The organism is Nocardioides panzhihuensis, assembly GCF_013408335.1.
GTDB classification, from domain to species: domain Bacteria; phylum Actinomycetota; class Actinomycetes; order Propionibacteriales; family Nocardioidaceae; genus Nocardioides; species Nocardioides panzhihuensis.
The window spans coordinates 1,982,383-2,038,475 of the sequence record NZ_JACBZR010000001.1 but is presented as its reverse complement, the minus strand read 5'-3'; the positions used below and the strand labels follow the sequence as shown (position 1 = coordinate 2,038,475).

55 protein-coding genes and 1 tRNA gene (2 of these 56 only partly in view) are annotated in these 56,093 nt (G+C 69.5%); 14 read left to right on the top strand and 42 right to left on the bottom strand.

What is annotated here, in order from left to right:
* The 10 genes from BJ988_RS09610 to BJ988_RS09565 form a co-directional block, all read right to left on the bottom strand.
* Positions 1-334, bottom strand: partial view of a bifunctional nuclease family protein gene (locus BJ988_RS09610; protein ID WP_179657787.1) — the 5' portion only. It extends 134 nt beyond the left edge of the window; 334 of the gene's 468 nt are visible here — the first part of the coding sequence; the start codon lies at positions 332-334; its stop codon lies beyond the left edge, outside the window.
* A gap of 31 nt (positions 335-365) precedes the next feature.
* Positions 366-1,118 (bottom strand): transcriptional regulator FtsR, encoded by a 753-nt coding sequence (ftsR, locus tag BJ988_RS09605; protein WP_179657786.1) that lies wholly within the window; start codon positions 1,116-1,118, stop codon positions 366-368.
* A 2-nt stretch (positions 1,119-1,120) separates the two neighbouring features.
* The gene (locus tag BJ988_RS09600; protein ID WP_179657785.1) at positions 1,121-1,603 is read right to left on the bottom strand and encodes an FHA domain-containing protein; all 483 of its coding nucleotides are present in this window, start codon (positions 1,601-1,603) and stop codon (positions 1,121-1,123) included.
* 99 nt (positions 1,604-1,702) lie between these two features.
* Positions 1,703-2,089 (bottom strand): glycine cleavage system protein GcvH, encoded by a 387-nt coding sequence (gcvH, locus tag BJ988_RS09595; protein WP_343051548.1) that lies wholly within the window; start codon positions 2,087-2,089, stop codon positions 1,703-1,705.
* Between the two features lie 94 nt (positions 2,090-2,183).
* Positions 2,184-3,488, bottom strand: coding sequence for a DUF881 domain-containing protein (locus BJ988_RS09590; protein WP_179657783.1), 1,305 nt, complete (start codon positions 3,486-3,488; stop codon positions 2,184-2,186).
* Positions 3,481-3,813: a small basic family protein gene (locus BJ988_RS09585; RefSeq protein ID WP_179657782.1), complete on the bottom strand. Its 333-nt coding sequence runs from the start codon at positions 3,811-3,813 to the stop codon at positions 3,481-3,483. Before BJ988_RS09585 ends, BJ988_RS09590 begins: the two co-directional genes overlap by 8 nt.
* On the bottom strand, positions 3,810-4,754 hold the full coding sequence (locus BJ988_RS09580; RefSeq protein WP_179657781.1) for a DUF881 domain-containing protein: 945 nt from the start codon (positions 4,752-4,754) through the stop codon (positions 3,810-3,812). Before BJ988_RS09580 ends, BJ988_RS09585 begins: the two co-directional genes overlap by 4 nt.
* Entirely contained in the window at positions 4,738-5,430 is a 693-nt protein-coding gene (locus BJ988_RS09575; protein WP_179657780.1) for a CDP-alcohol phosphatidyltransferase family protein, read from the bottom strand. Before BJ988_RS09575 ends, BJ988_RS09580 begins: the two co-directional genes overlap by 17 nt.
* Before the next feature lie 16 nt (positions 5,431-5,446).
* On the bottom strand, positions 5,447-6,505 hold the full coding sequence (locus tag BJ988_RS09570; protein WP_179657779.1) for a CNNM domain-containing protein: 1,059 nt from the start codon (positions 6,503-6,505) through the stop codon (positions 5,447-5,449).
* 82 nt (positions 6,506-6,587) lie between these two features.
* Positions 6,588-7,931: a hemolysin family protein gene (locus tag BJ988_RS09565; protein ID WP_179657778.1), complete on the bottom strand. Its 1,344-nt coding sequence runs from the start codon at positions 7,929-7,931 to the stop codon at positions 6,588-6,590.
* Between the two features lie 268 nt (positions 7,932-8,199).
* On the opposite strand from BJ988_RS09565, the gene BJ988_RS09560 reads away from it, so the two are divergent.
* Positions 8,200-9,852: a GMC oxidoreductase gene (locus tag BJ988_RS09560; RefSeq protein ID WP_218860706.1), complete on the top strand. Its 1,653-nt coding sequence runs from the start codon at positions 8,200-8,202 to the stop codon at positions 9,850-9,852.
* A 142-nt stretch (positions 9,853-9,994) separates the two neighbouring features.
* Here the strand turns inward: BJ988_RS09560 and BJ988_RS09555 are convergent, their stop codons facing one another.
* The 3 genes from BJ988_RS09555 to BJ988_RS09545 all read right to left on the bottom strand — a co-directional run bounded on the left by BJ988_RS09555 (position 9,995) and on the right by BJ988_RS09545 (position 13,951).
* Positions 9,995-10,330, bottom strand: coding sequence for a DUF1048 domain-containing protein (locus BJ988_RS09555; protein ID WP_179657776.1), 336 nt, complete (start codon positions 10,328-10,330; stop codon positions 9,995-9,997).
* A 122-nt stretch (positions 10,331-10,452) separates the two neighbouring features.
* Positions 10,453-11,742, bottom strand: coding sequence for an HNH endonuclease (locus BJ988_RS09550; RefSeq protein WP_179657775.1), 1,290 nt, complete (start codon positions 11,740-11,742; stop codon positions 10,453-10,455).
* A gap of 394 nt (positions 11,743-12,136) precedes the next feature.
* On the bottom strand, positions 12,137-13,951 hold the full coding sequence (locus tag BJ988_RS09545; protein ID WP_425490828.1) for a gamma-glutamyltransferase family protein: 1,815 nt from the start codon (positions 13,949-13,951) through the stop codon (positions 12,137-12,139).
* A gap of 65 nt (positions 13,952-14,016) precedes the next feature.
* Between BJ988_RS09545 and BJ988_RS09540 the strand changes: the two genes are divergently transcribed.
* Positions 14,017-15,138, top strand: a complete 1,122-nt coding sequence (locus tag BJ988_RS09540; protein ID WP_179657774.1) for a calcium:cation antiporter — start codon at positions 14,017-14,019, stop codon at positions 15,136-15,138.
* A gap of 12 nt (positions 15,139-15,150) precedes the next feature.
* On the opposite strand, the gene BJ988_RS09535 is transcribed toward BJ988_RS09540, so the two are convergent.
* The 3 genes from BJ988_RS09535 to BJ988_RS09525 are packed head-to-tail and all read right to left on the bottom strand — an operon-like array spanning position 15,151 to position 20,802.
* Complete coding sequence (locus tag BJ988_RS09535; protein ID WP_218861399.1) at positions 15,151-18,510, bottom strand: ATP-binding protein; 3,360 nt, start codon at positions 18,508-18,510, stop codon at positions 15,151-15,153.
* A 2-nt stretch (positions 18,511-18,512) separates the two neighbouring features.
* Positions 18,513-19,265: a DUF4194 domain-containing protein gene (locus BJ988_RS09530; RefSeq protein WP_246321450.1), complete on the bottom strand. Its 753-nt coding sequence runs from the start codon at positions 19,263-19,265 to the stop codon at positions 18,513-18,515.
* A complete protein-coding gene (locus tag BJ988_RS09525; RefSeq protein WP_179657772.1) occupies positions 19,258-20,802 on the bottom strand; it encodes a DUF3375 domain-containing protein in 1,545 nt (514 codons plus the stop codon). Before BJ988_RS09525 ends, BJ988_RS09530 begins: the two co-directional genes overlap by 8 nt.
* A 143-nt stretch (positions 20,803-20,945) precedes the next feature.
* On the opposite strand from BJ988_RS09525, the gene BJ988_RS09520 reads away from it, so the two are divergent.
* Positions 20,946-22,124, top strand: coding sequence for a L,D-transpeptidase (locus BJ988_RS09520; RefSeq protein WP_179657771.1), 1,179 nt, complete (start codon positions 20,946-20,948; stop codon positions 22,122-22,124).
* A gap of 29 nt (positions 22,125-22,153) precedes the next feature.
* Here the strand turns inward: BJ988_RS09520 and BJ988_RS09515 are convergent, their stop codons facing one another.
* From BJ988_RS09515 to ptsP, 4 genes are all read right to left on the bottom strand, one after another.
* A complete protein-coding gene (locus BJ988_RS09515; protein WP_179657770.1) occupies positions 22,154-23,245 on the bottom strand; it encodes a beta-eliminating lyase-related protein in 1,092 nt (363 codons plus the stop codon).
* Between the two features lie 41 nt (positions 23,246-23,286).
* Positions 23,287-23,709, bottom strand: coding sequence for an SRPBCC family protein (locus tag BJ988_RS09510; protein ID WP_179657769.1), 423 nt, complete (start codon positions 23,707-23,709; stop codon positions 23,287-23,289).
* Between the two features lie 33 nt (positions 23,710-23,742).
* Positions 23,743-24,207 carry a hypothetical protein gene (locus BJ988_RS09505; RefSeq protein ID WP_218860704.1) on the bottom strand — a complete coding sequence of 155 codons (465 nt, stop codon included), beginning with the start codon at positions 24,205-24,207 and terminating at the stop codon, positions 23,743-23,745.
* Positions 24,208-24,302: 95 nt separating this feature from the next.
* Entirely contained in the window at positions 24,303-25,979 is a 1,677-nt protein-coding gene (ptsP, locus tag BJ988_RS09500) for a phosphoenolpyruvate--protein phosphotransferase (protein ID WP_179657768.1), read from the bottom strand.
* Positions 25,980-26,098: 119 nt separating this feature from the next.
* On the opposite strand from ptsP, the gene BJ988_RS09495 reads away from it, so the two are divergent.
* From BJ988_RS09495 to BJ988_RS09480, 4 genes are read left to right on the top strand one after another with little or no spacing between them, the layout of a single operon-like run.
* Complete coding sequence (locus BJ988_RS09495) at positions 26,099-26,866, top strand: DeoR/GlpR family DNA-binding transcription regulator (protein WP_179657767.1); 768 nt, start codon at positions 26,099-26,101, stop codon at positions 26,864-26,866.
* Positions 26,863-27,822 carry a 1-phosphofructokinase family hexose kinase gene (locus BJ988_RS09490; protein ID WP_179657766.1) on the top strand — a complete coding sequence of 320 codons (960 nt, stop codon included), beginning with the start codon at positions 26,863-26,865 and terminating at the stop codon, positions 27,820-27,822. Before BJ988_RS09495 ends, BJ988_RS09490 begins: the two co-directional genes overlap by 4 nt.
* Complete coding sequence (locus tag BJ988_RS09485; protein WP_218861398.1) at positions 27,819-29,873, top strand: PTS fructose transporter subunit IIABC; 2,055 nt, start codon at positions 27,819-27,821, stop codon at positions 29,871-29,873. The genes BJ988_RS09490 and BJ988_RS09485 overlap by 4 nt, the downstream gene beginning before the upstream one ends.
* A 40-nt stretch (positions 29,874-29,913) precedes the next feature.
* Entirely contained in the window at positions 29,914-30,171 is a 258-nt protein-coding gene (locus BJ988_RS09480; RefSeq protein WP_179657764.1) for an HPr family phosphocarrier protein, read from the top strand.
* Positions 30,172-30,344: 173 nt separating this feature from the next.
* Here the strand turns inward: BJ988_RS09480 and BJ988_RS09475 are convergent, their stop codons facing one another.
* A complete protein-coding gene (locus tag BJ988_RS09475; protein WP_179657763.1) occupies positions 30,345-30,560 on the bottom strand; it encodes a cation transporter in 216 nt (71 codons plus the stop codon).
* Positions 30,561-30,593: 33 nt separating this feature from the next.
* Positions 30,594-30,737: a hypothetical protein gene (locus BJ988_RS09470; protein ID WP_179657762.1), complete on the bottom strand. Its 144-nt coding sequence runs from the start codon at positions 30,735-30,737 to the stop codon at positions 30,594-30,596.
* A gap of 358 nt (positions 30,738-31,095) precedes the next feature.
* Between BJ988_RS09470 and BJ988_RS09465 the strand changes: the two genes are divergently transcribed.
* Entirely contained in the window at positions 31,096-31,422 is a 327-nt protein-coding gene (locus BJ988_RS09465; RefSeq protein ID WP_179657761.1) for a hypothetical protein, read from the top strand.
* 87 nt (positions 31,423-31,509) lie between these two features.
* Positions 31,510-31,851: a YciI family protein gene (locus BJ988_RS09460; protein ID WP_179657760.1), complete on the top strand. Its 342-nt coding sequence runs from the start codon at positions 31,510-31,512 to the stop codon at positions 31,849-31,851.
* Between the two features lie 83 nt (positions 31,852-31,934).
* On the opposite strand, the gene BJ988_RS09455 is transcribed toward BJ988_RS09460, so the two are convergent.
* On the bottom strand, positions 31,935-32,873 hold the full coding sequence (locus BJ988_RS09455; protein WP_179657759.1) for an AraC family transcriptional regulator: 939 nt from the start codon (positions 32,871-32,873) through the stop codon (positions 31,935-31,937).
* Between the two features lie 80 nt (positions 32,874-32,953).
* On the opposite strand from BJ988_RS09455, the gene BJ988_RS09450 reads away from it, so the two are divergent.
* Positions 32,954-33,601 carry an NAD(P)H oxidoreductase gene (locus BJ988_RS09450; RefSeq protein WP_179657758.1) on the top strand — a complete coding sequence of 216 codons (648 nt, stop codon included), beginning with the start codon at positions 32,954-32,956 and terminating at the stop codon, positions 33,599-33,601.
* 147 nt (positions 33,602-33,748) lie between these two features.
* On the opposite strand, the gene BJ988_RS09445 is transcribed toward BJ988_RS09450, so the two are convergent.
* A tRNA-Pro gene (locus BJ988_RS09445) sits at positions 33,749-33,822 on the bottom strand.
* 77 nt (positions 33,823-33,899) lie between these two features.
* On the bottom strand, positions 33,900-34,619 hold the full coding sequence (locus BJ988_RS09440; protein WP_343051547.1) for a FadR/GntR family transcriptional regulator: 720 nt from the start codon (positions 34,617-34,619) through the stop codon (positions 33,900-33,902).
* Positions 34,620-34,742: 123 nt separating this feature from the next.
* Between BJ988_RS09440 and BJ988_RS09435 the strand changes: the two genes are divergently transcribed.
* Entirely contained in the window at positions 34,743-35,231 is a 489-nt protein-coding gene (locus tag BJ988_RS09435; RefSeq protein ID WP_179661402.1) for a gluconokinase, read from the top strand.
* Positions 35,232-35,450: 219 nt separating this feature from the next.
* On the top strand, positions 35,451-36,059 hold the full coding sequence (locus BJ988_RS09430) for a hypothetical protein (RefSeq protein WP_179657757.1): 609 nt from the start codon (positions 35,451-35,453) through the stop codon (positions 36,057-36,059).
* A 59-nt stretch (positions 36,060-36,118) separates the two neighbouring features.
* Here the strand turns inward: BJ988_RS09430 and BJ988_RS09425 are convergent, their stop codons facing one another.
* Positions 36,119-36,613: a VOC family protein gene (locus tag BJ988_RS09425; protein ID WP_179657756.1), complete on the bottom strand. Its 495-nt coding sequence runs from the start codon at positions 36,611-36,613 to the stop codon at positions 36,119-36,121.
* Between the two features lie 168 nt (positions 36,614-36,781).
* On the opposite strand from BJ988_RS09425, the gene BJ988_RS09420 reads away from it, so the two are divergent.
* Positions 36,782-37,273, top strand: coding sequence for a MarR family winged helix-turn-helix transcriptional regulator (locus tag BJ988_RS09420; protein WP_179657755.1), 492 nt, complete (start codon positions 36,782-36,784; stop codon positions 37,271-37,273).
* Positions 37,274-37,329: 56 nt separating this feature from the next.
* Here BJ988_RS09420 and BJ988_RS09415 read toward each other — a convergent pair whose 3' ends face one another.
* Positions 37,330-41,127: a S8 family peptidase gene (locus BJ988_RS09415; protein ID WP_179657754.1), complete on the bottom strand. Its 3,798-nt coding sequence runs from the start codon at positions 41,125-41,127 to the stop codon at positions 37,330-37,332.
* 116 nt (positions 41,128-41,243) lie between these two features.
* On the opposite strand from BJ988_RS09415, the gene BJ988_RS09410 reads away from it, so the two are divergent.
* On the top strand, positions 41,244-42,275 hold the full coding sequence (locus BJ988_RS09410; protein WP_179657753.1) for a DUF7436 family protein: 1,032 nt from the start codon (positions 41,244-41,246) through the stop codon (positions 42,273-42,275).
* Here BJ988_RS09410 and der read toward each other — a convergent pair.
* The 15 genes from der to BJ988_RS09335 all read right to left on the bottom strand — a co-directional run.
* Positions 42,272-43,657: a ribosome biogenesis GTPase Der gene (gene der, locus BJ988_RS09405; RefSeq protein WP_179657752.1), complete on the bottom strand. Its 1,386-nt coding sequence runs from the start codon at positions 43,655-43,657 to the stop codon at positions 42,272-42,274. The two genes, BJ988_RS09410 and der, sit on opposite strands and share 4 nt — an antisense overlap.
* Entirely contained in the window at positions 43,650-44,390 is a 741-nt protein-coding gene (locus BJ988_RS09400; RefSeq protein ID WP_179657751.1) for a 1-acyl-sn-glycerol-3-phosphate acyltransferase, read from the bottom strand. Before BJ988_RS09400 ends, der begins: the two co-directional genes overlap by 8 nt.
* A complete protein-coding gene (gene cmk / locus BJ988_RS09395; RefSeq protein WP_179657750.1) occupies positions 44,387-45,106 on the bottom strand; it encodes a (d)CMP kinase in 720 nt (239 codons plus the stop codon). The genes BJ988_RS09400 and cmk overlap by 4 nt, the downstream gene beginning before the upstream one ends.
* A 10-nt stretch (positions 45,107-45,116) precedes the next feature.
* The gene (locus BJ988_RS09390) at positions 45,117-46,214 is read right to left on the bottom strand and encodes a prephenate dehydrogenase (protein WP_179657749.1); all 1,098 of its coding nucleotides are present in this window, start codon (positions 46,212-46,214) and stop codon (positions 45,117-45,119) included.
* A 102-nt stretch (positions 46,215-46,316) separates the two neighbouring features.
* Entirely contained in the window at positions 46,317-46,715 is a 399-nt protein-coding gene (locus tag BJ988_RS09385; protein WP_179657748.1) for a VOC family protein, read from the bottom strand.
* A gap of 16 nt (positions 46,716-46,731) precedes the next feature.
* Positions 46,732-47,514 (bottom strand): helix-turn-helix domain-containing protein, encoded by a 783-nt coding sequence (locus BJ988_RS09380; RefSeq protein WP_179657747.1) that lies wholly within the window; start codon positions 47,512-47,514, stop codon positions 46,732-46,734.
* Positions 47,515-48,339: 825 nt separating this feature from the next.
* Entirely contained in the window at positions 48,340-49,602 is a 1,263-nt protein-coding gene (locus BJ988_RS09375; protein WP_179657746.1) for an HNH endonuclease signature motif containing protein, read from the bottom strand.
* 604 nt (positions 49,603-50,206) lie between these two features.
* The gene (gene thrS / locus BJ988_RS09370; protein WP_179657745.1) at positions 50,207-51,463 is read right to left on the bottom strand and encodes a threonine--tRNA ligase; all 1,257 of its coding nucleotides are present in this window, start codon (positions 51,461-51,463) and stop codon (positions 50,207-50,209) included.
* A 202-nt stretch (positions 51,464-51,665) separates the two neighbouring features.
* Positions 51,666-52,433, bottom strand: a complete 768-nt coding sequence (locus BJ988_RS09365) for a pseudouridine synthase (RefSeq protein ID WP_179657744.1) — start codon at positions 52,431-52,433, stop codon at positions 51,666-51,668.
* Positions 52,430-53,104 (bottom strand): SMC-Scp complex subunit ScpB, encoded by a 675-nt coding sequence (gene scpB / locus BJ988_RS09360; protein ID WP_179657743.1) that lies wholly within the window; start codon positions 53,102-53,104, stop codon positions 52,430-52,432. Before scpB ends, BJ988_RS09365 begins: the two co-directional genes overlap by 4 nt.
* Positions 53,097-53,999: a segregation and condensation protein A gene (locus BJ988_RS09355; protein WP_179661401.1), complete on the bottom strand. Its 903-nt coding sequence runs from the start codon at positions 53,997-53,999 to the stop codon at positions 53,097-53,099. Before BJ988_RS09355 ends, scpB begins: the two co-directional genes overlap by 8 nt.
* Before the next feature lie 44 nt (positions 54,000-54,043).
* Positions 54,044-54,397, bottom strand: coding sequence for a hypothetical protein (locus tag BJ988_RS09350; RefSeq protein WP_179657742.1), 354 nt, complete (start codon positions 54,395-54,397; stop codon positions 54,044-54,046).
* Positions 54,379-55,374, bottom strand: a complete 996-nt coding sequence (locus tag BJ988_RS09345) for a ParA family protein (RefSeq protein WP_179657741.1) — start codon at positions 55,372-55,374, stop codon at positions 54,379-54,381. The genes BJ988_RS09350 and BJ988_RS09345 overlap by 19 nt, the downstream gene beginning before the upstream one ends.
* A gap of 257 nt (positions 55,375-55,631) precedes the next feature.
* Positions 55,632-55,778, bottom strand: coding sequence for a hypothetical protein (locus BJ988_RS09340; RefSeq protein WP_179657740.1), 147 nt, complete (start codon positions 55,776-55,778; stop codon positions 55,632-55,634).
* 30 nt (positions 55,779-55,808) lie between these two features.
* Positions 55,809-56,093, bottom strand: the 3' portion of a protein-coding gene (locus BJ988_RS09335; protein WP_343051546.1) for a DEAD/DEAH box helicase. 2,352 nt of this gene lie beyond the right edge of the window; only the last 285 of its 2,637 coding nucleotides appear in the window; the start codon falls outside the window, past its right edge; it ends in the stop codon at positions 55,809-55,811.

Below are 56,093 nucleotides of genomic sequence, written 5' to 3'. Positions count from 1 at the left end.
CCGTTCGCAGGGCCAGCGCGATCGAGTCCGAGGGCCGCGCACTCACCTCGACACCCGAGGCGAAGACCAGGTTGGCGTAGAAGACACGGTCGGTGACCGAGGTGATCTGAACCTCGGTCAGCTCGTTGCCGGTCGCCTCCACGACGTCCTTGAGCAGGTCGTGGGTCAGCGGCCTCGGCGGCACCACACCCTGTTGGGCGAAGGCGATCGCGGTCGCCTCGACCGCGCCTATCCAGATGGGCAGATATCGCTCACCGGCCACCTCGCGCAGCAGCACGATCGGCTGGTTGGAGGGCATCTCCACTCGGACTCCGAGCACATCGACCTCGCGCATGCATCCACCCTACCCGGTCGCCTCAGCAGCCTCAGCGCTCGCGCAGCCCCGACTTCACCAACGTGGCGTGCAGACGCACCGCCAGCGAGGCGATCTCGCTGCCGATCTCCTCGGCCCTGCCCTGCGCTCCGGCATTGCCGGGACGCCGCAGCGGCGCGACGATCTGCTCGATGAGACCGACCTCGCGGTCGGCGGCGGCCTTCATACCGCGCAGATGGCGGGGCTCGATGCCGAACTCGGCGAGCTCCTTGGCCGTACGCGCGATCGTGAGGGCGTCGGTGTCGTAGTGACCGCTGCGCAGCGGGACCACCAGCGCCATCTTCTCCAGCTCGCTCAGCAGCGCGTCGTCGACCTCGGCGATCTTGAGCAGCTCGCGTCGCGAGATCCTCATGTTGTCCGTACGCCGGAACGACTCGGCCCCCGGCGCACCGCCGGGCGTCAGTGCGACCGTCGGCACCGTGGGCACGGTCGGCTCGATCTCGGGCGGCTCGAGGCCGCGGTCGATCGCGTCGAGGTGCTCGCCGATGACCTTGAGAGGCAGGTAGTGGTCGCGCTGCATCCGCAGGACGTAGCGCAGTCGCTCCACGTCTCGGCGGGAGAACTTGCGGTAGCCCGCGGGCGTACGCTCCGGCTTGATCAGTCCCTTGTCCTCGAGAAAGCGGATCTTCGGGATGGTGACAGTCGGGAAGTCGGGACGCAGCTGGTCCAGGACCTGCCCGATGTTGAGCCGCTCCCCCGAGTCGCTAGCCGGCCGTTGAGGGTCAGGCGTCGCGGCGGCGGCCATGACTACGCCCCTTCGTGCCCGGCGTAGAAGACGAGCCGGAACTTCCCGACCTGGACCTCGTCGCCGTCCTTGAGGACGAACTTCTCGATCCGGTCGCGGTTGACGTAGGTGCCGTTGAGACTGCCGACGTCGGAGACCTCGAACGTGTCACCGGTGCGCGCGAACTCCGCGTGGCGACGCGAGACGGTCACATCGTCGAGGAAGATGTCGCTGTCCGGGTGGCGACCCGCGACCACGGTGTCCTGGTCGAGCAGGAAGCGGCTTCCCGCACCGGGACCGCGCTGGACGACGAGCATCCCGTTGCCCTGCGGCAGCGCCTCGACAGTGGCCGCCTCGATCGGGCTGAGCACCCGGTCGGAGGTGTCGGCGTCAGCCCCGAGCTGGATCGTCGAGGTCTGGTCGGTCCCGGTCAGGCTTACGCCACACTGCGAGCAGAACCGTGCTTCGGCGGGGTTCTGGCTTCCGCAAGCGGGGCACACGGACATTTGAGCTCCAGGTTCATCGAGGGCCGGGCACATACCCTCAAGTGAACGTTGAGGGATGGTATCCGCAACCTATCAGGTCGGCCCAGGTGTTCGGTTGACTTACGCGTCGAGTGATGCCTCGTACGCCGCGGCGTCGAGGAGGCTCTCCAGCTCAGCAGGATCGGCCGGGTTGATCTCAAAGAGCCAACCACCGCCGTAGGGGTCGTCGTTGACCAGCTCGGGCGTCGCGTCGAGGGAGCCGTTGACCGCGACGACCTCGCCCGAGATCGGCGCGTAGATGTCGCTGACGGACTTGGTCGACTCGAGCTCGCCGCAGCTCTCGCCGGACTTGATCGTGTCGCCGACCGTGGGCATCGAGACGTAGACGATGTCGCCCAGAGCGTCCTGGGCGTAGTTGGTGATCCCGATCCGTACGGACCCCTCGGTCTCGCCGGGGTTGCGCAGCCACTCGTGCTCGCTGGTGTACTTCAGTTCCTCGGGGTACACGGGCATCTCCTCGTCAGGTGTACTGGTCTGGCAGCGGTTGATCGTCCCGCGGAGCCGGTGTATGAAACCCTACTGCGCCGCACTGTCGAAACGTTCAGCGGGACACGGTGTGAATCGACTCGATGTCGATCTTCTCCTCCGACTCCACGTCGACCTCCGCACCCTGCTCCTCGAGCTGGTCCTGAGGGCCCTGGTAGAAGTCGATCGCGCCGGCCAGCGTGTCGGGAGGCCCGATCACCTGGAGACGGTAGGGCGGGCTGATCAGCTCACCGCCGACGTTGAGACCGGGCGTGGGCTGGCTGACCTCGATCGAGGACGACGCGACCAGGCGCACCGCCTCGCCGTCGGCCCCCTCGATCTCCATCGCCTCTGCGCCGCTAGTACGCAGCTCCTCGATGAGGTCGAGGAGCGCGGTCAGCCGCAGCGGGTCGGCGCCGGGGTCGATCTCGATCGTGATGCCCGGCCCGCTGACCGGGACCGTCCCGGCGATCACCCGGAGGGTGTCGACCTGCTCCTCCGCGCGCTGCAGAGCCGTCTGCTGCTGCATGGTCTGGTCCTCGAGCTCGTCGCGGGTCGCCTCGAGCTCCTCGATCTGCTCCTGGGCCTTCTGCGTCGTCCCGGCCAGACCGGAGAGGATGTCGATCAGCTCCTGCTCTCGCAGGCCGGCATACGTCGAGTCCTCGGTGTTCGTCTGGACCTGCACCACGGCCGCGTAGCCGAGGATGCAGAGCAGGACCGCCACGGCGACCTGGCCGCGCCGGAAGTGGGTGAGCGCGTCGAAGAGCCGTGCCCGGCCGACCAGCGGCGCGGTCTTCTCCTCCGGCTCCTCGGGCTCGGGAAGCTCGGCCACCTCGTCGGACTCGTCCGGGACGTCCGCGTCCTTGTCCTCGCGGGTGTCGAGGTCAGCAGGCTCGTCGGCCTCCTCGGCCGCGGGTTCCTTCGCCTCCGCCGATTCATCAGTCTCGACCGTCTCGACCGTCTCATCAGGTTCGTCAGGTTCGTCAGGTTCGTCAGGTTCGTCAGGTTCGTCAGGTTCGTCAGGTTCGGCCTCGTCTCGACCCGGGTCGACCGCCGGCTGCTCCGCCTCTGCGGGTTCCTCCACGTCGGCCTCGTCGTCGGTCTCGTCGGTGGACTCGACGGCCGACTCTTCGGGCTCGACCTTCGCCGCTACGGACTCGTCCGACTCCTCGGACGCGTCTTCAGCGGCGTCGGTCGCCGCGGCCGGCTCGCCGCTCGGAGCCTGTTCATCCGGTGGCGTACCTTCGTCCTCGGGCGCGGCGACGTCCTCGTTGGGGGTCTCCTCCGCGGGCACCGCCGGCTTCTTGGCCGCGGTCTTCTTCGCAGGAGTCCGCTTCGCCGCGGTCCGCTTCACCGCCGGCCGCCTCTTCCGGTCAGGCATGGAAGATGTGCCTCCGGATGGCTGCGACGTTGGTGAAGATCCGGATGCCGAGGACGACGATGACGCCCGTGGACAGCTGACCGCCGACGCCGAGGCGGTCACCGAGGTAGACGATGCCGGCGGCGATGACGACGTTGCTGATGAACGAGACGACGAAGACCTTGTCGTCGAAGATGCCGTCCATGAACGCGCGCAGGGCACCGAAGACGGCGTCGAGCGCGGCGACGACGGCGATCGGCAGGTAAGGCGCCAGGCCGACTGGCACCTCGGGCTGGAAGAGCAGCCCCAGCACGATGCCGATCACTAGGCCGATGACGGCGATCATTCTTCGCGGTCCCCTTCGCTGTTCTGTTCAGAGTCTTCGTCGGTGTTGGTGGGCTTCGCTGAGCCCTTGGTGCCCTTGGAGCCCTTGTCCTCGGACTCGGCCCCGAGGTGGGTCAGCTCCAGCAGGCCGGACGGCGCCGCCGGGAGGGTGAGCCGCTCGATGTTCTCGACGTCGTACGGCATTCCGTAGTCCTGAGTCGTCGTGTGGATCATCGCCCCGGAGACCGTCTCGGCGAAGCGTGCGGCAAGCGTACGCGTGTCACCGATGGCCGACACCTCATATGGCGGCGAGAGCGAGACGTCGTTCATCCGGAGGGTGGCGCCGGAGGTGATCACGCCGCTGCGCGGGGTGACCCGCTGGCCGTCGATGGACACGGCGGTCGCCCCCGCCTGCCACAGTCCGTTGACGATCACGGCGAGGTCGTAGTCCCGCACGGTGCCGCCCTCGCTGCCGTCCGCGGCGTTGTCGATCGTGATCCTGATCCCCGAGCCGGTCACCGGGGCGAACCCCGTCTCCTCCGCGGTGGCCGCAGCGGTCGAGGACGCCGACTCGGCACGCAGCCCGAGCGAGTTGAGCGCCGACTCGCGGCTCTGGTTGTCCTCGCGCAGCTCGGAGATCTGCTGGTGCAGGTCGGAGATCCGATCCTGGCGCTGCTCGATGCGGTCGACCAGGACCTGCCTGCTGGTCTGGCGGACGTCCTCGTTGCGGGAAGTCTGCACCGCAGCGGTCGTGGCCAGCAGCGCGAAGAGCCCGACGACCACCATCGCCCACAACCCCGGCCGGCGACGCCGGGCCGGTTCCTCTTCCGTGGGCTCGCGCCGCGCGGCAGCGGCCATGTAGTCGGAGTCGATCGCCTGGTCGGTGATGCGGTCCAGCAGTGGCTTGGTGACGTAGGCGCGCAGGTCCTCGGAACCGGGGATCTGGTCAGGCACGAGACGCACCGCCCTTCTCCAACGGTGGCGTGGTGGCCATCAGGCGACGCACCTCCTGAGCGTAGAGGACCAGGCTCCACCACAGCAGCAGGATCCCCCACAGCGCGAACGCCCAGCCGAACGCCTGCGCCAGCTGGATCGGCAGGCTCGGCTCCAGGCCGAGGTCGAGCTTCTCGGGGATGTCGTGGGTGAGATAGAGCAACGGGAACGAGGCCAGCAGACAGAAGGCACCCACCTTGCCGAGGAGATGGACGGGCAGCGTACGCACGCCGCGGCTGCGCAGCGCCGGGACCATCGCCAGCAGACCGACCAGACGCAGCGGGACCAGCAGCGCGATCGGCCACGGGATCACGTCGATCTGCCAGAGCGCGAACGTCGCGGCCAGGACGAAGACCGTGTTGGCGGCCACGTCGAGCAGCTCTCCCGAGCGGCGCCGGCCGAGCTCCTTGCGGGTCAGCCAGCTGTCGAGCAGGTCGGTGACCACCGCGAGACCGAACGCCGCCAGCGCGATGGTGTCGTCCTTCGCGATCAGCACGGCCCACAGCATCACCGGCGCGTAGACGAGGCGGAGGATGCTGAGCAGCTTGCCGAGCACGGGCTGGTTGCGGTCGGCAGAGCGCTGCTGTCGCGGCCTCGCGCCCCGGCCAGGTTGCAGGCGGGGGTCACCGGATCGACGGTTGGGCACGGACAAACCCTAGTGCTTACTCGGTAGGGGTGGATTCATCGGCGTGGGCGGCGTCGCGGATCTCCCCGACCAGCTCCTCGATGACATCCTCGAGCGTCGCCAGCCCGATGGTGGTGCCGTCCTCGCGGACGACCCGCGCCAGGTGGGCGCCACGGCGCTGCAGGGTCTCGAGCGTCTCGTGCAGCGCGTCGTCCGGGGAGACGGTCGCGAAGGGGCGGATCCACTTGTTCTGGACCGGCTGCTGGCGGCGTACGTCATCAGGCTCGAGCACATCCTTGATGTGCAGGTAGCCGACCAGGTCGCCGCTCTCCTCGACCACCGGGAACCGGCTGTAGCCGGTGGAGGCGCACACCGTCTCGATGTCGGCGCCCGAGGCCCCGCGCGGCACGATGGTCCAGTCGGCGATGGGGATGGTCACCTTGTCCACCGTCTTCTCGGTGAAGCCGAGCGCACCGGCCAGGCGGCCGTACTCGTCCTCTTCCAAGAGCCCCTCGCCACGCGACTCCTCGACCATGGCAGCCACCTCAGCGCGGGTGAACGCGGAGCTCACCTCGTCCTTGGGCTCGATGCCGAGCGCCCGGATGCACATGTTGGCGACGTAGTTGAAGGCGACGATGATCGGCCGCAGCACGTAGACGACCGCGTAGATCGCCGGGCCGAGGACCAGAGCGGCCTTGTCGGGGCCGGCCAGCGCGATGTTCTTCGGCACCATCTCACCGACCACCACATGCAGGTAGGTGACCACGAGCATCGCGATCACGAACGCGACCGGGTGGTGGAACGCCTGGGGCAGGCCGACCAGGTCGAAGCCGGGCTCGAGCAGGTGTGCGAGCGCCGGCTCGGTGATCGCCAGCAGCAGCACCGAGCAGACGGTGATGCCCAGCTGGGCACCGGCCATCATCAGGCTGATGTTCTCCATCGCCCGCAGGGTGATCTTGGCCATCCGCGAGCCGGCCTGGGCGGCGGGCTCGATCTGGCTGCGCCGGGCCGAGACCAGGGCGAACTCCGAGCCGACAAAGAATCCGTTGGCGAGCAGCAGCACCAGACCGAGCAACAGTCCCATGGTCGTCGTCACGCCGCCACCTCCGTCGAGGAGAGGCAAGGATACGGACGCGGCGGCGTATTGCCCCCGCGGTTCACTCGCTGACGCTCGCTCACTAGCCGATCACCTTCATCGAGATCCGGTCGATCCTGCGCCCGTCCATGACCTCCACGGTGAGCCTCACGTACCTCGCGTACACGTCGTGGTCATCGGAGTCCGGCGGCGGGGTTCCGGGAACAGCCAGCTCCTCGTTCGCGCCGCGTTCGGGGATGCGGCCAAGCAGACTGAGCATCAGACCGGCGATCGTGTCGTAGTCCTCGCCCTCGGGCAGGACGACACCGGTGATGTCCTCGACCTCGTCGGGACGCAGCAGCCCCGAGAGAGACCAGCTGCCGTCGCGGCGCAGCCGGGCCCGGGCGCTGAGCGGGTCGTGCTCGTCGGCGATGTCGCCGACGATCTCCTCGATCACGTCCTCGAGGGTGACGATGCCGGCCTGGTCGCCGTACTCGTCGAGCACCACGGCCAGTTGGAACCCCTCGGATCGCAGCAGGGCCATCAACGGGTCGAGGCGGAGTGAGTCGGGCACGACGACCGGCTGCACCATGAGGTGCTTGACCTTGGCCGTGGGCCGCTCGTGCACCGGCAGCGCCACGGCGGCCTTGACGTGCACGGTGCCGACCACGGCCTCGTTGTCGTCGAGCACCGGAAAGCGGGAGTTTCCCGTACGTCGGGTGAGCTCGATCAGCGCCTCTGCACGGTCGTTGTGGTCGAGGCTGTTGACGCGTACGCGCGGGGTCATGATCTCCCCCGCCGTGCGGGTGCCGAACTCGACCGAGCGCTCCATGAGCTCGGCGGTGTCGGCGTCGAGGGTGCCCTGGTGGGCGCTGCGCTGGATCAGCGAGGACAGCTCGGCCGAGCTGCGCGCGGAGCGCAGCTCCTCCTGCGGCTCCATGCCGAGGCGGCGCACGATCGCGTTGGCGGTGCCGTTGAGCACCTTGATCGGCCCGCGCATGATCCGGGTGAAGGCCCGCATCGGCCCCTGGGTGACGCGCGCGGTCTGCAGCGGCAGCGACAGGGCGAGGTTCTTGGGGACGAGCTCACCGAAGAGCATCGTCACGATCGTGGAGAGGGTCAGTGCGATCGTCACCGCGATCGGCCCCACTGCACCTGCGGGAAGTCCGGTGTCGAGCAGTGGCTGGTCGATCAGCTCGGCGATCGCCGGCTCCGACATCCAGCCGATGCCGAGGTTGGTCACAGTGATGCCGACCTGTGCGCCGGAGAGGTTGCTGGAGAGCTCCTTCATCGCGCGGAGCACGCCTTGGGCGCTCTTGTCGCCCTGTTCGGCGGCCATCTCCACCTGGGAGTGGTCGACGGTGACCAGAGAGAACTCGGCTGCCACGAACACTCCACAGGCGGCGACCAGCAGCAGCGCCAGGAGAATGAACAGCATCTCGGTCATCAGGCCGACCTCGATTGCCGCAGCGAGCGTGGATATTGGCCGGGTTGCGGTCCGTCCATCGGGGTTCAGATCGTCCTTAGCTGTTGGAAGTGCCGACAGCCTACATGGCTGCGGTTGCGCCGCCTGCGTTGCCGGCTTGCCCTCGCCCAGCACATGTCGCGTTCCGGACACCGTTGTCCAGAACGGCGGCGTGAGCCTTGACACGTTGGGGTCATTCGTCAACTCTTACGCGGCAGTAACCGACGATCCACGAGCCGAGGGAGCCCCCTTGACCAAGTCCTCGTTGTCCACGTCCGCGCCTGCCGCCTCCTGGCCGGCAGCCACAAGGCGTACGTTCCTGGCCGGTGCCGCCGGTGTCGCCGGCGCCGCGTCCGGGCTGATCGCCGGCCCGGCCGCGGCTGCGTCGCCCCGTCGCGTACGACTGGTTCGGGAGGAGCACCGGGCAGTGGTCGTCGGCTCCGGGTTCGGCGGCGGGGTCGCCGCGCTCCGGCTGGCCGAGGCCGGGGTGCCGGTCACCGTGCTCGAGCGCGGTCGCCGCTGGCCGACGGGACCGGACGCGCAGACCTTCCCGACCGTGCGTACGCTCGACAAGCGGGTGCTGTTCCACACGACCGCACCCGCCGCGCTGAAGCCGCTGCAGAGGCTGCTCGGCACTCCCCTGGACTTCGGCCCGTACGTCGGCCTGCTCGAGCCGATCCTCGGCCAGAACATGCTCGCCATGTGCGCGGCCGGCGTCGGCGGCGGTTCGCTGGTCTACCAGGGCATGACACTGCAACCCTCCGCGGAGGTCTTCAACACCTGGCTCCCCAACGAGCTCGACTACGACCTCATGGACCGGGTCCACTACCCGCGTGTCGCCAGGATGCTCGGCGCCGCGACCGCACCTGACGAGCTGATTGCCTCGGACAGCTATCGGGTCTCGCGCACCTTTGGCAAACGCGTCGAGGCCGCGGGCTATGACCTGCAGAAGATCCCGATGCCGATCGACTGGTCCTACGCGCTCGCGGAGCTGAACGGCGAGATGGCTCCGTCCTACACCAACGGCGACTGTGCCCTCGGCGTCAACAACGGCGGCAAGCACTCCGTCGACGTCACCTACATCAAGCAGGCCGAGGCCACCGGACTCGTGCACGTCGCCACCCGCCACAACGTGACCTCCGTGGCTCGCGCCGCCGACGGCCGCTGGGAGATCCACGTCGACCGCACCGACGACGCCGGCGACGTGATCGAGCAGAAGATCCTGACGACCCGCGCGCTCGTGATGGCGGCGGGCTCGCTCAACACCAGCAAGCTCCTGGTCCGCGCCGCAGCCACCGGCACCATCCCCGACCTTCCCGACCAGCTCGGCCAGGGCTGGGGCACCAACGGCGACCGGATCTACATGTGGCGCCCCTTCGACGAGAACCTCACCGGTACACAGGGTGGGCCCGTCGTCTACCAGAGTCAGGACTGGGCCGACCCGACCACGGCCAACACCGTTATCCAGGCGTCGTTGCCACCACTCCCCCTCGGCCTCGATCTGGGCGCCACCATGCTGGTCGGCTTCGGGGTCAGTGCCGACCGGGGAAGCTTCCGCTACAGCTCGCTGACCGACTCGGTGAGTCTGCGCTTCCCCTTCGGCGGCGACTCGGCAAGCTATCGCGCCATCCACGAGCGGGTTTCGAAGATCAGTGGCGGCATCGGTGCCCTGATCGACACGAACGCCATCGTCAACAGCACCTGGCACCCGCTCGGCGGCGCCAACATGGGCACGGTCTGCGACCTGGACGGCCGTGTCCAGGGCCAAGAGGGTCTCTACGTCCTCGACGGCGCCCTCATCCCCGGCACCACCGGAGCGTGCAACCCGTCGATGACCATCGCCGCCGTCGCCGAGCGCGCGATGGACAACATCGTCGCCAACGACGTCGGCACAGTCATCTGAGCGCCTAGCAGAACCCTGCAATGCGAAATTCTGCAAAGTTTGCCGGAAAGGGGTGACAAGCCCTTAGGTGATGAGGCAACATTGCTCTTGCCCCGCTGGAGACCCGAGACTCCAGCGGGGCTCTTACGTTTTGCGGGCGGCCTCACGACAGGCCGTGGACAACCGCGTTCAGGTCGGCCCGCAGCTTCGCCCGATACGCGTCGTGCTGCTCCGGCAGTCGGGCGTCGCAGAACGCGGCCAGGTCGGTCCCGGTGACGTCGATGACCGGCCGTCCGGCGGCGGCCTCGCTCTCGAAGAGGTCGAGGACGTCGCGAAGGATGGCGACGATGTCCATCCCGTCACCGGCGGTGAAGCGCCACATGTAGCTCTTCATCTCGCCGTAGACGGTCCGGTAGTCGGAGGGCAGCTGGGCGGCGCGGGCCTCCATGCGCTTCCATTCCTTCTTGTCGCCCACCAGGCGGCTCAGGAGGTTGTTCATGTCGTGCTCCTTTGATCGGTGTTCTCGTTCGGCGCCCGGTTTGGGGCCGTGGAAGAAGCGTGCAGCCCTGACGCAGGGTCAAGGTCAAGCACCGATCCGAAGAAAGTTCGACAGCGCGACTCTCAGGCCGCGACGTCGAGGAGTACGTCGCGCAGCATGAACTCTGCTCGGGACAGTGGTGGTGGGTCTGGTCGCCAGGTGTCGGGTGGTGGGCTCGTGTATGTGTGGCCAGTGGGTGTGATGGTGATGATGCTGCCGTCTGGTCCTGGTCTGGCCTGCCAACCGAGAGCTTCTTTCGCTTGATTGCACCGCTCGCAGAGACCTTGGAGATTTTCGGCACTCGTGCGGCCGCCGTCAGCGTGGCGTTCGACGTGGTCGACGTTGCGGATCGGGGCGTCGCAGCCGTTGGTGCGGCAGATCCCGCCGTCGCGCGTCGCGATGAACTCGGCCAGGCCGTCGGGGGCTTTGCGGGAGCGGGACTCCATCGCGACCAGCTGCCCGGCTGGGTCGGTGAACAGACGCCGCACGAACACCTCGGCGTCAGCGAGCGCTTCACGGGCCCACACGGCAGGAACGGGACCGTAGCCCTCGACCATGGCCGGCTGATCGGTGTCGTTGGCGAGGGCGTCGGCGGTCATCACGATCTTGACCTCGATCCGAGGCTTCACCTCGGTGCCGGTGCGGCCGGTGACTCGGTTCACGAGGGTGTCGGCCATGACCTGACCCCTCGTTCGTTCATCGCCAGCAGCCTGCGCGGCCTTGGCTGCCTGGTCCAACGCCGCATAGACCGCGACGCCGTCCTTGATCGGCAGCAGCGCGCCGAGCCAGGTCATGGTGTCCGGTGCCGGCCGCACGCTGACCCGGCGGTCCTTCTCTGCGTTCGCGGCTCGGTTGACGACGGATTCCTGGTCGAGGGTGATGGCGAGTTTCTTGGCGGCGTTCTCGAGCTGTCGCAGTCCCATCGTCACCACCGCAGGTGGTTCACCGTCCGAACCGGGCGAGCAGAGCTGGTAGTCGATCACTCGGCGGTTCTCCAGGGACAAGCAGGCGGTTTCCCGGGCGAGGATGGTGGCTTGCCACTGCGAGAACAGGCCCGCCTTCATCAGAGCGAAGGTGTGTGGCATCTCCGCAACAAGGATCGTCGCCAGTCCCAGTAGCTTGGCGCCCTTGGCCGGTGAGACCCGCCGTGCCAACGCCATCTGAGAGGCGACGCCCTCACCCAGCTTGCGGGCAGGGATCCCGGCCTCGGCCTGGCGTGCCCGGGTGGCCTCGTCGAGGCGTACGGCCGCTTCTGCCTGAACAGCCTCAGCGATGCACTTCACTTCTTCGAGCCGACTGATCCAGTCGACCAGCTCACCCTCGGACGCACCCAGGGGCGGCCCGGTGAGGAGCTGGTCGACGGTCTCGTTCATACGCCTCATTATATGTGAAAGAGTCACCCGTGGCTACCTGTTTGTGCTGGTCAGACCCGATTTACGCAGTCAGCGAACAAGCAACCTGAACCCCGCGCCACACCCTCGCCGCCGCCCCGATATAGGCGAAATCTTTCTCGATCAGGTGCCGAGTCAAGGATGGCCGAAGGCCACCGCGAAGCGGCGGGCGAAGCCCGTCCTTGACGCGGCGCATGATCGAGAAACACTCGAGGAAAGGGTCGGCGGCGAACCTGGAAACGAAGAAACAGTCGCTCAGTGAGGTTTCCCCGACCAGAACCGTGTTGGTCTCGACACGCCTCCGCCTAGCGGCTCCGGCGGCTCGACCAGCGAAGAGAAGCTCGACCAGCGGCAGCCAGCCCGACCCCCGAGCACGCTAACGCCCAACCGCATACCCCTGAGCCCCCCGAGCATTAGCAGCACCAGACAGCATCCCAGTCAAAGGATCCCGAGCAACCGCAGAAAGCCGCCCAAGCGACCAGTCCCCACCCAGCTCGACGACATGCCCACGCCGACGCAGGTCCGCGACGACCTCAGCTCCGAGCCGATCCTCGAGCACCGCCCCAGCCGGAGTCCAGGTCCGCGGCCAGAAGGAGCCGGGAAAGGACGTCGAGTGGAGCGCCGGAGCGTCGATGGCCTCCTGGGGTGAGTAGCCCCCGACGATGGTCCGCAGCAGGTAGAGCAGCTGCCACTGGTCCTGCTGGTCGCCACCAGGCGAGCCGACGGCAGTCACGGCCTGACCGTCGCGAAGAACCAGCGTCGGGGTGAGCGTGGTCCGCGGACGGGACCCGGGCCGGAGCGTGGACGGGAGGCCCGGCTCCAGCCAGGTCATCTGCAGCCGGGTGCCGAGGCAGAAGCCGAGCTCGGGGATCGTGGGCGAGGACTGCAGCCACCCGCCCGACGGGGTCACCGCGATCATGTTGCCCCAGCGGTCGGCGACGTCGATGTGGCAGGTGTCGCCGCGGGTCTCGCCCTCTCGTGAGACGGTCGGCTCCCCCACCCCGGACGCGGCCGCGGCCGGGTCGTAGGTCTCTCGCAGCGGCGGGAAGGTCTTCGCGCCCAGGCCGGGCCTCACCTCGGCCGAGGCGGCATCGGCGATCAGGGGGCGGCGGGTCGCGGCGTACTCCTTGGACAGCAGGGTCTCGATCACGTCCGGGTCGGCACCGTCGCCGTAGTGGGCGTCGCGGTCGGCGAAGGCGAGCTTGGTCGCCTCCAGGATCGTGTGCGCGCCCTCCGCCTGGCTCGGGTCGAGCAGCGCGTCGTCCAGCGGCTCGAGCAGGTTGAGCGTCTGCAGCAGCACGGGACCCTGGGTCCACGGCCCTGCCTTCGCGATCGTGTGGCCGCGGAACTCGGTCGTCACCGGCTTCTCGTACGCAGCCGAGAACCCGGCCATGTCGGCCGACCTGATCACTCCGGAATGATCGGTTCCGGAGGAGTGGCGGTGCGGGGTGCGTACGAACCGATCGATCGCCTCCGCGACGAATCCGCTGCCCCAGGCGGCACGGGCGGCGCCGATGCGCTCCGCACGGGTCTCGGCGCCGTCCCCGGCAGCCACGAGGCGGTCGAGCACCGCGGCGTAGGCCTCGTTGCGGACCATGGTGTCCGGCTCCGGCGGCTCGCCGTCGACGAGCCAGTGGGCGGCCGAGGTGGGCCAGTGGTCGCGGAACAGATCGGCCACCGCGGCGATCGTGGAGACCGCCCGGCCCAGGATCGGATGGCCGTTGCGGGCATAGTCGATGGCGTAGGCGAGCACGTCTCCCAGCTCCCAGGTGCCGTGGTCGCGCAGCAGCATCAGCCAGGCGTCGACCGCACCTGGGACGGCGGCCGCCAGCGCCCCGGAGCCGGGCACCAGCTCGAGCCCCTCTGCCCGCATCTGCTCGACAGATGCCCCCGCGGGCGCCGGCCCCTGACCCATCAGCACCGTCGCCTCACCGCCGGTAGGTGCGAAGATCCCGACCAGGTCACCACCGGGCCCGTTGAGGTGGGGCTCGACGACGTGCAGAACGAACCCGCCGGCGACCACCGCATCGAAGGCGTTGCCCCCACGCTCGAGCACGGCCTGTGCGGTGCCGCTGGCCAGCCAGTGCGTCGAGCCGACCATGCCGAACCTTCCAAGCAGGTCGGGACGGGTCTTGAAGGCGGCCGGAGGCGTGTAGCGAGAGGGGGACGGTTTCGAAGTGTCGAAGGGCACAGACCCAGGCTACGAGCGAGAACCGGGCGGCTTGTCGGCGGGCCGTCACGGGATAGGGTCGCCCCATGAGTGCGTCAGCGGTCCGGGGCCGTATGCAGTGGTCAGTGGTCGTGCCCGTCCTCGCCATGGTGGTGCTGGCGCTCGCCTGGTTTCGCCACGACCACTGGACCATCCTCGCCGTGGTGGCGGCGGTGCTCGTCGGCGCGGTGCTGAGCGCCGTCCACCATGCCGAGGTGGTCGCACACAAGGTCGGTGAGCCGTTCGGGTCGCTCATCCTCGCCGTCGCGGTGACCGTGATCGAGGTCGGCCTGATCGTGATGCTGATGACCAGCGGCGGTGACAACACCAGCACCTACGCCCGGGACACCGTCTTCGCCGCAGTGATGATCACGCTCAACGGCATCGTCGGGCTCTCGCTCATGGTCGGCGCCATCAAGCACGGGCTGGTCAGCTTCAACGCCGCCGGCACCGGGTCCGCGGTAGCCACGGTGATCGCCCTGGCCGGGCTCACCCTGGTGCTGCCGGCCTTCACCACGTCGGCGAAGGGCGCGCAGTACTCCACCTCCCAGCTGGCCTTCGCCGCGGTCGCGTCGCTCGCTCTCTACGTCGCCTTCCTCTTCACCCAGACCGTCCGACACCGCGACTTCTTCCTCCCCGTCACCAGCGACGAGCACGGCCGGATGACCGGGCTCGTCGACCTCGACAAGGACGGCCACGCCGACCCGCCCACGACCGGCGAGTCCGCGCTCAGCCTCGGACTGCTCCTGGTCTCGCTCGTCTCCGTCGTCGGCCTGGCCAAGGTCCTCTCCCCCACGATCGAGAGCACCGTGGCGAGCCTGGGCTTCCCGTACGCCGTCGTGGGTATCGTGATCGCCCTGCTCGTCCTCGCCCCGGAGTCCATCGCCGCGGTGCGCAACGCCTCCCGCGACCGGGTGCAGACCAGCCTCAACCTCGCCTACGGCTCGGCGATGGCCTCCATCGGTCTCACCATCCCCACCCTCGCCGTGGCGATGATCTGGCTCACCGGCCCGCTCGAGCTCGGCCTCGAGCCGACCCAGATCGTGCTCCTGGTCATCACCGTCTTCGTCACCGGCCTGACCGTCGTCCAGGGTCGCGTCTACGCCTTGCAGGGGTTCGTCCACCTGGTCCTGCTGGCGTCGTTCCTGTTCCTGTCGATGCAGCCCTGAGCGTCCGCCGATTCAGGGAGCGGGCGTCTCCTCGAGTCCCACCTCGAGCTTCGGGAACGAGTGGCCCGCGGCGTCCTTGAGCACCGTGTACTGGACGTCGACGTGCGGCTCGATGGCGCTGTGCTTGTCGTTGGGGGCGCCGATGATGAGCTGGAACCCCAGACCCCGCCAGGCGCCGATGGCACGGCCGGTGAAGCGGGCGTCGGCCTTGATCAGCGCCTCGTCGAGGAAGACCGGTGCGTAGCGCGGTCGCTCGGCGCCGGCGTCACCGAGCTGGTAGCGCAGCGCGGCGCCGACGATGAAGGCGACCAGCTCCTGCGACTCGCCACCGGACTTCTCGCCGATGTGGTCGTAGAGGGCCACGTGCTCACCGGTGTCGGCGGTGACCTTCTCGGCGCTGACGTGGACGTGATTGCGTACGTCGATCAGGTCGGCGAAGTCAGGGGCCGTGCGGCGCATCCGGTCGATGAGCCGCGTCATTCGGGTGTAGGCCTGCTCCCGGGTCTCGTTGGTCGAGGCCTTCTCGATGAGGTCGCGCACCGAGCGCAGCTCCTTGCGGAATCGCCCGCGCACCGCCGACTGGCCCTCCTGGGTGTCGATGCGGAGCCGGTGGGCGTCGTCGTTGAACGGGAGCCCGGCGAGGATCTGGTTGATCGGGTCGATCCGGTCGCGGATCTCGCGCACCGCGCGTGACAGGGTCGAGTCGAGGTTCGTCAGGTCGTTGCCCGACAGCTTGAGCAGGGAGTCGCGCCACTCGACCTCGAGCTCGTGCAGACCGCTGGTCTGCAGCTCGTCGAGGAGGCGGTCGAAGTCGGCGTAGGAGTCGTCCGGGTCGGTGTGGAGGTTCGGGTTGGGCCAGCGCTCGAGGAAGGCCTCGAAGGTCTGCCGGAGCTGGACGCGGGCGGTCCCGATCGCCTCCTGTGCACCGGCCCGGTCTGCGGCGAGGCTCTCGCTCGCCCGGGCGAAGACCGCGTCGAGCTCGGCGAGCGCGTCCTCGCGGCGGCCGGCTCCCTCGCCACCGGAGGCCTTGAAGAGCTGCTCGAGATAGTCGGCCTGGGCGGGGGCGACGTCGGTGCCCGAGGCCGCAGCGTCCTCCAGCGCGTCCTTTGCACGGTCGACCTGCTCGACCACGTCGCTCCAGCGCTCGTCGAGGGTCTGGAAGGCGCTCTTGGCCGCGCCGATGCCCTCGCGCAGCGAGTCGACCTTGGCCCGCGCGCTCTTCAGACGCTCCTGGAGCGTGGCGATCTCCGGGTTCTCGGCGGTGACCTCGGCGATCACCGATGCCCACCGGTCCCGCTCGTCCTCGGCACCAGCCACGTCGACCTGGTCCCAGGTCAGTGCGGAGACCGCCTTGAAGGACGTACGCCGCAGGTCGAGCTGCTTGATGGCCCGCTCGGTCTCCACGACCACGACCTTCGCGGTCTCCGCGTCCTTGCGAGCAGTCTCGAGGCGCTCGGTGAGCTCGGCGACGCGACGGGTGTTGGTGAAGCCGAGGACGTTGCCGGCACCGTGGCCGCCGTGCGCGCCACGGGTCCCCTGCGAGACCTGACCGGTGACCGTGAGCGCCATCCGGTGCTGGGCGAGCAGCGCGGGAGTCTGCACGCAGACGTAGCCGTGGCGTTCCCTCAGGCGCTGCTTGAGCCAGCCGGTGAACACGCCACGGCGGTAGTCCAGACGCCCCGGCAGGGTGCCCTCGTCCAGAGGGTGCACACCGTCCTTCAACCCGGTGGGGACGGCCTCGTAGCGGATCCGTGTCCGTTGCCGCACCGAGTCGATCGCGGCTCGGAAGGCGCCCACGTGGGCCGCGTCGACGAGCATCGTGGTGGCGAACCCGCCCAGCGCCAGGTTGAACGCCTCGCGCCAGGCCTCGTGCTCGGTGCGCACCTCGATCAGCTCGCCGACGAACGGCATCTCCGCCGGGCTGAGCCCGGCCGCCTCGGCCAGCACCGCACGAGCGGCGCGCAGCGGCTCGGGGATGTTGTTCTTCGTCTTCTCGGCATCGGCGAGCTCATCCTCGAGCCGGCCGACCAGGTCGGCGGCGGCGGTCTCGGCTGAGCGCGCCGCGGCGTACGCGTTGAGGGCGGTCGTGCGGGCGTCGTCATCGACCAGGGCCGCCTGCGCGGCGGCCTGGAGGCTCTCGAACTCGGCGGGCGTGGTCGCCACGGCGCCGAGGACGGCGAGCTCCCCGTCCAGTGCCTCGCGGGCGCGGCGTACGTTGTCCGCGCGGGTCTCGGCGGCCCTGATCTCGCGGGTGGCCTCCTCCAGACGCCGGCCGCCGGAGGCGGCGACAGTGACCATGAGGCCGTCGCGCTCGGACTCGGCGGCCTCGACCAGAGCCTGCTTCTCGGCCACCGCCTTCTCCGCCGCACTCCTGCGGGCGCTGAGATCGGCCTCCAGCTCGCTGAGCAGGTCGACTCGCTTGCCGGCCCGCCACAGGCCCGCCGGGGTGGTCTCGTCGGCGAAGTCGCCGATCCCGTCGATGACCTCCAGCCTGGCGGCGGCGTCATCGATGGTTGCCCGGTGCTCCCGGATCGGCGTCAGCGCACGCACCTGCTGCTGCGCGGTGACCATCCGGTCGCGGGTCGCGGCGAGCTCGTCGAAGTGGGCCACGACGCCGTCGGCGGTGGCGAGGGTAGCGGGCTCCTCGAGCACCATCTTCTTGTAGAGATCGTCGACCGTGGTGATCTGCTGCCCGGCCTGGATCCGGCCGAGCAGGTTGACCGCCTTCTCGCCGTCGCCGGCCGCGCCGATCCCGAGCGCCGAGTGGATCCGCGCGGTGAAGTCGCGGTCGGTGTCGATCGGGGTCAGCCCGACCTCGGAGACCGAGGCGCGCGTGAACCGGTGGGCCGCGACCGGCTCCAGATCGCGAACGTCGAAGTCTGCATCGGCCACCGCCCGGAGCTTGGTCACGTCGTCGAGGTTCTTGGCGGACGCCGGGACGTACCAGGACCGGACCGCGGTGAAGCGGGAGCCGGTCTGGTCCACCCAGGTCATCGCGATCGCCGACCAGGTGTCGCGGCCGTCGCCGCGCAGCACCCGGATCTTGGTGCCCTCGGCGGTCTTCGCCTCGTCGATCTTGCCGCGCGCGTAGGAGAGGATGTTGCGCTGGTCCTGACCCCGCGGACGGCCCACCACGCCGCCGTTGGAGGCGCCGTTGAACGGCGTCGTGTGCGGCATGATCAACGCGATGTAGGCGTCCATCAGCGTCGACTTGCCCGATCCGGAACCCCCGGTGAGCAGCGTCGCTGTCGGCGAGAACCGCACCCGGTGGGCGCCGTCGTAGCCGCCCCAGTTGACCAGCTGCAGCTCGCTCGCGATCCACTGCCGTCCGGTCGAGCGCGCCGGGATGAGGCCGAAGAGGCTGTCGATCATGTTCACTGCTCGGTCTCCTCGCCGGACTCGGCTTCGTCGTTCTCGCTGGTCGAGCCGCCGGAGCCGCCAGGCGCAGGCGTGTCGAGACCAACACGGTCCCTCAGCCACTCCTTGAGCTCGGCCAGCTTCTCGACGCTCAGCACGATCTCGACCAGAGGTGTGATCCGGAACCGGTCCTCGGACTCCTCCTCGATCAGCCCCTCCCGGGCGAGCCGGTCGACCGCCCGGCGGATTTCGCGGCGCGCGGAGGCGTCGCCGCTGGCGACGTCGAAGTAGGTGAGCACGGTCTGCTCCAGCTCGTCGGCGTCGACGCGCGCGGATCTCTCGCCCGCGCCGCGCTCGCGCTGGAAGACGGTGCGCAGATGGACGAGCACGAGCGTCTCGGCCCGCGAGTAGGAGTCGTCCTTGAGGAGCACCGGCACGTCCAGCTCCTCCGAGCGCACCTGCCGCTTGTAGGCGATCCCGCGGTCGTGGTCGACGACGAGCCGGACGAACAGGTCGTGGAGGCGCGACTCGATCACCGCCTGGTGGTCGAGCAACGTACGCCACTGGCGCGGGTTCCGCTCCGCCGTGACGAACCGGCGGCGCAGCAGCTGGACCAGCACCCGGCGTACGTCGGCGTCGAGGACGCCGTGGTCGCCGACGAAGAGCTCGGTCGGGTCGTCCTCCATCGAGACGGGCTCGATGAAGCCTTCCGGCTCGCTGCCGTAGGCCACGGACGTTCCTGCCTCGGTCTCGGTCTGGGTCTCACTCATCGTCGCCATCCTCTTCGCCAGCCCGTTCGTCAACTGTCGCCACCGGCGGGCTGAGCCTCACCCCACCGAAGGCGAACCTGCGGCGCACCCCGTCCGCCCGGACGGCCTCGATGGTGGAGATCTCCCCCGTCTCGCTCATCCCGCGGCGGTGGGCGACCTCGAGCAGCCCGAGCAGGTCGACCGGGCGCCGGATCTCCTCCGGCGCGGCCGCGAAGACCTCGGCCAGATCGATCGCCTCCTCGCCCGCACCGGCCGCGACGTAGGCGTCCAGGTGGGCCTCGATCGCCCGGTAGCCCGGACCGCCCCATGCCCTGGTGTCCTCGACCGCGCTCTCCACGTCACCCCAGTCGGCCAGCGGCGCCGGCGGCTCGGGCGGACGCAGCTCGCTGACCGACTGGCGCAGGTGGCCCAGGTCGGCGACCGGGAGCCGGCGCAGCGGCTCGACCGCCTCGGCGGTCCGCGAGGACGGCATCCACGCCTGGAACCCGACCATCACATCGCGCAGCAGGTCGTCGACCTGCCGGTCGCGGGCCGGGTCGTGCGTACGCACCTGGGTGGTGATCACGTGCGAGGCGGTCTGCTGCGCGGCCAGGACCTCCGCGACACCCGTCTCGATCCGGCGCCCGACAGCGGCCAGCTCGGCCCGCTCGGGCGGACCCATCTGTCTGGTGAACCGATGTCGCAGCACCGTGCGCAGGTTGGTGGCGAGGCCGTCGAGGCGGCGCGGGTCACCGATCATCCGCAGCGCACCCGCAAACGCCTTGCCCTCCGGCGTGGAGGCCATCACGTCCTTACCGCGCTGAAGATACTCGCGCAGGACCTCGCCTGCCGGACGTACGTCCTGGCGCAGGTCGGTCACCACGTCGCGCTGCATCGCCCGGATCGACTCGACCACCCGCGCGAAGTCGGCCGGGAGCTCGCGGGTCAGGTGGAGGATGTTCTCGGCCTGCTCCAGCAGGGTGTCGTCGTCGACCGTGTCGACCACACCGGTGCGGTCCAGGCGGGCGATCTCGGCGCGCCGCTCGGCGATCTCCTCGCTCAGCCGGGCGACCCGGGTCAGCACATCGGGGTCAGCATCCTGGGCCAGCCGCTCGACCGCCTCCAGGAGGGTCCGGACCCGCGACTCGGAGACCCGTGCCCGCGAACCGCTCGCCCGTCCGGCGACCTCCAGAGCACCCACCGCGTGGGCCGAGAGCCGGTAGACCTCGTCCTCGCCCTCGATCTGGCGCAGCAGCCAACCGGAGCGCACCCACTGACGGCACAGCTCGCGCGCCGTGCCGACCGGGAGCATCACCTCGCCGCTCTCACCTTCGGCGCTCTTCCCATCAGCGAGGGCAGCGGCGCGGAGCCGGTCCAGCATGTCGCCGATCTCGGCGTGCGCGTCCACCACCGGCACCGCCGCCCGATCGGAGGTGAAGGTCACCGAGAGCACCGCCACCACGAACGGAGCGAACCGACCGTGCAGGAGGTCGAGCATCGGGTTCTTGAAGGCGGCCAGTGCCCCGGCGTACGCCGCCTCGACGCGAGTCTCACTCATCGGCAGATACCGTACGCGGCACCGCCGACAACGCCACAACGCCCACGCTCGGGAGCATCTGGATCCCTCCTGGCGCGCGACACCTTCGGCGCGTGCGCGTCCAGGGCTGAGTATTCGGTTGCCACCTGCCGCATAGTTGTCCCATGCGGGTTCGTTCCTTCTCTGTCTTCGTGGCCACGATGGCCCTGATCGCCCTCTCCGGCTGCGCCGGCGCCCCGGAGACCCCGGACTCGGCGAAGGGCGGGTCGTCTGCCGCCTCGCCGTCGGCGAAGCCGCTGACCGCCGACATCGCCCCCGCCGACGGAGCCAAGGACGTGCCGGTCGACAGCACCGTCACCGTCACCGCGACCTCGGGCGAGTTCACGAGCGTGAAGGTGGCCAGGCCCGACGGAAGCACCGTGCCCGGCTCGCTCTCGACGGACAAGACGAAGTGGACCGCCAACGACCTGCTCGACCCGGCACTGCGCTACACCGTGACCGCCACCGGTGAGACCGGCACCGTCACCAGCAGCTTCACCACCCGCTCGCTCTCTCTGGCCCAGCAGACCTTCGCCACCATCGTCCCTGTCGACGGCACCAAGGTCGGCGTCGGGATGCCGGTCGCGGTCTACTTCGACCTCCCGGTCAAGGACCACGCCTCCTTCGAGAAGCGCATGCACGTCACCTCCACCCCGACCCAGGCCGGCTCCTGGCACTGGGTCTCCGACACCGAGGCCCGCTACCGCCCGCAGAAGTACTGGACCCCTGGCACCACGATCAAGGTCGACCTCGACATCAACGGCGCCTCCGCCGGAGCCGGCGTCTACGGCCAGCACAGCCGCACCGCCACCTACAAGGTCGGTGACGCGCACGTCTTCAAGGTCAACGCGCGCACCCACCAGATGAAGGTCTTCAGCAACGGCAAGCTGCTGCGTACGATCCCGATCACCACCGGCAAGCCCGGCTTCACCACCCGCTCAGGGATCAAGGTCATCTCCGAGAAGCACCGCGTCAAGGAGATGCGCTCGGAGACGATCGGCATCTCCGACCAGAGCTCGAGCGACTACTACTCCCTCGACAACGTCGAGTACGCCATGCGGATCTCCAACTCAGGCGAGTTCATCCACGCCGCGCCGTGGTCGACCGGCTCCCAGGGCTACGCCAACGTCTCCCACGGCTGCACCGGCCTCTCCACCGCCAACGCCGCCTGGCTCTACGGCCTGGCCCGGGTCGGCGACATCGTCGACACCGTCGGCACCGACCGGCGGATGGAGTGGGACAACGGCTTCGGCGACTGGAACCTGTCCTGGGCCGAATATCAGAAGGGCTCAGCGCTGCGCTGATCGCGCCATGGCACGTATCGGTCGGCGCCTCAGGCCAGGAGCGTCGCGAAGCGGCCGGCGATGTCTGCCGGGTCCAGGGCGAGGGCGTTGGGAGCAACAGTCACCTCGGTGACCACGCGGCCCGGTTCCTCGGCCGCCTTCCACGGCAGACTGAATGCCAGCGAATCCGCGGTCACCGTCTCCAGAAGACGGCGGTTGACCGCCTCAGGGTCGCCAACGGCGTAGAGGAGGAAGGTGTTGATGTGCGGCACCTGCGGCTGGACAGTGACGTACGCCGGCAGCGCGGCGGCCATCTGCCGGCCCCACTCCACACACTCCGCGAGACGAGGCAGGCGGTCACGGAGGCCCACCAGCGCGGACACAGCCTCGGCCGTTGACCGGTAGAGCGTGCCGCCCATCCGGTGGCGCCACAGCCGCGCCTGAGCGACGAAGTCCTCATCGCCGAGCAGCGCCGCGCCGGCTAGGCCGCCGAGGCCCTTATAGAAGCTGACGTAGACCGAGTCCGCGACACCGGCTATCTCGGCCAACGGCCTGTCGAACCACTGCTGCGACTCCCAGATCCGGGCCCCGTCGACGTGGAAAGCGATACCGCGCTGACGGCAGGCATCGGAAAGCTCGGTCAGGTCCTCGAAGCTCGGCAGCAGGCAGCCCGCGTCGCGCAGCGGCAGCTCGACCAGACATGCGGCCAGCGGTCCGGGAATCGCGTCCAGGTGTGCCTTCGTTGCGATCTCGCGCCCCGTGGTGATGTGCTCGACCTGCAGGTCCTGGAGGATCCGCGGACCGTCATCCTCATGACGGAGCAGGTGCGAGAGGTCAGGAATCGCGACCCGACGATTGCCCGCTGCGTCGGCGTGGATCCGCAGCGCGACCTGCTGGGCCATCGTCCCTGAGGGAAAGTACGCCGCCGGCTTCCCCAACAGCTCACCGACCTCAGCCTCGAGCCGTGCCACCGCACCCCGTTCGGCGTACTGGTCCCACTCCTCGATGCCCAGATCGCGGCATGCCGCGGCGAGACCGTCGAAGAGCTCCGCCGGACTCGGGAAGGCCGGGAAGACCCTGACGCGGCACCCGACCATGGCCGCTCGGAGCTGCTGTTCCAGGCTCGCCTCGGGTTCGCTCACGCCGCACACGGTAGCGACCTTCTGCGTTCACGAGCATCCCGTTATCCACCGACCAGCCCTCGCTTGCAGCCGAGCATCATCTGCCGGTGGTTCCAGATGAGCACCGGGCGCAGCGCGATCGAAGCCAGCCCGAGCAGACCGCGTACGACGACCTCCTGCTCGAACACCATCCGGCTCCCGCCTGGGGCCGGTGTCAGCGTCCACCGCGCGAAGCCGTCCAGGTCGCCGCCGAGCCCGACCTCCAGCGTCGGCAGGTCGCGGCTGACCGCGTGCAGCACGATCTCCAGGTCGTAGGGCAGCCTCGAGCGGCACACCAGCAGCGCGTCGTCCTCCCCCAGCTTCGCCACCGCCCGCACCTGCGGCCACCACTGCGGATACCGCTCCACGTCGACCAGCACATCCCGCACCGCCTCCGCCGGCGTCGGCAACTCCCAGGTCTCGGCGAAGGTGTAATGGGCCGTCATGGTCACAAGTCTGCCAACGCGGCCCGAAGTCGGTTAGAGCTTGGCCCCCGCGACCGCAGTGCGCGACTGCAGTCTGGTGGAAACGCCGAGACCGACAAGAGCAACCGCCCCGAGCACCATCGCCGCCGGCGTGATGTATCCAGGGACGACGGGGATCTCGACGCTCGTGCCGTCGGTTAGCTCGCAATTGAAACCGGGCGGGACGACATCGAGGTCGTACCCCACGACCTGGATGGCGCGCGCTTCGTCGAGATGATCGCGGCACGGAGGAGGCGGCGACGAGCTCGTGCCTCCGTCCGCCGCGTCCAGCCAGGCTCCGGCGACATGGAGAAGACCCCAGGCGTACGTGCCCAACGCAAGTCCGCCTGCCAGGAGACCGAGCGCCCGCAATGCTGCGCCCGGCACCTTCCAAGTCTCTGGCGTAGCAACATCCACCGCGCCCCGCAGAATCATCACGACGATGGCGAGCAGGCCGACCAGGGCCAGGAGCAGGATCACGGGGATTATCCACACGAGCCCGGACGATAGCCCCGCATGGCAGGTGGCGCAGCGACAATTGCCAGCACGACCTCCGGAGATGCGGTCGCCGGCGGTCAGCCCAGAACCTTCGTCACGGCCTCACGGCCTTGCTGCGGCGAGAGCGCACGGAGAGCGGCCTCGGCTGCTTCGTCGCACGACCCGGTGGTCACGGAGCCGATCCGCGCGCCGACGGCAGGGACGGCCGCGGAAGCCATCGACAGCGAGGTGATGCCGAGGCCGACGAGCACCGGCGCGAGCAGCGGGTCGGCGGCGGCCTCGCCGCAGATCCCGACGGGCTTGCCGGCCGTACGCCCCGCCTCGGCGGTGATCGCGATGAGCTGCAGCACTGCCGGCTGCCAGGGGTCGGTGAGGTGGGCCAGGTCGGTGGCCAGCCGGTCGGCGGCCATGGCGTACTGGGTCAGGTCGTTGGTGCCGATGGAGAGGAAGTCGACGACCTCCAGCATCCGATGGGCCATCAGGGCGGCTGCCGGCACCTCGACCATGACGCCCGGCTTGAGGCCGCGGGCACGGACCAGAGCGGCGAAGTCGGCTGCCTCCTGGACGGTGGCGACCATCGGCGCCATCACCCAGGTGTCCGCGCCGGTGCGCTCCGCGGCGATCGCGATGGCATCCAGCTGGCGCTCCAGGAGCCCCGGGTTGTCGGCGGCGAGCCGCAGACCGCGCACGCCCAGGGCCGGGTTCTCCTCGCCCTCGTGGGTCGCGAAGGCGATCGGCTTGTCCGAGCCCGCGTCCAGGGTGCGTGCGACGACGTGGCCGCGGCCCGCGAAGGGTGCGAGCACCTCGGCGTAGACGTCGGCCTGCTCGGCCACGGTCGGCTCCTCGCGCCGGTCGAGGAAGCAGAGCTCGGTGCGGAAGAGGCCCACGCCCTCGACCTGACCGGCGGAGGCGTCGCGTGCCGAGGAGCCGTCGGCGACGTTGGCGAGGAGCGCCACGGGGTGGCCGTCGGCGGTGCGCCCGGGGCCGGTCCACACCGCGACCGCCTGGCGCCGGGCGAGGTCTGCCTCAGCGCGGACAGCTGCGTCCGGGCCGGGCTCCAGCTCCACGATGCCGGCCTGCCCGTCGACGAGCACCGGGGTGCCTGCGGCGATGCCGGTTGCTCCGGCGACGCCGACCAAGCACGGGATGCCGAGCTGGCGGGCGATGATCGCGGTGTGGCTGGTGGGACCACCTCGCTCGGTGACCAGCGCGACCACGTGGGCCGGGTCGAGCGCGGCGGTGTCGGAGGGCGCCAGATCGACGGCGACCAGCACGCACGGGCCCTCCGGAAGGTCCACCCCGGGCTCGGGTTCTCCGGCGAGGTGCGCGAGCACTCGTCGCTCGATGTCGCGTAGGTCGGTGACGCGCTCGGCCATCAGACCGCCCATACCGCTGAACAGGGTGACGAACTGCTCCACCGCGGCACCGATGGAGGCGACCAGACCCTCCCCCGCGCGCAGATGCTTCTCCACGGCGACCCTCAGCCCCTTGTCACGTGCCAGGCCGGCGCTCGCGCTCAGGACGGAGGCGGCTGCCCCGGAGGCGGTCTCCGCCCGGCGTGCGTAGCCGTCGGCGACGTCGGTGGCGGCTGCCTCGTAGGCCGCGAGGGCGTCCTCGGGCTGGTCGAAGCCGCGCCGTTCGAAGGCCGCCAGCGCGGCGGGGTCGACCTCGGTCCGCACCACATGGACGGGCGCCAGCACGATGCCCGGGACCACCGGAGTGCCAGCGAGGACAGATGAGTGAGACGTGACCATAGCCACAAATATCCGCCCTGAACCCTTGACTAGTCAACACATTCGGGCATAGAACAACATATGTGGGCGCATTGAAGCCCGAAACCCACTCGAAACCACATCGATAGAAGGAGGCCGCGATGTACGCCGAAGAGCGACAGATCGCGACGGCCCGTCTCGTCGCCGAGCGCGGGCGGATATCCGTGGCCGACATCGCCGAGCGCTTCGAGGTCACCACAGAGACCGTGCGCCGAGACCTCTCCACGCTGGAGCGACGCGGTCTGGTCCGCCGGGTGCACGGCGGCGCGGTGCCCGTGGAGACCATGGCCGTGCTCGAGTCCGCTCTCGGCGAGCGCGAGCAGACCTACCCCGCGCAGAAGGACCGCATCGCCCAGGCCGCCCTCACGCTCCTCCCCACCGCCGGCGGCACCATCGCGATCGACGCAGGCACGACGACCAGCAGGTTCGCCCACGCCCTTCCGCGCGACCATCAGCTCACCGTGGTGACCCACGCGGTCCCCGTCGCCGCCATGCTGGCCGGCAGCGCGCAGATCGAGCTCCACCTGCTGCCCGGTCGCGTCCGGCCGGCCACCCAGGCGGCCGTCGGCGCCGAGACCGTGGACGCCCTGAGCCGCCTGCGGGTCGACGTCAGCTTCGTGGCCACCAACGGGCTGACGCTGGCCCACGGCCTCTCCACCCCCGACCACGAGGAGGCCGCGACCAAGCGCGCGCTGGTCGACGCCGCCCGCCGGGTCGTGTGCCTCACCGACTCCAGCAAGATCGGCGTCGAGACCACGTTGCGCTTCGCCACGCTGGGCAAGGTCGACGTGCTCGTCACCGACAGCGACATCGACGACGACGTCGCCACCGAGCTCCGGGAGAGCGGTCTGGAGGTGCTGATCGCATGATCGTCACCCTGACCGCCAACCCGAGCATCGACCACACCGTGATGCTCACCAGCCCGCTGCGCCGCGGCGAGGTGCTGCGGGCCCGCAGCACCACCTCCCAGCCCGGGGGCAAGGGCGTGAACATCTCCGGAGCCGCGTACGCCGCGGGGGTTCCCACCCGTGCCGTGTTCCCCTGCCCCGACCTCGACCCGATGATCACCGAGCTGCGCGCCACCGGCCTCGACGTGGTCGCGGTCGGACCGGCCGGCCAGCCACGGATCAACACCACCGTGACCGAGCCCGACGGCACCACCACCAAGCTCAACGGTCCCGGCGCCACCGCGACGCCGGCGCTGCTCGATGCGCTCGCCGCCCGGCTCGTCCAGGAGGCCGAGCACGCCGGCTGGGTCGTTCTCGCCGGATCGCTGCCGCCCGGCGCGCCGGCAGGCTGGTACGCCGAGGTCGTGAGCGCGCTGCGCTCCACCGGCGCTCGCATCGCCGTCGACACGAGCGAGGCGCCCCTCGAGGCGCTCGCCGCCCGCCTCCCCGCCGGCGCACCGGACCTGCTCAAGCCCAACGCCGAGGAGCTGGCCTCCATCACCGGGACCGACGCGGCCACCCTCGACGACCCGGCCGCCGCGGCCTCGGCAGCCCGGACCCTGGTCGACCGCGGGGTCGCGGCCGTGCTCGCGACGCTGGGCGCGAACGGTGCCGTGCTCGTCTCCGCTGAAGGCACGTGGCACGCCACCCCGCCCCCCACCGCTGTCGTCAGCACGGTCGGGGCCGGGGACAGCTCGTTGTTCGGCTATCTCCTCGCCGACCTGCGCGGACTCTCCGCCCCTGAGCGTCTCGGGCTCGCCGTCGCGTACGGCAGTGCAGCCGCCGGCCTCCCCGGCACCACCCTCCCCACCCCACCCCAGGTCCGCGCGGATCTCGTGTCCGTACGCGACCTCGACCCCATCACCGGAGGACTCTGATGTCCGCACTCATCACCCCCGAGCTCGCGACCCTCGACGCCGACCTCGGCCCCGACAAGCACGACGTCATCCGCGCCCTGGCGCAGCGCGTGGCGGACTCCGGCCGTGCCACCGACCTGGACGCGCTCATCGCCGACGCGCTGGCCCGCGAAGAGGTCTCCGCCACCGGGCTCCCCGGCGGCCTGGCGATCCCCCACTGCCGTACGTCCGGTGTCGACGAGCCCGTGGTGGCGTTCGCCCGGCTCTCACCCCCGGTCGACTTCGGCGGCAAGGACGGGCCGGCCGATCTCGCCTTCCTGATCGGGGCACCCGCGGGCGGGGACGCCACCCACCTGACCATCCTGACCAAGCTGGCCCGTGCGCTTACCCGCCCTGAGTTCGGCCGGATGCTGCGCGAGACCGACTCGGCCGCAGAGGCCGCCCAGACCATCCTGGACGCGGTCGGCGACGGAGAGACCGGAGCTCAGAGCCCAGCGCCGGCAACGACGCCGGCCCCCACGAAGAAGCGCTCCCTGGTCGCGGTGACCGCCTGCCCGACCGGCATCGCGCACACCTACATGGCGGCCGAGGCGCTCCAGGCCGCGGCCGCGCGAGCCGGGGTCGAGATCGCGGTCGAGACCCAGGGTTCGGCCGGCGCGACGCCCCTGCCGGCCGAGACGATCGCCGAGGCCGACGCCGCCATCTTCGCCGTCGACGTCGGCGTCCGCGACCGAAGCCGGTTCGCCGGAAAGCCGCTGGTCTCCTCCGGGGTCAAGCGTCCGATCGACGACGCCGACGCGATGATCGCCGAGGCGCTCGCTGCCGCCGCGGACCCGCACGCCGCGCGCGTCGAGTCCGACCGGGGCGACTCCTCCGAGACCGCCACCGCAACCTCGGAGAGCTGGGGCGCCCGGACCCGCCGGATCCTGATGACCGGGGTCTCCTACATGATCCCGTTCGTCGCCGCCGGCGGTCTGCTGATCGCGCTGAGCTTCCTGCTCGGCGGCTACGACATCACCGACGTCTACGGCGCGGTCATGGTCGACAACACGCTGACCAACCTCCCCGACGTACAGGCTCTCGGCCTCGAGCACGCTCTGTTCGACAGCGCCCTCGCCGTCTACCTGGGCGCACTGCTCTTCGTGATCGGCAAGACCGCGTTCATGCTGTTCATCCCGGCGTTGGCGGGCTACATCGCGTACGCCATCGCCGACCGTCCCGGCATCGCCCCGGGTTTCATCATGGGCGCGCTGGCCGTCAACCTGTTCGGCGTGGTCAACGCCGACGGCGTCGCGGCACCCGCGACGGGCTTCCTCGGGGCGATCGCCGGCGGAGTGCTGGCCGGCGTGATCGCGCACTGGGTCAGCCGCTGGCGGGTGCCGAGCTGGGCGCGGGGCCTGATGCCCGTGCTGGTGATCCCGCTGGTGACCTCGATCCTTGCCGGTCTGGTGATGATCGTGGTGCTCGGAAAGCCGATCAACTGGCTTATGGAGCGGCTCACCGACGGCCTCGCTGCCCTCGACGGCACCAGTGCCGTCGCCCTCGGCGCGGTGCTCGGCCTGATGATGGCCTTCGACATGGGCGGTCCGCTCAACAAGGTCGCCTACAGCTTCGCCGCCGCCGGAGTCGGTGCCGCCTCGCTGGCCGCCGACTCCCCCGAGCTGCGGATCATGGCCGCGGTCATGCTCGCCGGGATGGTCCCGCCGATCGCGCTGGCGCTGGCCACCGTCGTACGTCCGCAGCTGTTCACCAACGCAGAGCACGAGAACGGCAAGGCCGGCTGGCTGCTCGGCGCCTCGTTCATCACCGAGGGAGCCATCCCGTTCGCCGCAGGCGATCCGATGCGTGTCATCCCGGCGATCATGCTCGGCAGCGCGGTGACCGGCGGCCTCTCCCAGCTCTTCGAGGTCGGCGTCCGCGCACCTCACGGCGGCATCTTCGTGCTCTTCGCCGTCACCAACATCCTCGGCTACCTGATCGCACTGGCCGCCGGCATGATCGTCGGCGCAGCCGCCGTGATCGCCCTCAAGTCCATCGGTCGCGCTCCGGTTCCTGCCGGCGCGGCCAGCTGAACCAGCCATACGTCTCGAACCCATCAAACGAAGGAGCATCATGCCCACTCAGACCGTCACCGTCGGCTCCGCCGTCGGCCTGCACGCCCGTCCCGCAGCGATCATCTCCGAGAAGGTCGAAGAGCTCGGAGCCGAGATCACTCTCGCCGTTCCTGGCGGCGAGCCGGTCGACGCCGCCTCGTCCCTGCTGATCATGACCCTCGGTGCCGCCAACGGCGACAAGGTCGAGGTCACCGGCGAGGACCAGGCCGCGGTCGATGCCGTCGCAGCGCTCGTCGCGCAGGATCTCGACGCCTGAGCGGGAGGCTTTCCGGCCCACGGCACCCATATCGACGACCGGCCTCGTCCGAGGCGTAGCGGTAGTACCTTTGTTCGTATGGTGAAGGCCACCGAGGTAGGAGAGTTCAGGTTCGGCGGTGAGGGCCGGGGAAGAATCGGCGGGAGCCGAGGTCGGGCACGGCCGACTACCACTCAGGTGTCCCGGGCGATCGTGAAGCCGGCCTTGGCGAGCGTGGACCTGAGGACCCTCGGTTCGACCGGCTCGTCGGCGGTGACGCGGGCGCTCGACACGGCTCCCGGGTTCAGATCGACCTCGACGCCCTGGACTCCGTCCAGGTCACCGAGAGCGCTCGTCACGGTCTCGACGCAGCGGTTGCAGGTGTCGTACGTCCGGGGTCGCAGTGACACGCATCCGGCTTCCGGCGCCCGACCGAGCGGCGCTCAGTCGCCGTCTCCGGCGCCGTCGATCCCGCCCCCACCACCTTCGGGACCGAGCGGAATCTCCTCGGCCTGGTAGGCGACCGTCTCCTCCAGCGGCACCGAGGGCGGGAGCTTGCTGAAGTCTTCCGGGGGCTGCTTCGTCATCTCTCGAGTATCGCCCCATGTCGGCACTTCGTGGGCCGGAAACCGGTGTCAGATGAAACGGACCGCGACCCCGGACTGTTGCCGGGGTCGCGGCACCCGACGACTCATCGTGGTGTCACTTTTCCCTGCCACGCGGCTAGAAGTAGTCACCCAGACTGCTTCATCGAGTGGACCGCCGGTAACCATCCACGCTCCCATTGATGCGTCGAAGCCCTGTCGAAGTTGAGTCGGCCCGCGTTAGCATGTTCTCGAAGGGGAGTACCTCCATCGCCACGTGTCGTCATCACGGCTTGCCGCCCGGCCCGCGGAGCACCCGCTGAGGAAGACCTTCGTCGGACCATCCGATGGAGGCTCAGAGATGACGACCACCCTGTGGGATCGATCGGTTATGGGCGCGTCGTCGCCCCAACCGCTCACCGATGCCGATACGAACGGCACCGAACCGACCAGACCCGAGCACGCTCACCTGCTGGCATCAGCAGAATCACAGGCCATCACGATGGGCGAGCTCTTCGCCTGGGTCGGCCTCGCGGTCTGGGGCGGCGCACTGGTCGCGTTCATGATCTGCGACCTGGCCCGGACCTATCGGCACCATCACGAGGTCTCGAGCACATCAGGCGCAGGCGAACCAGGCGTCACCGCGACGCCTGAGGACGGCCGTCGCGATCGATTCGAGCTGGACTGAGGTCGTCCGACTGTCGTATCCGGTCGCGCTCGTTCGTGGAACAGTAGAGAGCGGACACCCGGTCCGCCCTGCCCTCGAGGAGTCGACATGGCGAACTACATCATCTACTTCAACGCCCAGTGGTGCGGCGACCACACCGAAGAGTGGTTCCAGAGCAGAGTGGAGCCGTCCAGCGCCGTCAGCCGCGAGATGATGGACGCCGGCGTCTGGGTGTTCGGCGGTGGCCTCGCAGACGACCACACCGTCCACAGCGCCGATGCCACCAGCGGAACCACCGTGGTCACCGACGGCCCCTACGTCGAGACCAAGGAGCACCTCGGCGGCTTCGTCGTCGTCGACGTACCCGACGTCGAGACCGCCAAGTACTGGGCCGGCCGGCTCGCGGAGGGCTGCGGTTGGCCACAAGAGGTCCGCGGACCAGTCCTCTGAGATAGACCCACTCCACGTCCAGGAGGCGATCACCTGACCACGGCTCGCCGAACCCGATCGCACAACGTGCCCAGGCATCACTGCTAGCGATCGTTAAAACCGCGGGAAGTGGATGACGATGCGCGTCTGAACGCGGTCGGGCTGCTGCCACGGACCCGCTTGAATGCCGCGCTGAACCCGAACGAGTCGGCGTATCCGACCGTCTTGGCGATCTGTGCGACGCCCAGGTCCGTACTCACCAGAAGATCGGATGCCTCGTCGAGGCGATGCTCGGTGACGTACGTCAAGGGTGGACGGCCGACGACCTCGCGGAATCGGCGGGCGAACAGCGCCCGCGACACGCCGGCCTCGGCCGCCATTCGAGCCACCGTCCATCGCTCGGTCGGTCGGCGATGGACCGCATCGAGGGCTGGTCCGACTACGGGGTCTGCCAGCCCGCGGTACCACGCCGGTGCCTCGGCGCCAACTCGTTCGAACCAGGTACGCAGAGTGCACACCAGGGCCCAGTCGAGCATCCGGTCCATGAGCGCCTGCGATCCAGGTTGATGGTTCGCAGCGTCACAGGCCACCGATTCCATCCAGTCGCAGACGCCGGGCTCCTCCTGGACGATCAGCACTGTCGGAAGTGTGTCGAGGACCCTGTTCGATCGATGGCCCACCGTTCGGTATACGCCGACCACGAGGGTCGTCGCGTCCGCGTGGGGTGAAGGCGCGACGTAGTGGTCCTCGTCCTCGCACAGGAAGCAGGCGACCTCGTAGCTCGTCGCGGGGTCATCCGCAACGTCGGCACGGTCGGCGAGCAAGAACGGAGCAGGACCGCGTACGAGCGCGGTCTCCCCCGGCCTCACCCTCCGGTTATCTCCGTCGGCGAGGTGAAGCACGCCGCCGCCACGCAGCACCGTGACCATCGTCAGTACCGCCTCGTCCACAAAACGGATGGACCACGGCGTGCTCAGCACGGCCGAGGTCACGACGGAGCCTTCAGCACGGATGCCTGACAGGAGCGAGCTCAGTGGATCCATACCTAAAGTGTAGACGAACCCCTATCGATCAGAGCCTTCAACCCATGGATCGTCTACACGCAGCGCGCTGTACTCATCTCATGACATACACACGAACGCTCGTCGTCCTCTCGCATCACCGACCCGACTCACGAACCGCGCACGTCGCCGACCTGGTCGCCGAACGACTCCGTGCGGCCGAGCATGAGATCGATGTCCTCGACCTGCGCGCAGAGGGGTTCGACCCCAGGATGACGGTCGAGGACGAGCCCGACTGGAACAATCGGGACAAGGCGTACTCGATGCAAGTGCAGCGGCACATGGAACGAGTCCTCGCCGCCGACCTGCTGGTCGTGGTCTTCCCGATCTACTGGCAGAGCACGCCGGCGCTCCTCAAAGGGTGGATCGACCGCGTGTGGAACTACGGGTTCGCCTACGGTCGCAGCGCTCCGCGGTTGGCAGGGAAGCGCATTCTGTGGCTCGGGCTCGCCGGTGCTACCGCCGAGGACCCGATCGTCGCGCCCATGGTCGACCTTCTGGAGGCTCAACTGAGCGAGGGCATCGCCTACTACTGTGGGTTCGCGAAGTCTGCCGTCGCGGTGCTTCCGGATGCGGAGGACCAGCCTCAGTCGGTCGACGACCGGGGGAACCTCATCGTCGGAGAAGCACCAACTGGAGAGGAACTCGCCACCCAGCGCCACACCTTTGACCGCCGGGTATTGACCGCGGTCGACGAGTTCGCCACATGAGGACGGCTGCGTACGGCGTCGCCGCAGGCACGAATTCCGCACCCTCGGAGCGATAGCGAACGGCTCCGTCGCCCGGCAACGTGGTGAACCTTGCAGACAGACGCAAAAAACGCCCCTGACCTGCGATGCAGGTCAGGGGCGAATCTGTCGGGCTGACAGGATTTGAACCTGCGGCCCCTTGACCCCCAGTCAAGTGCGCTACCAAGCTGCGCCACAGCCCGAAACTGCGAGCGGATCTCTCCGTTCGAAGCGCTCCGAACATTACCGCACGGCGCCGGGCGGCCTCCAATCGGTACCCCTACGGCGGGTCGTCGGCGGAGGCCAGGGCTTCGGCGGCCTCGTCGATGATGGCGCGCATGGCTTCCTCGGCCCCTGCGGGGTCGCCGTTGCGGATGGAGAGCGCCACCTTCTCGTGCAGCTCGATGGCGGTCGGGTTCGGTGTGTCCGGCATCAGGTGGTGGTGCGTACGGCCGGCGAGGAGCTCGGCGACGAGGTCGCCGAAGGCGGCGAGCATCTCGTTGCCGCAGGCGTTGAGGAGCACCCGGTGGAAGGTGGTGTCGGCGTCCAGGTAGGCCTCCAGGTCGCCGGCTGAGGCGTGCACGACCATGTCCACCACTGCTTGGGCGAGGGCGCCGTGATGCTCCGGCTCGGCACGCTCGGCAGCGAGGCGGGCAGCGATCGGCTCGAACCCGCGACGCAGCTCGGAGAGCGACAGCAGCTGCTCGCGGCGGCCCTCGCCGTCGAGGCGCCACCGGATGACGAGCGGGTCGAAGAGATTCCACTCCTGTCGGGGCAGGACCGTGATGCCGACTCGTCGCCGGGTCGTGACCATCCCCATCGCCTGGAGCACGCGCACGGCCTCCCGGGCGATCGGGCGCGAGACGTCGTACGTCGCCTGGATCCCTTCCAGGGTGAGGACCGCCCCCGTCGGGAGCTCACCGGAGACGATGTCGCGTCCGAGGGCGTCCCGGACGCTCTGATGCAGCCGCCGTACGGCACCACCGCTGGAAGTCGTCACGGCGGCATCGTCCCATATTCCCCGATCGCCACAATCAGAGTCCTTTTTCCGTGACCGGTCTTGCAAACGGATGCCTTTTCGTGCACGCTGTGACGCGTGACACAGCACCCCCTCCTCGTCGTCATGGGCGTCTCCGGCTCCGGCAAGTCCACCGTCGGCGCTGCCATCGCCCAGCGACTCCAGGTCGCCTTCGCCGACGCCGACGACTTCCACCCGCCGGAGAACATCGCGAAGATGGCCTCCGGGCGCCCGCTCGACGATGACGACCGACGTCCCTGGCTGGAGACGCTCGGCGACTGGTTGGCCGAACATGAGCCGACCGGCGCCGTGCTGAGCTGCTCAGCGCTCAAGCGCAGCTACCGCGACCTGCTCCACAGCCGCACCCACGGGCTCCAGCTCCTCCACCTCAGCGGTACCCCGGAAGTCATCGAGGCGCGCCTCGCCGGCCGCGCGGGCCACTTCATGCCGGCGTCCCTGCTGCGATCGCAGTTCACCGCCCTCGAACCCCTCGCCTCCGACGAGCCGGGCACGACCATCGACGTCGACCAGGACATCGACGCGATCGTGGACCACTACCTCGCCAGCACCATGGCGCGCAGCCTCCTGACCTGATCAGCGGGTTTCAACAGGGGCGTCGCCGGCAGGCGACGCCCCTGTGCATTGGCCCATCCGGCGAACTCGCTGTGCGATAGCGCGCGTCCCTAGACCCCACATACATCCGGCCAGAGCGGTCCCAGAAGCCACTCAGGTCCCATCCGTCACTGAAACTGTCGGTGGTCTCCGACAGAATCAACCCTGACCGAAGGAACACCCCCAACCCAGGAGCTCACCGTGTCGGATTCATCTTCCCCATCCGCCACCGACGAGACCACCGCTCCGGCGACAGCTGCCAGCGAGGCGTCCGTGGACTCGCCCGTCAAACTCGACCCGATCTCCCGCAAGGGCACCCCTGCTCACCGCACCAAGTCCCGGCGCGAGGGTGCCGGGCGCCGCCAGGGCATGCCGGTGCAGGCGATCAGTCTCTCCGTGCCAGCGTCCCTGGCTGCGCAGTGGAAGAACTACAGCCAGGAGGTCCCGCGCTCGCTCGTCGACGTGATGCTCGACGCCGTCGCGGCGACGCGCCCCCGGCTCCCGGTCCTCCTGCGGGCCCACCAGGCGGCGCTGCGCGAGAAGACCAGGCCCGTCTCCGACGGCACCTTCATGCGCAACGTCCCGAAGCCGAAACGGCTCGAGGATCCGTACGTCACGATGCCCCTGCGCCTGCTGGCGACCAACGTCGACGTGCTCGATGCCATGGTCCACGAGATGGCCGCGGAGTCCCGCTCGCAGCTGGTCGTGGTGGCGCTGACGGCGTGGCTCGCCGACCGACGGGCCGAGGAGCAGGTCTATGAGGAGCAGCTCGAGCTCGAGGTGCCCGAGGACCCGTTCGACCGTCCTTGAGCAGACGACCGGGACGGGCACGCGCCCGTCCCGGCCGTCTCACCGGTTCCGCGGTCCGGTCAGAGGACCTTGGTTCCGTACATCTCCCCCAGCGGGTCGGCGAGGAGCTCGAGCCGCTCGCCGTCGGGGCCCTTGAAGTAGATCGACGACTTCGACTCGATCAGGTAGTCGACCCCGGCGTCGTCCAGCTTCGCGCGCAGGTAGTCCCACTTCTCAGTGGTCACCGAGATCGCGATGTGGTGCAGCCCGCCGAGCACCTCCGCGTACTCCCCCAGGTCCAGCCCGGGGAGGGTGAAGAAGGCCAGCAGGTTGCCCGCGCCGACGTCGAAGAAGAAGTGGTCGGAGCCGGCGTAGTCGCGGTTCTCGAAGATCTCGGTCAGCGGGAACTCCAGGAGCCCCTGGTAGAACTCGATCGACCTGCGTACGTCCGAGGCGAGCAGCGCGGTGTGATGGATCCCGCGCGCGGTGCTGGCGGGGCGGCGTGCCTCCTCGCGGAGGTACTCCTTCTTGATCCGCTCACGGTCCTTCGTGATGAAGTCCATGTCGATGCTCATCGCTCTCCTCATGCCGGTGCCGGAGCCCGACCTGCCCAACGTGGTCGGCGCCCAAGGGGCCTGAACAGAGTCTAGTTTCTGCATCAACTGTTTTCGTAGCCGGCGACGACCTGCGCCGACGGGCGGTGATGGTGAAGACACCCATTACGACTCGGTAAGGTAGCCCTCATGGATGAGGTCAAGTGGCTCAGCAACGACGAGCAGGTCGCGTGGCGTGCCTGGCTGGCCGTCAACGCACAGCTCACCGCACGGATGAACCGCGACCTCCAGGCCAACAACGGCCTCTCCCTCGCCGACTACGACGTCCTGGTCAACCTGACCGACGTCCCCGACCGCTCGCTGCGGATGTTCGAGCTCGGTGACAAGCTCCAGTGGGAGAAGAGCCGGCTCTCGCGCCAGGTGATGCGGATGGCCGCGCGCGGACTCGTCGAGCGTCGTGAGTGCCTGGATGACCGGCGCGGAGCCTATGTCGATCTCACCCCTGCCGGGCTCGAGGCCATCAAGGCCGCCGCCCCCGAGCACGTGAAGCTGATCCGCCAGATCATGTTCGACGCGTTCACGCCCGAGGAGGTCGCGTCCCTGACCAAGCTCTACCAGGGTGTTCTCGAGCGGCTCGAGGCCAAGCCGGCCGAGGCCGCCGCGGACGGCTCCGCGGCCTAGGACGTACGTCAGGCCCGCAGGTCACCGGTGGTGACCTGCGGGCCTGTTTCGTTCGGCTAGCGCTTGATCCCGAACGCGGAGACCACCTTCTGGGTCACCGCGTTGCCGGCGTCGTCACGGGCGGTGGCCCGCAGCGACACCAGATCGGCGCCACGTGAGGGGATCCGCAGGCGCGTCTCCCAACGGTCACCGTCCTTGCTCAGCTTCGCCGCTGTCCAGGACTTGCCGCCGTCGTAGCTGACCTCCAGCGCCGCCCCGGTCACCGAGCCCGCGCGCAGCGCGCCTGGCACCGTGTAGGGCATCACGGCGAGCGGAACCTGGGCACCGGCACGGACCGTGCCGTCCAGCGCGGTCTCCACGTCGTAGTCGAGCTGAAGGAGCGGCAGCGCCGTGCCCTGCTCACCGGACGGGACGGGATCGGCCTGGTCGGCGACGAAGGTCCAGGACGTACGGGTGCTGGTCGAGTAGCGGTGGGTGTCGTCTGCCGCATCGGTGTCGATCTCGAACCGGTACGTCTGCGGGCCGTCGACCTCGGGGACGGCCGTCTGGACCGCGTGGCTGACGCTCTCCCGCACCAGGGTGTCGCCCTGGAAGAGACGGGAGGTCACCGGGGTCTCGCCCCACGGGAACCCGCCGGTGATGCCGGCCGTGCCACTGGCATCGGGCACGTTGACCGCGAACCAGTCGCCGCTGTGTCGCGGACCCCAGTAGCCGTCGCCCGTACGGGGCGCGACCACAGGAGCGAACCAGCTGCGCACCGTGGCGCTGCGCGGCTCGTACGCCTGGCGTACGCCTCGCTGCTCCCAGCCGCTCTCGTGGGTCACGTTCTCGTACCAGGTGACCCCGGCATAGGTCGAGACGTAGTCGGTCCGCTCCGCCGCCGTCGGCTGCAGCGCGCGGACGCTGAGGCACGGCGGCCACTGGTAGTCGCGGCAGTCGGCGCGGTCCTCGACGGCGAGGCGCTCCTCGGTGTCGGTGAAACGGCTCTCCACGGTGGCGAGCTGCTTCGTGGTCGGAGCGAGCGCGAGCTCGGCCGGGATCTGGCCGGGCCAGCTCTTGGAGACGTCGTAGAGGTAGCTCGGGAACTCGACGGCCTCGCCTTCCAGGGTCAGTGCGCCCTTCGCGGCCGCCGCCAGCAGCTTCGCGCCCTGGTCAGACCGCACCGAGACGACCGGTACGTCGTCCTGGGTGACGACCTCGACCAGCGGGCCCGGACGGTCGTTGACGACCACGAGCAGTGCCGCGCCGGCCGCCTGTGCGGCCGCCTCGCGCTCCGCGGCGGTGACCGCGTCTTCCCTGGTCACGAGGACCGCCCGGCCCTTGGCGTCGACGCCCGCATAGTCGGCGGACGTGCCCTTCCCAGCCGCTACCGCGCGCAGCGAGACCCGGCCGTCGAGCCTGGCCGAGCCGAGCTGGTAGACCGGGTCGAACCCGGTCGGCCGCGGGCTCCGTGCGGTCACGTCGAGTGCCGGCTCGGTGGCCCGCCAGCGTACGGCGAAGTCGAACTCCGCGCTGTCGACGGGGCCGGTGGCCTCGGCGTAGATCGAGTCGATGTCGACCGGGACCGCATAGGTGGCGCCGAAGGTCGCGTAGAGCCCGCCGATGCCGGAGTCGTTGAAGAACTGGAACCGGCGGTAGGCGACGTCGCTGTCCTTGGGCGTCTTCAGGGTGAGCTCGTCGGCCCCGCGGGCGTCGAGCACGAGGGACTGGTCCTCGTCGGTGACCACCACCTGCGGGTCACCGACCAGCGCCACACCGGTCGAGCCGGGTCCGGCGGAGCCGGCGACGTCGAGGAACGCCGTGGCCGAGTAGGTGCCGGGCTGCAGGCGCTGGGTCGCGACCTTGCCGGTGGCCGGGTCGATCGGCAGCGTGCTGACGAACTGGTCGCCGTAGCGGTAGAAGTCGACGTAACCGGAGGCGGGCTCGCCGGAACGGTCGAGCGCCATGATGTCGAGGCCGTAGCGCTCCTCCTCCTTGACCAGTGCCGTCGCGGTGCGCACGGTGACCTCGCCGGAGGCGTCGGTGGCGACCACGGCGCCGCTGTACTTGCCCGCGCGCGGGGCGTCGTCGGCGTCGGCCGAGATGGTGACCTCGGCGCTGCCGCCGGCCGGGACCACGACCTCGTCGGCGGAGAGCGAGACGAGGTCGCTCGCCTTGCCGTCCGGGCCGATGACGTCGGTGCTCAGCGCGAGCGTGACGTCGGCATCGGTGGAGTTGGTGTAGGTCACGGTGCCGCTCGCGGGCTCGTCACCGTCGTGCGGCCAGCCGTAGAAGCCGAGGAATCCGTCGCCCGAGCCCTCCACGCCGTCGAGCGCGGCGGGCACGTCGAGACGGCCGGTGCCGACCTCGTACGCCGGTGCGTCGATGTCGGCCGCGGAGGAGACCAGGGCGTTCTTGAGCTGCTCGCCGGACAAAGCCGGGTTGGCGCCCTTGAGGATCGCAGCGGCTCCCGCGACATGCGGGGTGGCCATCGAGGTGCCGTTCATCGAGGTGTAGGAGCCTTCGCCGCCGGACTGCGCGGAGCGGGCAGCGACGATACCGACGCCCGGCGCGGTCAAGTCTGGCTTGATCGCGTGGTCGCCGACCCGCGGGCCGTAGCTGGAGAAGTCGGCACGTACGTCGCCGTCGTCGACCGCGCCGACCGTGAGCGCGGCGTCAGCGGTGCCGGGGCTACCGAGCGAGCCCTCGGCGTAGCTGTTGCCTGCTGCGACGACGAAGAGCGCACCCGTCTCCTTGCTCAGCGCGTCGAGCGCCTGCGCCATCGGGTCGGTGCCGTCGTTGAGGCTGGAGTCGCCGAGGCTCATGGAGACGATGTCGGCGTTCGCCGCGCCCCACTCCATGCCGGCGATGATCCAGGAGTCCTGGCCGTAGCCGCCGTTGTCGAGGACCTTGCCGACCAGCAGGTCGGCACCGGGGGCGACGCCCTTATAGGCGCCGTCGCTGGCAGAGCCGGTGCCGAGGACGGTGGAGGCGACGTGGGTGCCGTGACCGTGGACGTCGTCGGTGGCCTCCTCCCCCGGGACGAACGACTGCGCCTCGTCGACCTGGTCGGCCACGTCGGGGTGGCTGGCGTCGATACCGGTGTCGAGGACCGCGACCCTCGCGCCCTTGCCGTCGAAGCCCGCGGCCCATGCCTCGGGCGCGCCGATCTGGGCGGTGCTGCGGTCCAGCGTGGTCTCGGCCTTGCCGTCGAGCCAGATCTTCTCGATGCCGGCGCCGAGCTTCCCGGCGGGACCGGCAGCACGCGAAGACGTCCCGCCGTCGGTGGCCACGGCTGCCCAGAACGCGGGCGCCTTCTTCTTGCTCACCGCGACGGCGTCGGCGTCGATGCTCGGCAGGTCGAGCGTACGCTCGGTGCCCGGCAGCTTCGCCGCCTTGGCGCGGGCTGATGCCTGCTCCAGGATCAGCGGGGTGGCGTCGACGCTCTCGTCGTCGTAGCGCATCTCGAGGAGCGCGGTGACGTCGAACAGCCGACGATCGAGCGTGCCCGCGGCCAGGTAGGGCTTGGCCGAGACGGGGATCGCGTAGAGATGATCGCCGACCTGCTGGGTCTCGATGGCGTCCGCAGCGGGGTCGAACCCAACGGTCAGGACGCCATCGTCGGTCGCGGTCACGTCGATGACGTCGCCGGTCACGAGGGTGATCGTGGTTCGGCCGTCGTCGAGGGCGGGCGTACGGGGTGCCGTGCCGGCCGTGGTGCGGCCGGCGTCGGTCTTGGGGGCCTCAGGCGAGGGTTCGGTGCCTGGGGTCGCATGCGCGCTGGTGGCCATCGTCGCCGCCAGGGCGGTCGCCGCAGCAGCTGCTGCGACGGCCCTGGTGGCGGCCGACAGGCCGGTTCTGGTTGGGGGTCTCATGGAGATGGACCCTGTCAATGAGGCGCGACAGGCGACAAGAGCGAAGTCGTGGCGGTTTTACGGCATGGCGAGACTCCGACAGCACCCGGCTGCCCGGGATCTGTCGCAGCAGTGCCATGCTCGTCGACGTGCTCGGTCTGACCCCTGATGAGACTCTCGCCTACGGCGAGCTCATCACCATGCCCTCCGCCACCGCCGCCGAGTTCGCGGCCGCCCTCAGCGCCTTCGGGACGTCCCCGGGAGAGGCCCGTCTGCTGCTGCGCCGGCTCGAGGAGCACGGCCTGGCCGCGCGGATCACCGGCGACGACCGGCGCTTCGCCGCGGCTCCGCCCGCGATCGCGCTCGGAGCGCTGCTCGCCCGGCAGCAGGACGAGGTGCGACATGCGGAGATCGAGCTCAGCCGGCTCGACGAGGCGTATCGCCTCGCAGCCGCTGGCCGCGGACCCACCGATGTCATCGACGTCATCCATGGCGAGGACGCAGTCCGGCACCGGTTCGAGCAGGTTCAGCTCGGCGCCCGCGAACGGGTGGACGCCTTCGTCCGCCCGCCGGTGATCGTGACCTCCAGCCAGGAGAACTCAGCCGAGAACAAGGCGGTCGCGCGCGGCGTACAGTATCGCGTCGTCGTCGAGCGCAGCATGCTCGAGAGCCAGGACGTGACGGTCGACGAGGCGATCGAGGCGACCGATGCGGGTGAGGAGGTCCGGTTCGCCGACTCGGTGCCGCTCAAGCTGATGGTGGTCGACCGGCGGCTCGCGCTGATGCCGCTGACCTCCTCGGGCGATGTCGTCGGTGCGCTGCTGGTGCGGGAGAGCACGCTGCTCGACGCGCTGATCGCGCTCTTCGAGAACGTGTGGGACCAGGCGACGCCAATGCTCGTCGGGACCTCCGGGCTCACCGGCGACGTCGCCCAGCAGCTCGACGACGAGGACGCGCAGGTCCTCGGCCTGCTGCTCGCCGGGCTCACCGACCAGACCGTCGCCAAACAGCTGGGTACGTCTCTGCGCACCGTGCAGCGCAGGGTGCGCGCACTGCTGGACCTGGCCGGCGTGGAGACCCGGATGCAGCTGGGCTGGCACGCCGCCAACAACGGCTGGGTGCACGCGGGGGCGGAGGGCCAGCTGGCGCCTGCCCCCGCGGAGCACTAGCGCTTGCGCTTCTCCCGGACCCGCTGCTGGAGCACGATCGGGGTGCCGACGAAGCCGAACTCCTCGCGCAGGCGGCGCTCGATGTAGCGCTCGTAGGAGGCCTCGAGCTTGCCGCTGGTGAAGAGCACGAAGGTCGGCGGCGCGGTCGAGGGCTGGGTGGCGAAGAGGATCTTCGGCTGCTTGCCGGAGCGGACCGGGTGCGGGTGCTCGGCGACGAGGCGGCCGAGGAACGAGTTGAGCGCGCCGGTGCCGATCCGCGTCTCCCAGCCCTCGAGAGCCTTGTCGAGCGCCGGGACCAGGCGGTCGACGTGCCATCCGGTTCGGGCGGTGACGTTGATCCGCGGGGCCCACTGCACCTGGACGAGCTCGCGCTCGATCTCACGGTCGAGCTGCCAGCGGCGGTCCTCGTCGACGAGGTCCCACTTGTTGAACGCGATGACCAGAGCGCGACCGGCCTCGCGGACCGTCTGGAGGATGCGGATGTCCTGCTCGGAGATCTTCTCGCCGCCGTCGATCACGAGAACGGCCACCTCGGCACGGTCGATCGCGGTCGTGGTGCGCAAGGACGCGTAGTACTCGTGCCCGGAGGCCTCCTTGACCCGCTTGCGGATGCCGGCGGTGTCGATGAAGCGCCACTCCCGGTCACCGAGCATGATCAGCTCGTCGACCGGGTCGACGGTCGTGCCGGCGACGTTGTCGACGACCGCCCGCTCCTCCTTCGCGAGCTTGTTCAGCAGCGAGGACTTGCCCACGTTGGGCTTGCCGACCAGCGCGATACGCCGCGGGCCGCCGATCTCGGTGCCCTCGGGCATCGGCGGCGGGTCGGGAAGCACCGCGAGGATCGCGTCGAGCATGTCGCCGGAGCCACGGCCATGGAGCGCGGAGACCGGCCACGGCTCACCGAGCCCGAGGTTCCACAGCGCGGCCGCCTCCGCCTCGGTGCGCATGTCATCGACCTTGTTGGCGGCCAGGATGACCGGCTTGCCGGACTTGCGCAGGATGCGTACGACCGCCTCGTCGGTGTCGGTGATGCCGACCTTCGCGTCGACGACGAAGAGGACCGCGTCAGCCAGGGACACCGCGATCTCGGCCTGGGCGGCGATCCGCTCGGCCAGACCCTGGGCGTCGGGGTTCCAGCCGCCGGTGTCGACCAGCGTGAACCCCTTACCGTTCCAGTTGGCGTCGTAGGAGATCCGGTCGCGGGTCACCCCGGGGACGTCCTGGACGACGGCCTCGCGGCGGCCGATGATCCGGTTCACCAGGGTCGACTTCCCGACGTTGGGGCGGCCGACGACCGCCAGCACCGGCTGCGGGCCGGTCGGGGTCTCGTCGGTCTCGTGAAAGTCTCGTACGTCTTCATACGAAACGTCGGGGTCAGTCATCGTTCTCCTCGGTAGGTAGCGGACCGGGCAGTTCGCGACCGGTCAACGCCATCGCATGGTCCTGTTGGACCAGCATGTGCTTCTGGAGCAAACCCGACACATGCCCGACTTGTTCCCTGGTACGTGGCCAGCCTACGCGCTCGACGCGGAAAGGCTCGCCATAGCAGATGTCGATCACAGCACCTTTGTGCGGCAGGGACGAGATCCCACCGCCCGGGTCGCGGCTGCCGAACATGGTCACCGGCACCACTGGGGCGCCCGAGGCGAGGGCGAGATAGGCGGCTCCGCGGTTGAAGTGGGCCAGGTCGCCGGCACCGCGGGTGCCTTCGGGATAGATCCCCATCGCGTTGCCATCGTGCAGCACCCGCAGCGCCATCTTCACCGCGGCCGGGTCGCTGCCGAAGCGGTAGAGCGGGATCTGCCCCGCCCAGCGCAGGAACGGGCCGAGGAACCAGTGCTCGAACATCTCCAGCTTCGTCAGTGCGTGCACCGGTCGCGGCGTGAAGATCGCCAGCAGCGGACCGTCGATGATCCCGATGTGGTTGGAGGCGAAGACGACCGGGCCGGTTTTCGGGATGTTGGCGGTCTCGTGCAACCGCACGTCGAAGCGGCGCCGGATCAGCCACCGGGCGTAGATGTTGATGTGATAGAGCGCCCACTGGCTCGGATGCGGGACCTCATCCGTGCGCGGGAGCCCGCTGCGGGGCGAACCCGCGTGTGGGCTCGCGCTCACTCCCCCGCCTTGCCGGAGGTGCCGTATGCGGTGGTCTCGACGAGCTCGACCACCAGCTGGATGACCTCCTCCAGCGTGTAGGGCGTGGTGTCGAGGTGGGTGGCGCCCTCCGGCACCGCCGCACCGCCCTTCGTGGAGTCGATCTTGTCGCGGTTCTCCAGCGACGCACGGACGGCCTCTGCGTCGGTGCCGCCCTCCTCGGCGGCACGGCGCGCCGCACGCGCGGCCGGGTCGGCGGTGACGTACAGCTTCAGGTCGGCGTCGGGCCACACGGCGGTGCCGATGTCACGGCCCTCGACGACGATGCCGGAGCCGGCGGCGAGCGCATCGCGGATCTCCTGCTGCTGGAGCGCGACCAGGCGCGTCCGGACCTCGGGGACCGTGGCGACCGGGGAGACCGCTCCGTTGACCCGGTCGCTGCGGATCTCGACCGAGACGTCGCCGCCGTCGAGGGCGATGGTGGGGCCGAGCGGGTCGGTGCCGGAGGTGATCACCGGCTTGCCGGCCGCAGCCGCGACCGCCTCGGCGTCGTGCACGTCTACGTCGTTGCTGAGCATCCACCAGGTCATCGCCCGGTACATCGCACCGGTGTCGAGATAGCGCATCCCAAGACGGTCGGCGACCCCGCGCGAGGTGCTCGACTTTCCGGAGCCGGAGGTGCCGTCGACGGCGATGACGATGCTTGCGGGGTCAGTGGTGGGATTGCTGCTGCTCACGGGCGGGAGCCTACCGGTGAGCGACCCAACCTCGGGACTCCAGAACCGTCTGCATCCGGTCGGCCGCGTCGTCGGCCACGATCAGCTCCATGACGCCGACCGGGCGGCCCGGGTCGTGATCGATGCGTACGTCCTCGATGTTGACGCCGCTCTCCCCCGCGTCGGAGAAGAGCCTGGCCAGGTTGCCCGGTTCGTCGGGCACCGTGACGTAGACGCTCGCCTGGGCCGTCTGGGGCCGACCGTGCTTGCCGGGGATGGCCCGGGTGCCGGCCTGCCCCTCCTTGAGAAGTACGTCCAGGGCAGCTGCGTCGCCGTTGCCGACGGCCGCGATCATCTCGTCGAGCTGAGCGCGGATCTCGGTGAGCAGATCGGTCACCGCGCGCACGTTGCCGGCCACGATCTGGCCGTAGAGGCCGGGGTCGCCGCCCGCGACGCGGGTCACGTCGCGCACACCTTGGCCACTGAGGCCCAGGTGTCCCTCGGGCGCGACCGCGAGCCGACCCGCCACCAGTGCGGCCATCAGGTGCGGTACGTGGGAGGTGCGGGCGACCGCCTGGTCGTGGTCCTCGGGGCTGAGGGTCAGCGGGACCGCACCGCACAGCCTGGCGAGCTCGGCGACGAGCTCGGTCGAGGCCGGGTCGGCGTCCGCGTGCGGCGTCACCGCCCAGGGACGTCCCTCGAACAGGGTCGCGGTCGCGGCCAACGGTCCGGAGCGCTCGCTGCCGGCCATCGGGTGCCCGCCCACGTAGCGGCGTACGTCGTCGTGGCTGTGCTCGCGCACGTAGGTCAGCGGCGACGCCTTCACGCTGCCGACGTCGGTCACGACGGCGTCGGGGCTGTCGGCCAAGGCCAGGGTGATCACCTCGCCGAGATGTGCCGGCGGGACTGCGACGACGACCAGCTGCGGGGTGTCGCCGGGCTTGCGGCGACGGCCGGCTCCGAGACCGGTCGCGGTGCGTACGTGGCTCGCGATCGAGTCGCTGAGGAGCACGTCGAGCCCGGCCGCCGCACACGCCAGCGCCACCGAGGTGCCCAGCAGCCCGACGCCGACGATCTCGACCGGACCGGTCAGCGCTCCCCCGGCCCCTGACTCGTAGGCCTCTCTCATGGCTCCAAGGCTAAAGGGTCGATACCTCCGGGACCTCTTCGTCTCAGGGCCGGTGGTGCGCTATCGCGGCCGGCGACCATGGTGTGCGATATCGCGGTGCGCTCATGACGGCTGGTAGTTGCCGAAGGACCACGTGTTGCCCTCGGGGTCCGCCACCGTGCCGCCGCGACCGCCGTAGTCCTGATCGACCATCGGCCGGACCACGGTGGCTCCGGCGGCGACCGCCTTGTCAAAGAGCGCGTCGGGGTCCTCGTCGATCAGATAGGCGGAGGAGCCTCCGGTGCCCTTCAGCGCTCCGTCCTCACGTACCTGCCCGAACATCAGCCCTCCCCCGGCGGGCCAGAGCCACTCGGCGTGGGCGACGATGCCGCCCTCGCGGTAGGTGGCGTGCTCGACGAAGCCGATCGCGCTCAGCCACGTCATCATCGCCTCGGCGTCCTGCAACGCCATCGATTGCCAGTACTTGATCTTCGCTACGCCTTCAACGAGTTCTGTGTTCATGCCTCGAGTCAACCGTCTACCGGTCGGTGAGGTCTTGAACGAATGGGAACTCCTCCCGCAGCCAGGTCGTCGGCGTACACCCGGCGAACTCATGCCACTCGCGGGTCAGGTGCGCCTGGTCGGCGTAGCCACAGGCCATCGCCGCCTGCGCCAGCGGCATCCGACCGACGAGCCCGCGGGACCGGTCGAAACGCGCCAGCCGCTGGAACTGCTTCGGCGCGACGCCGGTCTCGGCGCGCACCAGGTCGCTGATCCGACGTCGGCTGTAGCCGACGTCGTCGGCAACCTCCTGCACCCCCGCTCCCCCAGTCAGCAACACCAGCGCCCGCCCGACCTCCGCCCGCGGACCGGCCTCGCCGTAGCGCGCCAGCGCACCGACCAGACTGGCCACGACGAGCTGCCCCCACGTCTGTGGATCGGCCTTGGCCAGCCGCTCCGGAAGATCGCGTACGCCACCGGGTGCCGCGACCTCGTCGAGGGCCAGGAGCTCGCCCCGCCAGGCTGCGGCCGGCATCCCGAACAGTGCCCGCACCCCGGCGGTGGTGAGCCCGAGCTGCACGCCCCGCTGATGGCCGCGGTGGTGGATCGCCGCCGGCCGCGTGTGCAGCCCGGAGACCAACGACCATGCCGTCACCGGCTCACTGCCACTCCCCCAGGAGGTGACCAGCGGCTCATCGACCGGCAGTACGAAGGTGATCTCGGTCGACGGCATCCCCCGGTGCACCCCCGGCGCCCCGAAGTCCACGTCGTAGGTGACCAGTGAGGTGACGTAGGGCCGCAGCACTACCGGCACGGTCATCTCTCGATGGTGCCACGGTCGGGGCGGGTTGCCCATGCGCTATCGCCGCGGGTGGGCGTGGTGTGCGATAGCGCTGTGCGGTGTTGGGCGCGGCTTTTGAGGTTTGGCTGGCGAGTTTGCGGGCGTTTGTGGCTGATCGGTCTTCGTCGGGTTGGGGCCGCCGACCCGTATTGGATGGTGTTCTCGCCGTATCCCGGAGTCAAGGCGATGTATCGAGCTTGTCGAGATGACGGCCTTCGGCCGCCGGCTTCGCCGGTCGCCTGCGGCGATCCTTGACACCGTGATCCGGCGAGAATTTTGGCTGGCTATCGGATCGGCGGCGGGGTATGGCGCAGCGAGTCTGGGTTGGGTACGGGCTTGCGGACCCGGGCCGGTCGGTCCTGACAGGTGAGGTCTGCGCGAACGCTGCACTAGACGATGACAGCTCGTGAATCGTTCACAAGGGTCCGCTGCGCCGGGGACCTGCCGGGGAGCGCTCCCCTGTCCTACCGAGGACCATCAGGCCAGCGGCTATGACAGAGGGTCCGACCTTGTGAAACATTCACAAGAAAGGTGTGCCGCCGACACGCAGCACGTCACGGGCCGCGTGTCCCTCCCCCGGGGTAGCGGGAGCCCGGGCTGTCGCGCCACGACCCGGGACCAGAACTGTGCCTGCAGAGCACGAGCCAGGGCGGGCGCACCTGGACAAGCTGTGCAGGACGAGCTAGGCCCGGCGGTCTGGCGACGCAACGCTGCCAGGGCAGATCATGGCGAGGTACCCGGGAATGTCGGCCGCGCACAGACGTCAGTTACACCCGCCCGAACAGAGCGAGTGAACCGTCGGTTCTAGGAGCGCCGGGTGAACCGGATCCGTCCATCCGGTAGGCGTTCATAGTCATAGTTCGGATCGTGGATCCGGCGATGATCGCTCGGGCACAACAGCACCATGTTCGCGAGATCGGTTCGGCCACCTTGGGACCAGGGTCTGAGGTGGTGTGCTTCGGTCCACGCGGCTGGTGCGTCACAGTCTTCGGCTTGGCAACACTTGTCTCGTAACCGGAGTGCTCGGTGTTGGACCGGGTGGGCGAGCCTTGTGGTGCGGCCGAAGTCGAGGATCTCGGAGTCGGTGCCGAGGACGACGGGGATGAGGTCGGCGTTGCACGCCATCCGGCGGGCCTCAGCAGCGGTGATCTGCTCTCCGTCGAATCCCAACGCGGCGGTGCCGAGGTCGTTGCGGAGGTCCTCGACGTCCATGGTGATGAACACCGTGGTCGCGTGGCCACCGTGGCGGGGCAGCTGGTCGACGTCGTAGGTCTCGATGACCCGGGCGAACGCCTGGCCCAGCAGCCGGTCATAGGGGGCCTTGCGGCCCCGGTCCTCAGCCGACAACTTCCGGGGTTGGGCCAGGGAGTCCAAGATGGTCCGGAGGCGGTGGCCGACCGCGTACGACACGCGGGCATGGATGTCCACCGTCCCGTCGCCGTTGGCGCGGGAGGTGAAGAACGTGCGCCGCAGGGCTTGTTCTTCTTCGCGCTGCAGTGCTTTGGCTTCGGCGGCCTCGAACCGTTCGGGGTCGACCTCGACCAGGATCCGCTTCCCGATGTTCTTGAGGTCATCGGCGGTCAACCGGGTGGCGTAGTCGACCAACAGCTTCTCCGCGTAGGCCAGATCCTCGCGACTGGCAGTCGGGTCGGCCTCGACCGCCTCGAGGGCCTTGGTGATCACCCTCGCCTTGTCCTGGGACACCACACCCTCAGCAATGCCGGCGGCGACCAGCTCGTATCTGCTCACCGCAGCAGCGAACTTCACCTCCGCGCGGCCGATCTTCTTGTCGACCCGGAGCTCGGTCAGCATCCACCCCGAGACATCTTTCGCGCCGGTCTCTTCGGCGATGTCACCGGCAGTAGCGAGGATCCGCAGCTTCAGCGCGGCCTGTTTGGCCTGGATGATCTCCAGGCGCTTCAGCCGGTCCTTCTTCTGGCTGGTGCGCCAGTAGGCAGGGTCCCTCGCGAGCAGGTTGTCGAGGGAGGACTCCAGGGCAGCGAGCTCTGCGTCGATGGGGTCCACGGGGTTGGTGCCCCAGTGGTTGATCTCGTGTTCGACACTCATCGCGGCCGCCCTCCTCTCCGGTGTGTCCAGAGGCGTGTCGTGATGGGTCTGATTCTACTCCTTCCGGCCACACGATTCTACTTATCTTCGCAGGTCAACCGCTGTTTTCGCGGTGAGCGAACGGCCTCATACCTGTGGATGGTAAGTGGCCCGAAGGGCCACCCTCCCACCCCACAAACATCACCCGTGCCAGGAATGAATCCGCTGCGCCACACCCGGGCCGCCGTCCCGATAGCCAGCCAGATCTTTTCTCGACGGATCCCGGTGTCCAGGACCGCGAAGCGGCCGGCGTAGCCGGCGGCCGAAGGCCGTCCTTGACTCCGGGGTTCGTCGAGAAGACCCTCGAAGCCGGGTCGGCGGCCCAGACCAGCCTTCGGGTGGGACGTTCCGGCAGGGAACCGTGTTGGTCTCGACACGCCTCCGCCTAGCGGCTCCGGCGGCTCGACCAGCGGAGGTCGGGGTCTCGACCAGCCCGACCAGCGGGGCGAACTTCAACCAGCCCGACCGGCGGGGCGAACTTCAACCAGCTCGACCAGCGGGATGGGGTCGCGACAAGCTCGATCACCGAGAGGTGTCGACAAGCTCGACCACCAAAGCCGAAACCTCACCACGCGACCTCAGCCGCCCGCGAAACGTACGCCGCCTTCATCCCAGCCACCAGATCAGCAACCAGAACCCGCCGCTCGACCCCCGCCCCCACATCGCGTACCTGAACCTCACCCGCATCAGCCTCAGCTGAGCCGATGACAGCGATGAGCGGCTCGCGACGGCGCCGGGACTCACGGATCCGCGCGCCGAGGGAGCCGTCGGGGTCCAGACGCGGACGGAGGCCTTCGGCCACGAGAGCGTCGACGAGGCCTCGCGCTGCCCGGTCCTGGGCCGGGGAGACCGGGAGGACGGCGACCTGGGTCGGCGCCAGCCACAGCGGAAGACGGCCCTGATAGCGCTCCAGCACCGCCGCGGTGACCCGCTCCATGGAACCGACGGTGCCGCGATGAACCATCACGACTCGTCGTCGGGAGCCGTCAGCGGCGTCGTAGCTCAGGTCGAAGCGCTCGGGCTGGTTGAAGTCGATCTGGACGGTGGCGATGGTCTCCTCGCGGCCTGCTGGGTCGATGACCTGCAGATCGAGCTTGGGACCGTAGAAGGCGGCCTCGCCCGCCGCCTCGACGGTCGCGACGCCGGCAGCGGACGCTGCCTTACGCAGCGCCACCTCGGCACCGTCCCACTGCTCGGCGGAGCCGAGGTAGGACGGTGAGTCGTCCCGGAGGGAGAGACGTACGTAGTCGACCCGCAGGCCGAGGATCTCCTGGGCTCTCAGTGCCGAGAGCAGCGCCTTCCCGGCCTCGTCGGCCACCTGGTCGGGGCGGCAGAAGACATGGGTGTCGTCGAGGTTGATCTGGCGCACCCGGCTCAGCCCGGAGAGCACCCCGGAGCGCTCCGCACGGAACATCGGGGCGAGCTCGTGCAACCGGATCGGGAGCTCGCGGTAGGAGTGCTGCTGGGCCTTGTAGACCAGCGCGTGGTGCGGACAGTTGGCGGGACGGAGCACGAGCTCATCGCCGCTCTCCCCCGCCGACCCAGCACCCATGGACATCGGCGGGAACATGTCCTCAGCGAACTTCGCCCAGTGTCCCGAGTGCTCGAAGAGCGCACGTTTGCCGAGCACCGGGGTCTTGACCGGTACGCAGCCGTCGGCCTTGGCCAGGTCGGCGGCCAGCCGCTCGAGCTCGGCGAAGATGACCGCCCCGTCCGGCAGCCACAGCGGCAGCCCGGAGCCGGCAAGCGGGTCGGTGGCGAAGATGGCGAGGTCACGGTTGAGCTCGCGATGGTCGAGAAGGTCGGCAGAGTCGGGGTTCATAGGTACGTGCTCCTGGGTCAGGCCCCGGAGCACCACCACCAGAGACGAGAACCGCCCCGGAGCACTGCTCCGGGGCGGTCTGCGAAAGTGGACAGCAGGTCAGCGCCGGAGTGGGTCCGGCGTCGTCGTGCTCATCGCGCGCTGCTGCATGCCGTTCACCTTAACGGCTCCCGACGACGTACGCATCGGGGTTTCCGGGCCCTCAGAGCTCGGTGGTGTCGAGGAGCTCGCCGAGCTCCTCGCGGGAGAGGTCACGCATCTCGCCGGGCTTCATGCTGCCGAGGCGGACCGGGCCGATCCGGGTGCGGGTCAGGCGGGTGACCGGGTGGTCGAGGTGATCGAGGAGGCGGCGGACGATCCGGTTGCGCCCCTCGTGGATGACCAGCTCGATGATCGACTTGTCCTTGCGGGTCTCCATGATCCGGGCCTTGGTCACGGTGACCGGGCCGTCCTCGAGGGTGACGCCGGCGAGGAGCCGCTTGCGTACGTTGGGGAAGATCTCGCCCTTGACCTCGGCGACGTAGGTCTTGTCGACCTCGTAGCTGGGGTGAGCCAGCCGGTTGGCGAAGTCACCGTCGTTGGTGAGGATGATCAAACCCTCGGTGTCGGTGTCGAGACGGCCGACGTGGAACAGCCGCTCCGGGCGGTCGGCGACCACGTCGGAGAGGTTGCGGCGACCCTCCGGGTCGCTCATCGTCGAGACCACGCCGCGCGGCTTGCTGAGCGCCAGGTAGACCTTGCCGGAGATCGGAGGAAGACGCTTGCCGCCGACACGGACGACATCCTTGCCGGGGTCCACCTTGGTGCCCAGCCGGGTGACGACCTCGCCGTTGACCTCGACCTCGCCGTTGAGCATCAGGATCTCGCTGCCGCGCCGCGACGCAAGGCCGGCCAGGGCCAGCAGCTTCTGGAGCCGGATCAGGCCCTCGTCGTCCAGCGGCAGATCGTCTCGCTCAGGCAGATCACTCACGGTTGAGATTCTGCCGCATCCGAGGGGGCATCCCCATTCGCCGACTCCTCCGGCTGCGCCGCCAGCGCCGCGGGGCCGACCTGCTCGGTCAACTCCTCCTCCATGTCGGCGAGGTCGGGCAGGTAGGGCGCCAGCTCGGGCAGCTCGCCCAGGTCGGTGATGCCGATCCGCTCCAGGAAGTAGCCGGTGGTGCGGTAGAGGTTGGCGCCGGTCTCGTGGTCCTGACCGGCCTCCTCGACGAGGCCGCGGGTGAGCAGCGTACGCATCACGCCGTCGACGTTGACACCACGGATCGCAGAGACCCGGGCCCGGGAGACCGGCTGCTTGTAGGCGACCACGGCCAGCGTCTCCAAGGCCGCCTGGGTCAGCCGGGCCTGCTGGCCCTCGAGCACGAAGCCCTCCACGACACCGGCGTACTCCGCACGCGTGTAGAACCGCCACCCACCTGCGACGTTGCGCAGATCGAAGCCGCGACCCTGCTCGGTGTAGTCGGCGGCGAGGCCCTCGAGCGCTGCGACCACCTCTGCGGTCGGATGACCGACCGCAGAGGCCAACGAGGCCGCCACGAGCGGCTCGTCGGCGACCATCAGAACCGCCTCGAGCGCCGGCCGCAGGTCGGCGAAGTCGATCGCCAGCGTCTCGTCGGTCTCCGCCGCCGCAGCCTCAGTCATCGTCCAACTCCTCGTCATCGGCGCCGCCCTCCGCGGGCGGCTGCCCTTCGAACTCGTCCTGGATCAGCTCATCGACATCGAGCGCCTCGTCCCCGGTCCAACGTACGGTCAGCTCGCCCAGCGCGGTGACCTGGTCGAACGCGACCGCACCTTCGCGGAAGAGCTCCAGCAGCGAGAGGAACCGGGCGACCGTGGTCAACGTGTCCGGCGAGTCGGAGCACAGGCTACGGAAGGTGACCTGTCCGCCGACGCGCAGCCGCTCGATGACCAGAGCCGCCTGCTCCTTGACCGAGACCTTCGACCCGTGGATGTGGGACAGCCCGATCTCCGGCGGCCCGGGCTTGGGCGCCATCGCAGCAGCCGCGAGCTGGGCGAACTGCTCCAGCCCGATCCCGATCAGCACTTCCGGCAGCAGGCCTGCGTAGCGCGGCTCGAGCTGCACAGAGCGCGGGTGGCGCTTGGACTCCTTCGCGAGCCGATCGGCGAAGACGGCCGCGACCTGCTTGAACGCCTTGTACTGCAGCAGTCGCGCGAAGAGGAGGTCGCGCGCCTCCAGCAGCGCCAGGTCCTCCTCGTCCTCGACATCGCCCTGCGGAAGCAGCCGAGCCGCCTTCAGATCGAGCAGCGTGCTCGCGACCAACAGGAAGTTGGACGTCTGCTCGAGGTCCCAAATGCCCTTGCCGCCGTCCACGGACCTGTCCGCGGCACCCTTCTTCACGTACGCGATGAACTCGTCGGTCACCGTGGCCAGGGAGACCTCGGTGATGTCGAGCTTGTGCTTGGCGATCAGGCTGAGCAGCAGGTCGAAGGGTCCCTCGAAGTTGCCGAGGTGGACCTCGAAACCCCCGGCGCCGCTCGACTCCTGCTCCTCGGCCCCGTCCGGGCCGTCGATCATCTGCACGGTCGTCGTCCGTGCGCCCGTCTCACTGTCGAGCACCGTCACTCGGCGAGCCGGTGCACGAGGGCGCTGTCGTCCCCGTGCTCCTCCAGGTCGGCGAGCACGATCGCCAGCGCCTCGCGCACCAGCCGGCCACGGTCGACCGCGATGCTGTGCTTGGCCCGGAGGTTGAGCCGAGCGTGCTCGAGCTCGAGCAGCTCCTCGGAGGTGATGTAGACCGTCATCTTCTCGTCATGGCGTACGCGGCCGCTGGAACGCTTCTTGGCAGCCGCGGTCTCCGCGGCCGGCTCGGGCACGGCGTGGACCGGGCGGGCCTTCGCCTCGGTGGCCGCGGCATCGGCCGTGCGCCGGAAGAGGTCGTCAGCGGCCGGAACCCTCACGCGTCGCGTTGCCATCGGGCCAGCACCTCCTTGGCGAGCATCCGGTAGGAGTCGGCGCCGGTCGAGCTTGAGGCGTACTCGGTGATCGGCTCGCCGACCACGGTGGAGTCAGCGAACTTGACGGTCCGCCGGATGACGCTGTGGAAGACGCGGTCGCCCCACCCGTTGACCAGGGTCTCCATGACCTCTCGGCTGTGCATGGTGCGGCCGTCGTACATCGTGCCCAGTATTCCGTCGATCTTCAGACGCGGGTTGAGCCGCTCCTGAACCTTGTCGATGGTGTCCTTGAGCAGCGCGACGCCGCGCAGCGCGAAGTACTCGCACTCCAGCGGCACGACCACGGAGTCGGAGGCGGTCAGCGCGTTGACGGTCAGCAGCCCCAGGCTCGGCTGGCAGTCGATGAGGATCACGTCGTAGTTGGCCACGGCGGGGGCGAGGGCGCGGGCCAGGGTCTGCTCACGAGCGACCTCCTGGACGAGCTGCACCTCGGCGGCGGAGAGGTCGATGTTGGCCGGGAGCAGGTCGACGCCGTCGATGCCGGAGGGGACGATCACGTCCGCGAGCGTGATGTCACGCTCCATCAGCAGGTTGTAGACGGTCAGCTCGATCTCGTTGGGCTGGAGCCCGAGACCGACCGAGAGCGACCCCTGCGGGTCGAAGTCGACCATCAGGACCTTGCGGCCGTGCTCGGCCAGCGCCGCCCCGAGGTTGATGGTGGTCGTGGTCTTGCCGACGCCACCCTTCTGGTTGACCATCGCGACCGTGCGCGCGGGACCGCCGGTGGCGGGGCCGGGGTCGGGGAGGTTGGGCCAGGGGCGACCGGTCGGACCCAGCTTGTTCTTGCCCGGGCGGTCGAACGACCCTGCGTCGGGCTCAGGAGCGTTGGCACGCAAGCGGGCCGAGGGCGGATAGGCCGGCGGCGGGGCCGCCGGTGTCTGCGGAGGCAGCTGCGGCGCGGTTGCACCACCTGCTCCGAAATAGCTGTCTTCCATTCCTCCACCCCCGGTTGAGTTGCCGCGGCCTAGGACGATCACGGCGTGCGGGTCTATATGTCGACACGGCGACTCTAAGACCCGGATCTGCGCGACTGTAGGAGCCGCGCCGGGCGTGTCACAAGGCAAATCCGGCTGATTCTGCTAAGCGGTCCGAATCTGTTGACGACCTGTGCACTTGGCGCCGCGCCGACCCCACAGGCAGGGGCTCAGGTGTGGAGAAAGCTGTGGACGGATCTCCACCCGATCAGCGTCCCTCAGCGCGGGCGACGGCGCTTCTGGACCTTGTCGTAGGCCTTGGTCGCAGCGTCCTTGATCTTCTTCTGGTTCTCGGGCTTGCGGGCCTCGTTGGTGATCTTCGCGATGGCCGCGACGACGACGGGGTTCTTCATCAGCTTGCGCACGCCGCAACGCTAGCGGACGCTCGCAACCCGTCACAGTCGCCGCATCGACACCGTGGCCAGCACCAGCTCGCCGGCCTCGTCGCTCGCGTCCAGGTCGGCCACCGCCTCGATGACCCAGTCGTGATCCCCGGCCGGGTCGTCGATGGTCTGGGTGATCCGCCAGACGCGGGTGGAGTCGTACGCCTCGTCGTCCTCGTCCACCCCCGCCGGAGCGCCGCGCTCGGCGGTCCAGGTGAGCAGCTTGGGCGAGCGCGAGTCGGCGGAGATGCCGACGTCGTCGTGCTCGGCGAAGTAGGCCTCCAGCGCGTCGTCCCA

Bases quoted from the DNA above. Each gene is read 5' to 3' on its own strand.
- ftsR (WP_179657786.1), bottom strand. From the start codon at position 1,118: ATGGCCGCCGCCGCGACGCCTGACCCTCAACGGCCGGCTAGCGACTCG.
- BJ988_RS09600 (WP_179657785.1), bottom strand. From the start codon at position 1,603: ATGTCCGTGTGCCCCGCTTGCGGAAGCCAGAACCCCGCCGAAGCACGG.
- BJ988_RS09590 (WP_179657783.1), bottom strand. From the start codon at position 3,488: ATGCCTGACCGGAAGAGGCGGCCGGCGGTGAAGCGGACCGCGGCGAAG.
- BJ988_RS09585 (WP_179657782.1), bottom strand. From the start codon at position 3,813: ATGATCGCCGTCATCGGCCTAGTGATCGGCATCGTGCTGGGGCTGCTC.
- BJ988_RS09565 (WP_179657778.1), bottom strand. From the start codon at position 7,931: ATGACCGAGATGCTGTTCATTCTCCTGGCGCTGCTGCTGGTCGCCGCC.
- BJ988_RS09555 (WP_179657776.1), bottom strand. From the start codon at position 10,330: ATGAACAACCTCCTGAGCCGCCTGGTGGGCGACAAGAAGGAATGGAAG.
- BJ988_RS09550 (WP_179657775.1), bottom strand. From the start codon at position 11,742: ATGAACGAGACCGTCGACCAGCTCCTCACCGGGCCGCCCCTGGGTGCG.
- BJ988_RS09540 (WP_179657774.1), top strand. From the start codon at position 14,017: ATGAGTGCGTCAGCGGTCCGGGGCCGTATGCAGTGGTCAGTGGTCGTG.
- BJ988_RS09535 (WP_218861399.1), bottom strand. From the start codon at position 18,510: ATGATCGACAGCCTCTTCGGCCTCATCCCGGCGCGCTCGACCGGACGG.
- BJ988_RS09530 (WP_246321450.1), bottom strand. From the start codon at position 19,265: ATGAGTGAGACCCAGACCGAGACCGAGGCAGGAACGTCCGTGGCCTAC.
- BJ988_RS09525 (WP_179657772.1), bottom strand. From the start codon at position 20,802: ATGAGTGAGACTCGCGTCGAGGCGGCGTACGCCGGGGCACTGGCCGCC.
- BJ988_RS09520 (WP_179657771.1), top strand. From the start codon at position 20,946: ATGCGGGTTCGTTCCTTCTCTGTCTTCGTGGCCACGATGGCCCTGATC.
- BJ988_RS09510 (WP_179657769.1), bottom strand. From the start codon at position 23,709: ATGACGGCCCATTACACCTTCGCCGAGACCTGGGAGTTGCCGACGCCG.
- ptsP (WP_179657768.1), bottom strand. From the start codon at position 25,979: ATGGTCACGTCTCACTCATCTGTCCTCGCTGGCACTCCGGTGGTCCCG.
- BJ988_RS09495 (WP_179657767.1), top strand. From the start codon at position 26,099: ATGTACGCCGAAGAGCGACAGATCGCGACGGCCCGTCTCGTCGCCGAG.
- BJ988_RS09490 (WP_179657766.1), top strand. From the start codon at position 26,863: ATGATCGTCACCCTGACCGCCAACCCGAGCATCGACCACACCGTGATG.
- BJ988_RS09480 (WP_179657764.1), top strand. From the start codon at position 29,914: ATGCCCACTCAGACCGTCACCGTCGGCTCCGCCGTCGGCCTGCACGCC.
- BJ988_RS09470 (WP_179657762.1), bottom strand. From the start codon at position 30,737: ATGACGAAGCAGCCCCCGGAAGACTTCAGCAAGCTCCCGCCCTCGGTG.
- BJ988_RS09465 (WP_179657761.1), top strand. From the start codon at position 31,096: ATGACGACCACCCTGTGGGATCGATCGGTTATGGGCGCGTCGTCGCCC.
- BJ988_RS09460 (WP_179657760.1), top strand. From the start codon at position 31,510: ATGGCGAACTACATCATCTACTTCAACGCCCAGTGGTGCGGCGACCAC.
- BJ988_RS09455 (WP_179657759.1), bottom strand. From the start codon at position 32,873: ATGGATCCACTGAGCTCGCTCCTGTCAGGCATCCGTGCTGAAGGCTCC.
- BJ988_RS09450 (WP_179657758.1), top strand. From the start codon at position 32,954: ATGACATACACACGAACGCTCGTCGTCCTCTCGCATCACCGACCCGAC.
- BJ988_RS09435 (WP_179661402.1), top strand. From the start codon at position 34,743: ATGGGCGTCTCCGGCTCCGGCAAGTCCACCGTCGGCGCTGCCATCGCC.
- BJ988_RS09425 (WP_179657756.1), bottom strand. From the start codon at position 36,613: ATGAGCATCGACATGGACTTCATCACGAAGGACCGTGAGCGGATCAAG.
- BJ988_RS09420 (WP_179657755.1), top strand. From the start codon at position 36,782: ATGGATGAGGTCAAGTGGCTCAGCAACGACGAGCAGGTCGCGTGGCGT.
- BJ988_RS09415 (WP_179657754.1), bottom strand. From the start codon at position 41,127: ATGAGACCCCCAACCAGAACCGGCCTGTCGGCCGCCACCAGGGCCGTC.
- BJ988_RS09410 (WP_179657753.1), top strand. From the start codon at position 41,244: ATGCTCGTCGACGTGCTCGGTCTGACCCCTGATGAGACTCTCGCCTAC.
- der (WP_179657752.1), bottom strand. From the start codon at position 43,657: ATGACTGACCCCGACGTTTCGTATGAAGACGTACGAGACTTTCACGAG.
- BJ988_RS09390 (WP_179657749.1), bottom strand. From the start codon at position 46,214: ATGAGAGAGGCCTACGAGTCAGGGGCCGGGGGAGCGCTGACCGGTCCG.
- BJ988_RS09385 (WP_179657748.1), bottom strand. From the start codon at position 46,715: ATGAACACAGAACTCGTTGAAGGCGTAGCGAAGATCAAGTACTGGCAA.
- BJ988_RS09380 (WP_179657747.1), bottom strand. From the start codon at position 47,514: ATGACCGTGCCGGTAGTGCTGCGGCCCTACGTCACCTCACTGGTCACC.
- BJ988_RS09375 (WP_179657746.1), bottom strand. From the start codon at position 49,602: ATGAGTGTCGAACACGAGATCAACCACTGGGGCACCAACCCCGTGGAC.
- thrS (WP_179657745.1), bottom strand. From the start codon at position 51,463: ATGAACCCCGACTCTGCCGACCTTCTCGACCATCGCGAGCTCAACCGT.
- scpB (WP_179657743.1), bottom strand. From the start codon at position 53,104: ATGACTGAGGCTGCGGCGGCGGAGACCGACGAGACGCTGGCGATCGAC.
- BJ988_RS09355 (WP_179661401.1), bottom strand. From the start codon at position 53,999: ATGATCGACGGCCCGGACGGGGCCGAGGAGCAGGAGTCGAGCGGCGCC.
- BJ988_RS09350 (WP_179657742.1), bottom strand. From the start codon at position 54,397: ATGGCAACGCGACGCGTGAGGGTTCCGGCCGCTGACGACCTCTTCCGG.
- BJ988_RS09345 (WP_179657741.1), bottom strand. From the start codon at position 55,374: ATGGAAGACAGCTATTTCGGAGCAGGTGGTGCAACCGCGCCGCAGCTG.